Origin of the sequence: Streptomyces sp. NEAU-W12, assembly GCF_026242095.1 — a bacterium.
GTDB lineage: Bacteria > Actinomycetota > Actinomycetes > Streptomycetales > Streptomycetaceae > Streptomyces.
Genome location: NZ_JAPJDM010000031.1, coordinates 1 through 56181, shown reverse-complemented (window position 1 = coordinate 56181; position 56181 = coordinate 1). Strand labels below are relative to the sequence as shown.

The window sequence follows — 56181 nt, the reverse complement described above, 5'->3', positions numbered from 1 at the left end:
AGGTGACACAGAAGTTCTGACGCCGAGAAGGGAGGTCCCAGGTGGTCCGTACCTCTTTGGCGGCGTTGCGCGGGAGGGGGCCAATTCACCGATGGTGAAAGCGGACCCGGTTCATCAACGCGCGTGCGACTCCGGATTTTACCCCCTCACGGGTGGCTCACTCTCGCACAACCGGCACACGGCCAACAAGGCGCCGGGGAAACCTCCGCTCGTTGACAGGAAGTCAAAAGGAAAAACGTGGCCGGAGTCGCCGGTATCGGCTTTCCACCTGCGTTTTCCCGCGGTTCACCCGGTTCTCGTATTCCGGCGGTGGTGTCAGATCTGCCAGGAGCGGAGCCGGTCGGCGGCCCCGTAGACGTCCGTCGTGCCGGACATCAGGTCGCGGGCGAGGTCGACGATGGCGCCGTAGGGCGGGTCGATGCCGACACCGCTGACGAACATGTACGCCACCGCCGTGGCACACGCGAAGCGGGCGTTGGCCGACGGCAGGGGGCGGAGCAGGGCGAGGGTGTGCAGCAGGGCGGCGGCCCGCCAGGCCGCGTCCGAGTCCACACCGAGGCGGGGCGGATCGACGCGGTGCCGGGCGACGGCCGCGACCAGCGCCGAGAAGTCGTTGATGGTGGGCTGGTCCGGAAGGACCTCCTCGTGCCGCTGGAGCAGCCAGGGCACGTCGATGTGCAGAACGGATGTCATCGGTCAGGCGGCCCGTCCCGCGCCCTCGGCCCGCGGTTCGTCGTCCGGGAAGGCGGCGGCGAACTCGTCGGCGTGCGAGGCGAAGAACCGGCGGAAGGCCTCCGCGCCCTCCTGGAGCGCCCGGTGGCGGGCGATGTCGGCCGCGGCCGCCTCCCGCACCAACGCCTTCATCGACGTACCGCGCTCCTTGGCGATCTGCCGCAGGTCCTCGAGCTCGCGGTCACTGAACTCCACATTCAGAGCAGGCATGGCATCACGGTACCGCTCGGGTACTCGATCGTAAATACCACCAGCTCAGAGCGGTTATGAGGCGGTACCGAAAGGGTGCGCCGGAGGTGCCGTCCCCGTGAACGGGACGACACCTCCGGCGCCGGCGCGGGTACCGCGGTCCGCTCCGGTCCGCTACCCCTGATCGGCCACGAAGGAGGCCATACGGGTCAGGGCCGCGTTCCAGTTGATGGTGTGCTCGTTGGTCGACCAGGACTGGATGTCGTCGATGAAACAGAACTGGCCGACGCAGCCCTGGAGCACCGACTGGGCGTAGGGGTCCTGGATGCTCGAGTTGGGTCCACCGGAGAGGGTCCCGGCGGGCGGGTTCGGCAGCGCCGGGTCGAGCTGGCGGGCGTACCAGCGGCTGTGCTGGTTCTGCACGCTGACCTCGCCGTACCCGGTGACGTAGGAGATGTTCAGGGCGTTGCGGCCGAGGATGTAGTCCATGCTCTGCAGCGCGCCGTCCCGGTACTTGGCGGCACCGGTGAGGTCGTGGGCCGTGGCGAGGACGACCGCGTTGTTGAGCACCTGGTGGCTGGAGCCCCAGTCGTAGACATTGCCGGCCGGCGCGTACGGCATGCCGTACGGGTGGGCCTTCAGTGTGGCCAGGTAGCGGTCGGCACCCTTGATGACGGAGCCGCGGACCCCGGCCCGGCCGGGCAGCTTGTTCGGCACCGTCGCGAGGTCGAGCCGGCCCGCCGCCGCGGTGCGCGACCAGTCGAAGCCGAGAGGGCCGAAGATGTCGGCGGTGTGCACCGGGGAGTTCAGGACGTACTCCTTGAACTGCTCCTCCCCCGTGGTGAGGTACAACTCGGCCGCCGCCCAGTAGAACTCGTCGCCCACCTCGTCGTCCGGGTAGGCGCCGCCGCCGATGCCGTCGTCCGGGCTCGCGTACTCCTCGGGGTGGGCGAGCGCGGCCCTCCAGGCGGTGCGCGCCGCGGCCAGGGCCCCGGCCGCGAACTCCCTGTCGTAGGGCCGGTACAGGCGGGCCGCCTGGGCGGCCGTGGCCGCGAGGTTCAGAGTGGCGGCGGTGCTCGGCGGGTGCAGTTCGCGCTTCTGCGGGTCGTCGCCGGGCAGCAGCGGCAGCCCGGTCCACTGCTCGTCGTGGATCTTGTGGTGGGCCATGCCGGCCAGCGGCTCGCCCTCGGGCACCTGCATCTTCAGCAGGAACTCCAGTTCCCAGCGGGCCTCGTCGAGGATGTCGGGCACACCGTTGCCGCTCTCCGGGATGTCCAGGGTGCCGTCGCCGAGCTTGTCCGCCTGGCCGGTGCGGGCGTGCCGGGCGCGTTCGTAGGTGCTGAGCACCTCCCAGGTGCTGATGCCGCCGTTGACGACGTACTTGCCGTGGTCGCCGGCGTCGTACCAGCCGCCGGTGACGTCGAGGGAGTAGTCGCAGACGCCCGGCTGGCAGGGCACGGCGCCGTCGCCCTGGTTGGGGGCCGCGTCCAGGTGACCGGCCGGGCGGGCATAGCCGGGGCGCAGGTCGTCGCGGATCTCGATGCCGCTGCGCTGGGTGTAGTAGTACTTCGCCGAGTCCAGCCGCAGCCGTTCGTAGGCGCCGGCGCCGATGTCGAACGGCCGGCTGGTCTCGCCGTCCACCGTGAGGGTGTAACCGGTGCCCCGCACGCGGTGGGCGCCGAAGTCCACCGAGTGGACGTTCTGCCCGGATGACCCGTCCACGCCGCGCGGCAGGGTCGTGCCCTGCCGGACGACCCTGCCGCCGGCGTCCTTCAGCTGCCAGGGCAGCCGCCCGGTCGCCCCGGTGACCAGGGTGGCGTTCTTCGGGCCCGCGGGAAGGTAGCCGACCTGGTTGACGCGGACCCGGGGGCCGGTGTCGGGCTCGTACGGCTCGGGCTCCACGCCGCCCAGCAGGGACACGTCGTCCATGCAGAAGCGCCAGGGGTCAGGGCTGCCGCCGAGTTGGAGACCGACCTGGCCCTGCGCGGTGTCCACGGGCGCGGTGAAGGTGTAGGAGTACGTGTCGCCGGAGACGCTGAGCTGCGGGGAGACCTCGTAGTAGGTGTCGTACGGGGCCACCGACAAGCCGACGAGCGCCCGGACCACGTGGCCCGCGGGCGTGCCGTTCGCGGCGAAGGAGAAGCGGTACGACTCCCCCTTCACGAGGGTGATGCCGTTCTGGCCGACGGCGGCGTCCCACCGGTTGGTGGTTCCGCCGGGGACGTCGGCGCACAGGCGGCCGTCGGACAGGCTCGTGGTGACACCGGCGGAGGCCCACCAGGGTTCGGTGGTGGTGTCGAAGGTGCCGTTGCGGACCTGCTCGGCCTCGTCCGCCCCGGCCGGGGCGGCGGGCAGCGCGGTGAGCGCGGTTGCCAGCAGGCCTGTCAGGGACAGCAGAGCGGTTCTGCGTCTGTTCACGTCTGGGCTCCTCTGGTGGGAGGACACGGCGGCGGCTACGAGTGGGAGCGCTCCCATCCGTAGGGAGCCATCGTTGTGGCAGGTGTGACACTCCGTCAACGGTCGGGACGGGACTGGTGACGAACGCCGGCGGGCGACGCGTGAATACCGGCCACGTGCCGGAACGGCACCGGACGGGGCCTGGACAGGACCCGGGCGGCGGGCGCCCCGGGCGTCGCTCCCGCCCTTCCCCTCCCGTCCTTCCTCTCCCGCCCGTGGGACCCCTGCCAGGGCGGGGTTCCGGCCCACGCCCACTTCCGACGCACTAGGGTGGAACTCCGGCGATCGACCGGTTCACGGTGAATGTGCGCGATGGAGTGGCGACGATGAGAGCGGACGACCCGTTCGACGATCCGGCAGCGGCTCGTGCCGTCATCGCCGCCGACGGCACCGTCACCCGGTGGAACGAGGGCGCCCGGCACCTCCTGGGTCACCGGGCCGAGGACGTGGTCGGCCGCCCTGCGGCCCTTCTGCTCGCCGACGGCGCACAACCGCCCCCGCCGCCGGCCGGCCCGCGCTGGAGCGGCACGCTCGCGCTGCGGCACCGGGACGGCGGCGCCGTCACCGTGTGGATGCTCGCCCACCGCGGCCGACCCGAGGACAGTGACACCGAGGACTGGCTTGCCGTCACCCCGCTGCCGTCCGGGCGCACCGATCCCACCGGGGATCCGGTGCTCTGGGCTGCGATGGTCCAGTCCCCGTGCGCCACCGTCGTCTTCGACACGGAGCTGCGCCTGCACGGCGCCAACGACGCGATGGCCGGTCTCCTCGGGCTGCCGGCCTCCCACCTGCGCGGTCTGACGCCCAGCGACATCGGCGGTCGGCCACGGCACGCGGAGCTGGAGCGCCACATGACCCAGGTGCTGCGGACGGGCCGGGGCCACGACGTGCAGACACGCGTGCAGGCGTTCGGCAAGGACCACGACGAGGCCTGGCTGGCCCGGATCGCACCTCTCACCGACGACGCCGGGCGGGTCGTCGGCGTCTGCGTGACGGCCCACGACTTCACCGACCAGAGCCGGGCCCGGGCCCGGCTGCAGCTGGTCAACGAGGCCAGCATGCACATCGGCACCACCCTCGACGTCACCAGGACGGCGCAGGAGCTGACGGAGGTCTGTGTCCCCGCGCTCGCCGACTTCGTCAGCGTGGACCTCCTCGAACACGACCACGGTGCCGACCCCACCGGCCCGCTCACCCTTCCGGTCTCGCTGCGCCGGGTCGCCCACCGGTCCCGCACGGCGGGGAGCCCCGAGTCGGTCGCCGACGCGGGCGAGGTGGTCGTCTACCCGGCCGCCGCGCCTCAGGCCGACTCGCTGATCGCCGGGCACAGCGTCGTCGCCTCGGTGCCCTCCGGCGACCTCGATCCGTGGCTCGCGGTCGATGACGTCCGCGCCCGGCAGGTCCGGGAGTTCGGCGTCCACTCGATGCTGTCCGTCCCGCTCCAGGCCCGCGGTGTCACCCTCGGCGTGGCGGCGTTCACCCGGTTCCGGCACCCCGAGCACTTCACCCACGACGACGTGCTGCTGGCCGAGGAGATCACCGCGCGTGCGGCCGTCTGCATCGACAACGCCCGCCGCTACTCCCGCGAACGCGAGACCACCCTCACACTCCAGCGCAGCCTGCTCCCCCGCGGTCTGCCCCGGACGGCCGCGGTGGACGCCGCCTCCCGGTATCTGCCGGCCGCGCGCACCGGTGTGGGCGGTGACTGGTTCGACGTGATCCCGCTGTCCGGGATGCGGGTGGCCATGGTGGTGGGGGACGTCGCCAGCCACGGCATCCAGGCATCGGCGACGATGGGCCGGCTGCGTACGGCCGTGCGTACCCTCGCCGACATCGATCTGGCTCCGGAGGAACTGCTCACCCACCTCGACGACCTGGTCCTGCACCTCTCGCACGAGTCGGGCGGTGACGCCGGCCCCGGCGAGGTCGGCGCGACCTGCCTGTACGCGGTGTACGACCCGGTGTCACGGCGCTGCACCCTGTCGAGGGCGGGGCACCCGCCGCCGGTCCTGGTCCCGCCGAGGGGACCGGTGCGCGTGCTGGACATGCCGTCCGGGCCGCCGTTGGGTCTGGGCGGGCTGCCCTTCGAGTCCGTGGAGGTGGAGCTGCCCGAGGGCAGTGTGCTGGCGTTCTACACGGACGGTCTGGTCGACGGCCGAGGGGACGACAGCGGCGCGGACGCGGGCTCGCGCATGTTCTGCGACGCCCTGTCCCACGCGCCCCCCGGGTCGCTCGACGAGGCCTGCGACCGGGTCCTGCACGCCATGCTCCAGTCGGGTCCCGCCACGGACGACGTGGCGCTGCTGCTGACCCGTACCCGCGGTCTGCCGTCCTCCCAGGTCGCCACCTGGGACATCCCGGCCGACCCGTCGCTCGTCGCGCCGGTGCGCAAGCAGGTCCTCGACCAGCTGGGCGTGTGGGCGCTGACCGAGGCGTCGTTCACCGTCGAACTGGTGGTGAGCGAGCTGGTCACCAACGCGATCCGCTACGGGGCGCCGCCGATCCGGCTCCGGCTGATCAGCGACGCGTCGACGCTGATCTGCGAGGTGTCCGACACCAGCCACACCGCCCCGCATCTGCGGCGCGCCAAGACCTGGGACGAGGGCGGCCGGGGACTGCTCCTGGTCGCCCAGCTCACCCAGCGGTGGGGCAGCAGGCACACCGCCGAGGGCAAGACCATCTGGGCCGAGCTGGGGCTGACGGAGGAGCCGTGAGTGCCTGACCGGCCCGCTCCTCCCGGCCCTCGCTCCTCCTCCCCCCTCGGCCCTAGCTCTCGTCCTTGACGCGGCCCCGGGTGACGGCCTTCATCTGGAGATCGGGATCCGGGGTGTCGATCGTCCAGCGCTGGGCGTCCGTGTCGTCACGGGCCTTGAGGACGAGGGCGCCCGAGCCGTCGGTCGCCGCGGGTGCGAGGCCCAGGCCCTGACCGGAGCGGGGCACCAGGGTGCCCTGGACGGTGAAGTCGTAGCGTGCGCTGTCGGCGTCCTTCCGGGTCTCGCCCGTGCACCGGGCCAGACGCACCGAGTGGCCGAGGCGGGAGTCGAGGCACAGGTCCGGTTCCGCGGCGCTGCGCAGCAGCCCGTCGGTCTCGTACGTCCACTGCTGGACGCCGACCGCCGAGCAGGCGGTGAGTTCGGTCTCGGCGCCCGCGACGGCCCGGCCACCGACGACACCCACGCACAGGCCGGAGGCGGTGTTGTGCAGCCGGCCGCGCAGGGCGCCCTCGGCGGCTTCTTCGGAGCGGAACCACGACGGGTCGTCGGGCGGGCTGTCCGTGGCGGCGCCGGGGGATTCGGAGGGGCGGTCCTCGCCCCGTGCGGCGGCATCCTCGGCACCGCCCGTGGTCCACAGCACCAGCGGGAGGACGACCAGCCCGCTGACCGTGAGGAGGCCCGCGGCGAGGTGGCGCCGGCGCGCGGCCCGGCGGGCGGCCTTCCGGGCGACACGGGAACCGGCGCGGAGCACGGCGCCGCGAGGACCGGTACGGTCGGCCGCGCGCCGCCGGGAACGGACACCGGACCGGGAGGCCGCCCCCGCGGTGCCGACCGGGGCCGCGGCGGTCGGGGGGGTGCTCGGTACCGGGGGCGCCGTGAGGGCCGCGGGGATGGTGGGCGTGGTGCGGGGTGCCTCGGTGGGGAGGGGCGGGACCGGTCTCCCCGTGTCCGTGAACGACTCGCCCTCCACCGCCGGAGGCTCGCCCGCAGACACGGCGAACCGGTCGGCCTCCGTGCCCGGCCGTCCGTCGGCGGGGCCGGGGAACGCCGCGCCGATGACCCCCTCGGGTGACGGCCGCTCCCCGGCGGCCGACTCGTCGGTGACGTCGGCCGCCTGCGCTCTGCTCTGCGCGTATTCCCGTGCGCTCCAGCCCAGGACCCCCTCGGCCAGGGCCGTACCGAGTCCGTTGATGAAACAGGCGAGTTGGTCCGCCGCGTGCCGGCAGTGGAGGCAGTTCTCCAGGTGGGTGCGCAGGTCCGGGTCGAGTTCGGTGCCCGCGCGCCGGTAGCTCACCTCCAGCAGGCGCAGATAGCGCCGGCATTCCTGGTCGGAGGTGAGTTCGCCGTGGAGTTGGAGGACTTCGTCCCTCAACCGCTGCCGGGCGCGGCGCAGTTCGGTGCGGGCGCCCTCCTCGTCGAGGGCGAGCAGCCCGGCGGGGACGTGGAGCGGTTCGGATTCGACCTCGGTGTGCCACAGCAGACAGCGCGCGGACTGCGGCAGTCGTCGGAAGGCCCCTGACAGCAGGCGCCGTTCGGGCGGCGGCAGAAGTCGTGCGGCCGGCCGCCGGTCGCCGTCGGCGGGGGCGGCGGTGAGATCGGGGTGGAGCATGTCGCGCCGGTGGTCCACGTCCCACTCGGCGGCGATCCGGCGTACGGTGACGAGGAGTTGGGGTCGCCATGCGGAACTCGGGCCGTTGTCCCGCAGGGTCTCGCCGAAGAGCCGGGTGAACGCGGCGGTGGTGAGCATACCGGCGGAGCGCGGGCCGTCGGTGCACAGCCGGGCGTAGCCGAAGACCGATTCCCAGTGCCGGTCGAGGAGTTCACCGACGGGGTGCAGTGCCGGAGCGGCCCCCGTCCACTTCCGCAACTCGTCGCCCAGTTGTTCGTCCGTCACGTCGAACGCATGGGCCGGGGCCTGGGAATTCGACAGGCCGGTGTCCTTCACGGATGCAATCCTCTCGGGGACGCGCGACATAAAGTGCGTACCAGCGGACGCGGGGCCTCGCCGACGATACGACGGGAGCCCCTCCGTACTGGATTCGAAATCTCGAACACCCGCCCGGAACGGCCCTTTTGAAGCCTGAGTGGCACGCTGGGGCGGCGTCGCGCACCCAGGACAAAAGGCATTGCCCGCGCGACGGCAGGACCCACTTTTGCACAGGCCAACGACCAGGAACAAGAGATTCCGAGGCTTCCCGCATTCCTCGTACGGGCACAGCGGTTTGACTGTACGTCATCGGCTTTCGAGCCGCTCGGGCCACGCGCCCAATCATCCGATTCGACAGCCGGTGTCCGAAAAGGCAATGCGGACACACGCCGCGCAGCCCTCTCCGTTGCCGCATGTGCGCGTGCGGGTCCCGGCACCCGGGGCCCGCGGGTGCACGCGGCACCACTCGGCTCCGGCCGCGCTCATCGAGGACGTACGAGGTCCAGGGCCCGCTCCCAGTGGAACTCGGGCCGTCCGCCGTCCGGCACCGTCTCCCCGGTGTACGGCTCGCCGAAGCGGACGCCCATGGCGGTGAGCCGCTCAACGCTGTCCCGGTAGGCGGGGTGGGCGGCCAGCGCGTCGCCGACGCACGGCAGGACGGCGACCGGCACACCGAGCCCCGTGGCCTCGCACAGGGTGCCCAGCGCGAGCGTGTCGGCGATTCCGGCCGCCCATTTGTTGACGGTGTTGAAGGTGGCGGGCGCGACCACCACCGCGTCGGGCGCCGGGAAGGGGCACGGTTCGCCGGGGGTGCGCCAGGCGGACCTGATCGGCCTGCCGGTCTGTGCGCGGACCGCGACGGCGTCGAAGAACCCGTTCAGGGCGACGGGTGTCGCAATGACGCCGACCTCCCAGCCCTGTTCCTGCGCGGCGGTGATCAGTTCACCGACGTCCGCGGCGACACCGGCAGCACAGACGACGACGTGGAGAAAGGGCTTCCGGGTTTGTTCGGTCACCCGGAAGGCCTATGACCCGGACGGCGGGCGGAGGGGCGAAACGGGCGCGGTACGGGCGCCCGGCGGGCCGGACGGTCCGCCGGAACCCGCCGAACACCCCCGCGTCGTCGCCCTCGACCAGGATGCGCTCGATCTCTGTGGCGGCGGCGTCGGGCACCTGGTGGGCGGCCGGTTCCCGGTGGGGGCGGTGGCGTCGGCGCGGGTGTCCACGGGGCCGCGGTGCTGCCGTGCTCGCCCTCCGCCGGTCCAGCCGACGGTCGCAGGGGGCGGCGTACAGCCCGGTGACGCGGCCCGGGTCGCCGCGGCCGATCCGGCGCAGCGGTTTCTCCACGGTGGCGCGGGGGCCGGCGGGCGGGGCGGTCCGGGCCGGGGCACGGTCATGGCCGTGCCGCGGACACGCCGATGACGCCGTGACGCCGGAGGCCGTGCACGGTCCGGCCGACACTGGTACGGAAACGAGTTGGTCCGCATGGCCCGACGGCCGTCCAGGAGAGCGGACCGGCCGTGGGCCTCGACGACGGGACGGATGGCATGCCCCTTCACGGCGAGTACGAGCCCAGCCCCACGCAGTGGGTGCGCGACCAGGTGGAGCTGTACGAGAGCTCCGGCGGCACCGAGGGGACGACCCTGCAGGGCAGGCCGGTGGTACTGCTGACCACGCGGGGGGCCAGGAGCGGCAAACTGCGGAAGACCCCGGTGATGCGCGTCGAACACGAGGGCCGCTACGCGGTGGTGGCCTCGCTGGGCGGGGCACCCCGGCACCCGGTCTGGTATTACAACCTCAAGGCCGATCCGCAGGTGGAACTGCGTGACGAGCAGGTCCTGCGGGACATGACGGCCCGTGAGGCGACCGGGGAGGAGAGGGCGCAGTGGTGGGAGCGGGCCGTCGCCGCCTTTCCCCCGTACGCCGATTATCAGGAGAAGACGGACCGGGTGATCCCGGTCTTCGTGCTGGAGGCGCGCGGCTAGGTCCTCTCGTCCGGGGGCCGTGGGGAGCCACCCGGTCGGCACTTTCCCCGGTTCGGTGTGCATGAGGCGCCGGACGGCGGGCACTCGCGGTTCGGGCCCCGCCGCGTTCCCCCGTCGCGGCGGGGCCCACCCCTGCCGCCCTCACCGTGGGGGACGCCCCGGTCGGGCCCTGTCGGGCCGTGCCGAGGGCGGAAAACGGGGAACGTGGGTCGCAGGTACTTTCCGAACGCCGACACCGACTGGGAGATCCACGTGGCGAAGACGAAGAGCAAGAAGAAGCTGCCCCTGGCCTACAAGCCCATCGGGTTCGCGCTGGGCTGGACGAGTGGCGCCGTGGCGGGGATGGCGTTCCAGAAGACGTGGAAGCTGATCCGGCACGAGGACGACGCCCCCGACGCACTGGACCGGGACCGCCGCTGGGGCGAGATCCTGCTGGCCGCCGCGATTCAGGGCGCCATCTTCTCGGTGGTGCGCAGCGCGGTGAACCGGGCGGGCGCCAAGGCCATCGAACGCTCGACGGGCTCCTGGCCCGCCGACGACAAGGGGATCGCCTGACCCCCGGCCCGTCCCGCCGTACGGGGCCCCGACACCCCTGGGTGTCGGGGCCCCGTACGGCGGGGATCAGCCCAGTTTCGGCGCCACCGGCACATTGCAGCGCAGGGTGAAGGAGTGCCCGGACGGATCGGCGTAGCCGCGTTCCTCCAAGGGGCCCGTGGCGTCCTTGGTCTCCACCGGACGTCCGCCGAGGCCGACGATCCGGCGTTCCGCGGCGTCCAGGTCTTCGACCTCGAACTCCAGGTGCGCCTGAAGCGAGTTCTCGGGGCGCGGCCAGCTCGGCGCGGTGGCGTTGGTGTCCCGGCGCAGTGCCAGCCGGAAACCGTCGGCGGCCCGGATCTCGACCCGGTTGGCGTTGGCGTTCACCACCTCCGCAGCCAGCAACTCACGGTAGAACTCGGCGAGTTTCTCTGGCTCGGCGCAGTCGAGCACCACCACTCCCGCAGGCACGGTCGACATGTCTCCTCCACAGGGTCCGGGGTCCGTCCACGGGTCGGGGCGGCTCCCCGGCCTGTACTGGGCGCCTTTCCCCGTTCCAGGGATTCAATCAGTGGCAAGTCCACTGACTTCCGCGGTGTTTGATGTGGCATGTGCCTCAAGTGGCTTGTTGCACAACGGATATCGCGGCAATCACTCGGTATAGATCATCTAGGATCTGGGCATCCTCGTTCCGCTTGCCGGTTCAACCTTCGTACCGGGTAGCCGAGTTCGAGGGTGCGGGCCGTCTCCGCGACGGCCCGCCCGCAGGGCGGGGGGACTCTGCGTTCCGTCTCCCGAAAGGAAGCACATGTTTCAGGACGTCCGGTTCGACCTCCCCTTCGACACCCCGGTCAGCGAGCATCTGGAGTACGCGCGGGCGCGTCATCTGCGCTGGGTGTGGGACATGGGGCTGGTGCGCAGCCGGGCCGGTTTCGACGAGTACCGCTCCTGGGACCTGCCGCAGGCCGCCGCCCGCACCTATCCGTACGCCTCGGCCGAGGACATGGTCGTCCTGATGAACTGGTTCTCACTGGCGTTCCTGTTCGACGACCAGTTCGACGCCGGGCGGCCGGACCGGGCGGACGTGATAGCCGACGTGGCGCGGGAGCTCATCGTCACCCCACTGCGTCCGGCGGGGAGCACGCCCCGGGTGGTCTGCCCGATCACGGTGGCCTGGGCGCAGGTCTGGGAGCGCCTCTCGGATGGCATGTCCCTGACCTGGCGGACCCGGTTCGCCGCGTCCTGGGGCCGGTTCCTGGTGGCCCACTGCGAGGAGGTCGACCTGGCGGCCCGCGGGCTCACCGGGACACTCGGCCTCGAGGAGTACGCCGCGTTCCGGCGCCGTACCGTCGGCATCCACCACAGCATCGACGCCGGGGAGCGCAGCCGCGGATTCGAGGTGCCCGCGCGGGTGATGGCCCACCCCCTGGTGGAGCGGATGCGCGATCTGGCCGCTGACACCATCGGCTTCATGAACGACATCCACTCCTTCGAGCGGGAGCGGCGGCGCGGGGACGGCCACAACCTGATCGCGGTACTGCACCGGGAGCGCGGCTGCTCGTGGGAGGAGGCCGCGGCCGAGGCGTACCGCGTGACGACCGCCTGCCTGGAGGAGTACCTGGAACTGGAGGCACGGGTGCCCCGTATGTGCGACGAGCTCGGGCTCGACGCGGACGAGCGCGAGCGGGTGGACAAGGGTGTGCAGGCCATCCAGCACTGGATCGAGGGCAACTACGAGTGGGCTCTGACCAGCGGCCGGTACGCGGCGTCGAAGGAGGGCGCGGTGGCCACGGCCGAGCAGGCGGGCCGCGGCTCGGTCGACGACCTGCTGACCGTGTGAGAGGGCCGTGCCGCCCGGCCCCGCCTCGGGGCCGGGCGGCACGCCGGTGGCGGCGGCCGGACACAACCGCCGCGGCGCCGCCCGGTGTCAGGCGGCGCCGAACTCGACCGGCAGCCGGTCCAACCGGGTCTCCCAGGTGGAGGCGGTGGAGGACAGCTCGTCCGGCGGCACCGCAAGGCGCAGGTCCCGCAGCCGGTGCAGCAGCACGTCCACGGCGATCTCGATGATGGCCTGGCCGATGTTCTGGCCGGGGCATTCGTGCGGGCCCCCGCTGAACGCCAGGTGCGACTGGTTGCCCTGGACGGACACCCCGGTGTCCGGACGGATCTCGGGGTCCTGGTTGCCTGCCGCGAGACCCAGGAGCAGCAGATCGCCCTCCCGCACCCGGTGCCCGCCGATCTCCAGGTCGCTGGTGGCGAACCGGCCCGGCAGCACCGCGAGCGGCGGGCTGTTCCACATGACCTCCTCGACCACCGCCGAGATGTTGAGCCGGCCGCTGATCAGCCCGGACAACCGCGCGGTGTCGGTGAGGACCAGCTGGAGCACCCGGGCGAGCAGGTTGCTGGTGGTGGTGTGCCCGGTGATCAGCACCAGGCGCAGATGACTGACCACCTCGTCCTCGTCGAGCCCGGCGTGGTGGGCCAGCAGGGCGGTGGTGAGGTCGCTGCCGGGTTCGGACCGCTTGCGGACGACGAGCGCGCCGAGGATCTCCTGGATGCGTGCGTCGTGCGTGAGGGCGTCCTCCCCGCCCTTGAGGACCTGGGCGCAGGATTCGACCAGATCGCGTCCCTCGGCCTCGGGCAGCCCCAGGACGCGGGTGATGACCAGCATCGGCAGATACTCGGCGTAGTCGCTCACCAGGTCGGCGCGTCCGGTGTCCGCGAAGGCATCGATCTCCTTGTTCGCGAAGTGCGTGGCGTGCCGGCGGACACCGCGGCCGGCGGCGGCCTGGAGCCCGTCGGTGACGGCTCCGCGCAGCCTGCGGTGCGGCTCTCCGTCCTGGGAGACGCAGTCGGGACGCCAGCCGAGCATCGGGACGAGCGGCGAGGTGTCCGCGACGCGCCCCTCACGCCGGTCGCGCCAGATCCGGGCGTCCCGGGTGAACTGGCGGGGGTTGTCGAGGACCCGCCGGTTGTCCCGGTAGCCGAGCACCAGCCAGGCCGGCACGTCGCCCTCCAGGAGCACCGGCGCGACCGATCCGTGTTCCGTGCGCAGCCGCTCGTGGAGGCCGGCCGGGTCGGCGGCCAGGTCCGGCCCGTACAGCCGGGCGAGGTCAGCGCCGTGGTGGGCGACGGGACAGCCTCGGGTGGCGCCGGGGTCGTTCCCGGCCGGATCGCTCACCGGGACTCCGCGGCCACGGCCGAGCGGTCCCGCAGATGGTGGATGAGGGTGACGAGCACGTCGCGGCTGGCCGACCGGTCGCGTGCGTCGAAGGCCACGACCGGGATGTTCCCGGGAATGTCCAGGGCATCCCGGATCTCGTCCACCGGATGGTCCTTGGAGTCGGGGAAGACGTTGAGGGCGATGACGAAGGGCACGTCCTGCCGTTCCATCTCCTCGATCGCCCGGAAACTGGAGGCCAGCCGTCGGGTGTCGACCAGCACGACCGCGCCGAGCGCCCCCTTGAACAGCCCGTTCCACAGGAACCAGAAGCGTTCCTGGCCGGGCGTGCCGAACAGGTACAGCACCAGGTTGTCGTTGATGCCGATCTTGCCGAAGTCCAGGCTGACGGTGGTCTCCGTCTTGTCTGCGACGCCCACGAGCCGGTCGACGCCGGCGCTGGCCTGGGTGAGGGTCTCCTCGGTGGTGAGCGGCTTGATGTCGCTGACCGACCGGACCATCGTGGTCTTGCCGGTACCGAAACCGCCGGCGATCATCACCTTCACCGAGCGGGTGTCCCCGGCCGTTTGCCGACCGGCTTGGTCAAAGCCTTTCAAGTCCACTGAGTACCTCCTCAAGGAGCGCGAGGTCGGGCCCGCGGCCCGCGTCGTGGGCCGGAATGGGGTCACGGGCTTCGACGTGGCCTCCGTCCAGCAGGTCCGACAGCAGTACGGCGAGAATGTTGAACGGCAGCCCGAGGTGGGCGCCGAGTTCGGCCACGGAGAGCGGTTCACGGCAGCGCCGGACGATCTCCTCGTGCTCGTGCTGCATCCCCGGCAAGGGGGCCGAGCGGGAGACGACGAGGGTCGCCACGTCGAGACTCGACGCCGAACCGCCCGGTCCGCTGCGCCCTCCGGTGAGGACGTAGTAGCGCTCGAGACCGGACGGGTCCGACGGCCGTCGGGGAGCACTCATCCAGAGTGCTCCTCCAGGCGCACAGTGGTGCCGAGCAGCTCGCCCATCCTGCGGGCGAGGTCCCTCATCTGGTGTCCGAGCAGGCCCTGGTCCAGGCCCTCGCGGGCGAGGACGCCGAGGTAGGTTTCCACACCCGCACGGACCACGAACAGGTGGCCGCCGTCCACCTCGATCATCGCCAGTCGCAGTTGCCCCGCGTAGGCGGGGAACTGTTCGGCGACCGGCTGGGCCAGTGCCTGCAGGCCGGCGACCACCGCCGCGAAGCGGTCCACGTCGTCGGGGTCCTCCGCCCCGAAGGAGGTGATGGCCTTGCCGTCGCTGGAGGCCACAAGGGCGAAGCGGATCTCCTGGATACTCTCGACGAGATCGCGGAGTGCCCAGCTCACGTCGTTTCCCTGATGCGTCATGGGGTGTGGTCGCTCTCCTCGGTGCGGTACTTCGTGGACTCACGTCCTGTGGGGATGTCACCGGCGGCCGCCTCGGGCGCCGCGCCGGTGTCGCGTTCTTCGGCCCCGTGTTCACCCGCGTCGCGGCCCGCCGCGTCGCGCCCCGCGATGTCGCGGCCGGCCGTGGCGAAGGCGGCGAGTCCGGTGAAGGACGCGTCCGGGGGCACGGCGGTGACGGTGCTCCGGTCTCCGTTCCCGGCCCGTTCGGTCCGCCCTGGTTCGGCCTCGGTCCGCCTGCTGCTGCGACGGCGGGGCAGTCCGCCGGGTGTGGTGTCCACCGCTCCGGCGGACTCGGGGAACGTGTCGGAGCCGGGTGCCTCGGCGGAGTCGGCCGGCCAGAGATCGGCCTCGCCGTCGTCGGTGACCGCGGTCCACGGCAGAACCGGTGCCCCGGCTCGGGTGCCCGCGACGGGGGCGACGTCGGTGGCCGTGGGCAGCGGGCTGAAGTACTTGTGCGGTACGACGACCACCACCGAGGTGCCGAGCCAGGGCGAGTCGGCGAAGGTGACCCGGATGCCGTAGCGGCGGGCGAGGACGCCGACGACCCGCAGGCCGATGTTCGCGTCCTCGGTGATGCCGCCGATGCCCGCGCCGGGCGCGGTGCCCGCGAGGGCGTGCTCGGCCTCGCGCTTCTTCTCCTCGCTCAGCCCCTTGCCGGAGTCCTGGATCTCGATGCCGACGCCGTTCGGGACCTCCTTGCCGGAGACGACCACGGGCTCGGTGGGCGGTGAGTAGCGGGCCGCGTTGTCCAGCAGGTGAGCGAAGATCAGCGTGAGGTGGTCCACCAGGCCGCCGTCGACGCCGAGTTCAGGTAGCCGACGCAGCTGGACGCGGTGGAAGTCCTTGATCCGGCCGATGCCGCCGCGCATCACGCTCAGCAGTCGCTGCGGCTCCTGCCACTGCCTGCCCGGCCGGTCCGAACCTCCGAGGACTCCGACGCTGGCGGCGAGACAGTCGGCGGGGCCGATCTCCTGGTCGAGTTCCATCAGGGCCCGGGCGACGGCCGGGAGCCGGCCGTGCTCCCCCTGCATCTCGTGCAGCCGGCCACGGAGTTTGCTGGTCAGCACGTGGATGCGGTTGCCGATGCTGATGACGGCCTGTTCGGCGGAGGTGGAGCGGTCGAACTCCTCCTCGAGCGCCATCAGGGAGATCCGCAGGATTCTGCGCAGTTCGGTCTGGAGTTCGGCACCGGCCGCAACGCACTGGGTGACGCTCGGCAGCAGGTCGTCGATGGCGTCGCCGGCGCGCAGCCGCTCGATCGCCTCGGGCAGCTGCGCGCCGGCGAGATGTGCCACCGCGGCGAGCTGGCGCGTCAGCCTCTCCTCCATGGCCTCGGCCTGCTCGGCGAGCCGGGCCTCGTGTTCCCCGGCCTGCTCGGCGAGCCGGGCATCGTGACGCCCGGTCAGTTCGGTCAGCCGCGCCTCGAAGTCCTGCCCCTGTTGAGCGAGTCGACTCTCACAGGCCGTGCTCCGGTCGGCGAGAAGCCGTTCGTGCGCGGCCTCCTGCTCGGCGAACCTCTCCGCCTGGGCGGTGCGCTCGGCGGCGAAGTCCCTCTCCCGTCCCGCCGCCTGCTCCTGCCATTGCAGTGACTTCTGCGACTGCTCGACCTGCGCGGCGCGCAGGGCCACCTCGGTCCGGGAGAGCCGGGCACGGGTGCGGAGCAGCAGCCGTACGCACAACACGCCGGTCGCGGTGGCGGCGGCGCCGGCGACGGCCACCGTTATCCGCTCCGAGCTCATGAACGTGGCGGCGATCGTCCCACTGCCCAGGCCCAGCGGCATCAGCCACCAGCCGTACCAGGCGACAGGGGGCCGCGCCGCCGGTGGCGGAGGGACGAGTTCCATCTGCATCCTTCGAGGCAACACGATCAGACAGGGGGATGTGCAAGGGGATCGCACTCATGGGTGCGTATCGCGAACCGACGCGGCGCGATCACTTCAACTCGCAGCGTTGACAAGGAGCTTATCGGTTCCAACCGCAAAAGGATCAAGTTCGCGAGGCGGCGGAAGTGAGGGTTCCGTCACGCCGGGGAGGAGATGCCGTATCGACAAGTGGCTTGATCTCTCTGAGCAGTTGACTGCCCAGACAGGTCCTGGCCGTCCGGAGCCGCGCCACGCCGCAATGGACTGGCCAGAACCAGAAGGACTCGGTCGCACTTCGAAGACATATGACGATCAAACATGCCCACATCCCAGCACCTGGGGGTAACTTGCAGTGCAGGGAACGGCGTTGGGGACCGATCCGTGTACGAAGCAGGCTGGAGGCGATGGCGTGGTGCGGCACCAACCTGCACCGCCGACCCGGTTTCTCCGCGTCCGTCAGGACCGGGGGCACACGGTGCTGGATTTCCGCGGCGAGATCGACATCGTGGCGGAGGTGGAGATCGTCCCCCACCTGGACGCGGTGACCTCGGCCCCGGAGTGCCGCATCGTGATCGATCTGACCCGGGTGGAGTTCCTGGACGCCTCCGGTCTTCGCCTGCTGTACCGTGCCCGGCAGCGGGTTCTGGAGCAGCACGGCAGACTGCACCTGGTGTGCACGGACGCGCTGACCCTGCGTGTGCTGCGGATCACCGGCCTGGCCCGGCTGCTGCCTCCGCGACCGACCCTGGACGCGGCCCTGGACCAGCCCGAGGCCACGCCGGGCCCGGTATGACGAGCAGTGGACGGCAGGACAGCCGGTGCTACGCGGTCGGCGGCGCGTCGAACAGGGCGCTGACGGACTCACCGTTGTGAACGCGCCGTACCGTCTCGGCGGGTGCCGGGGCGGTGGACAGGACCCTCAGCTTGTCGGTGTGCTCCTCGGCGGGTACCGGGACCGTGTTGGTGCACACGATCTCCAGTACGTCGGGCTGCTCACTCAGCCGCTTGAGCGCCCCGGCCGCGAACAGGCCGTGGGTGCAGGCCACTCGGATCGAGCGGGGCCCAGTTCCCTCAGCCGGTCGAGCAGTTCGGGCACCGTGCTGCCCCTGGCGATCTCTCCGCACCCGGTCGTCGGCGAACCGCTGCTTCGCCCCGGCCGCGTCCTGCGCTCCGACGAGACGGGCGAACGCCGCCGCCTCCTTCGCGTTGCCCAGGTCGGGTGAGACGACGGTGGTGCGGCTGAGATCGTACTGCCGGAAGTGCGAAGCGAGTTCACGCAGTGCGTGCAGATGGTCGGCGGGCACCGGGAAGAACCCGTGCACCTGCGGCGCGTGCAGGGTCATCACCAGGACACGGTTCGCTCCGGCCGCCACCAGGAGGTCCGCGACCAGTCGTCCGCCCATGGAGATGCGCGGCGCGTCCTTCTTGTCGGAGCGGGCGTAGGAGTAGTGCGGCATCACGACGGTGGTCCGGGAGGCGGACGCCCCACGGGCCGCGTCGCACATCAGGAGCAGTTCCACGAGGTGTTCCCGCACCGGTCTGACCAACGGCTGCACCAGGAAGACGGCGCGCTCGCGGCAGTCGGCATGCAGTTGCACCTCCAGGCAGTCGTTGGCGAACCTGCGGCTCCGGCCGGGGCCGAGCGGCACGCCGAGACGTGCACGGACCTCCACCGCCAGTTCCGGATGGGCGCTGCCGCTGAACACGGCGATGTCCCGCACGGGTCGGCTCCTCGAATGATCATGTCGACCGGAAGGTTCGCGCTACTGGCCCCGGGCCGCCGCGGGGCACCGTCCGGAGACCTCCTCGGCCATCGCTTCGACGCCTCTTCCCATGTCTCCGGGCACTCCCGGCACGCCGTGCGCCCCCACGGGTCCGGCGGTGCCCCTCACATCTCGACTCCCCTGCTTGTTCGGCGAAGTGAGGGGAATTTGGTCGGTAGGAAGGAGGGCCCTCACCATGACGACTCCCCTCAGACGCCCTCCCGGGCGCATGCCGGGCTGGGCGAAGGTACTCACCGCGGTGGTGGTGGTGCTCGCCGTGCTCTTCGCGGGGATCCGGCTGAGCGTGCTGCCGGGCCTGAAGGACCTGTTCGGTACGGAGACCCACGACCGCTCCGGTCCCGCGCTGCTGGAGTCCATCCAGGACATCAGCCGGTACGACGCCGCGACCGGCAACTTCCAGGTCGTGGTGGACCTGGAGAAGGACACCAGGTTCCTGCCCGACGCGATCCGCGGCACCCGCACCCTGTACGTGGGCGCGGGCACCGTCGACGCCTATGTCGACCTCGGCAGGCTCGGCAAGGACGACGTACAGGTCAATGAGGACCGTACGTCCGCCACCCTGCGGCTGCCGCACGCCCGCCTCGGCACTCCCGCGCTCGACCCGGAACGCTCCTACGCCGTCTCCAAGGAGCGCGGGCTGCTCGACCGTCTCGGCGACCTCTTCTCCGGCAACCCCAACAGCGAACAGGCCGTGCAGAAGCTCGCGGTGCGGCACATCGGCGCCGCGGCGAAGGAGAGCGAACTGACCGCGCGTGCCGAGAGCAACACCACGGAGATGCTCGAAGGCCTGCTGCGCTCCCTGGGGTTCACGAAGGTGGACGTCGCCTACGGCGACTGACCGGCAGGGGCGTCCCCACCGGCCGGGCGTGAAGGCGGCGGCGCGGGGCAACCAGCCTGTCCCATACATGACATAAGCTGACGAGCGGAGAACGAAATGACCCGTACAGCCTCACGCACGCGTTTCGGGCGGCGCAGGAAACCCGGCAGCCCCCCGGCCGAACGCGGCACCGGTGGCGGGAGCGAACGCCGTCCGCTCCCGCTGCCGGTCCGGCTGCTGGTGATGCTCTGCGCCTTCGCGTTCATGGTCGTCTTCGCGGTGGCGCTGGCCCGGGTCACCCTGCAGCCCTCACCCGCCTCCGAGGCGTTGATCCACACCAATCTGCGTCCCGGCCGTTCCCTGCAGGCCTATCTGGACCAGCCCGCGCTGCGCGACGCCGTCCGCCAGGTCGGCGGCAACCTCCTGCTGGGTGTGCCCTTCGGCGTCCTCACTCCGATGCTGGCGCCGCGCACCCGCGGGTTCATGCAGGTGCTGCTGCTGACCGGGACCGTGATGCTGCTGGTCGAGTTCGCGCAGGGCGCGCTGATCACCGGCCGCGCCTTCGACATCGACGACGTCATCCTGAACACCGGCGGGGCGCTGATCGGCTATCTCCTGCTGGGCCGCCGGCTCGGCCGGGCCGTGCACGCACGCAAGCCGAGGGGCAAGAGCGCTCCGAGGGGGAGGAGCAGCACCGAGCCGGCCACCGGACCGAAGAGCACGCCGAAGGGCAGGACACCGGGCAAGCTGCGGAGGCTCGTAAAGGACAGGGCCCGGACCAAGGCGGGGGCCGACGCGAAGTCCAGGACAAGGACCAAGGCGCAGGCATGACCCGGGCGGCGCCGCCGGCGCAGCGACAGCCGGCGTCCACCACAACGTCCGGACGTCTACCGGCGCAGGGCCCAGGTGTGCTTGTCCCCGCCGACCCAGCGGACCACGTCCGGGTCGTCGAGATCATGGACGGTGATCCCGAACGCGGCGGCGGCCAGCAGCACGTCGGTGATGGTCCTGGCCTCGCCGATCACCTCTCCGTCGATCTCCACGATCCGGAAGGGCGGCGTACCGGGCTGTACACCGAGCACCATGATCCGTGGATGGGCCATGTACGGGCTCACGCTTTCGGTCATGCATACGAGCGTAGAACGCAAACCGGGCAAGCGCGGGTCACGCGCGGAGGCACGGGACGCCGGGACGGTTCGACCGGCGGATCCTCGGGGGCGCCGCGCCCGGGAGCACGTGGCGGCAGAGGCCTGTGGTGACGACGCACGCCGGTGGGCTAATCCGCGCACCGGTGGGCGACTGCCACGGCAGGGCCTGGTCCGGCTGCCCCGCGAACCGCCCTGTCGCAGTGAGGCCGGCGTCCCGAGCCTCGTCGCCGCTCAGCCCTCGGCCAGGACCGGTCTCCGGGAACAGCACGACCTCGTGGGCGGGCAGCCCATGACGCGCACCCGCCGCGGGGCCTCCCGGCCGCCCCGGCACACCGGCGGTATCACCGCCGGACACCGGGTCCCCGTACGACGGCGACCGGACACTGGGCGTGGTGCAACAGGGCCTGGCTGACCGATCCGAGCAGCAGACCGGCGAATCCGCCGCGGCCCCGGGCGCCGAGAACGAGCAGTCCGGCGTCCCGGCTCGCCTCGATGAGCGCCTCCCGCGCGCCGCCCCGCACCACCTTGCGCTCGACCGTGACGCCCGGATACCTCTCGCCGCGACCTGAGAGGCTCTCTGCCACCAGCCGCTCCTCGCTGTCCTCCAGCTCGCCCGGCGGGTTCGTGTACGGCATCGACTCGTCCTGCAGGGCGGGCAGGGACGCGTTCCACAGGGTCCAGGCGTGCAGTGCCGTCAGCGGCGCTCCCCGCAGCGCGGCTTCCGCGAAGGCGAACTCGACCGCCGCATCGCCGGTCGGTGAACCGTCGACGCCCACGAGGACCTGACGGGCGGGACGCGGCTGCTCCCGCACCACCAGGACCGGGCAGCGGCTGTGCGAGGCCAGATGCACCGCCGTCGACCCCGCCAGCAACCCCACGAAGCCCCCCAGCCCCCGGCTGCCGACCACGACCAGCGCGGCCTCGCGGGACTGGGCCTCCAGCACCGTCAGCGGCTCCCCCGTGACCACGGCATGGGTGACCTCCACCTCCGGCTCGGCGGAACGCGCACGCTCCACCGCCTCGGCCACCGTCCGGCCGACCATGTCGCGCGGTCCGCCCTCGGTCGGGCCCAGCGGCGACGGACCGGGCCCGAACGGCGCATGCATCATCGGCCAGACGAACGCGTGCACCACCTTCAGCCCGCGCCCGCGCAAACGCGCCTCACGAGCCGCGAGATCGACCGCTTCCAGACTCGGCGCCGAACCATCCACACCCACCACGACAGGCGCACTCACGGCGAACCTCCGATTCCCACACATCGCGCACGACAGGCGGCAGTCGCGGCCGGCAGCCCTTCCGCCCTCTCACCACGTTTGCTCAGACCCGCTCGTCACGCCAACGCTGCGCCATGCACCACCGGGCCCGCGGGACCGGCGACAGCGGCACGCCTTGGTCCCCGCATGGCGCGAAGAGACCCGCCGCGCCCGCTCCCCGGCAGCTCAGGGCGGCCATGAGCAGATGCCGGATCTGCTGCGGCAGGCGCGGAGGACGTGGAGGGACCGCGACCGGGCAGAACGTCCCACGGGCGCGAGCGGTCCGCCGGATCGCCCGGCCGGCTTCGACGAGACCGAGCAGCCCGCGCCGGAACTCGGCCGGGCGGCCACCGGGCCCTGAAGTGTCGTTGAAGTCCGTGGAGCATCACCTGCCCGGCAAGGTGGCTCCACCGGACCCGGGGCACGTCAGAGCCTCCATCGGCCCCGGAGCGGTTCAGCCGAAGCGGCGCCTCCGTTCGCCCATCACGTTGCGTCGTCACACCGGCGAGTGGGCCGGGCGGGTGACGCGCATCACCCCAAAGCCGGAGCAACGGAGCGGGACACCTGGAACACATCGGGACCGGTCTCCGTTGAAGAGGACGTGGGTGCGGAAGGGACCGTGTCCCCGGGCCACGCCTTCCGCCCGCAGGGACGATCGTCCGGCTGAAGCCCTGCGGAGCCTTCGCCGCGAGGCGACCGCCTTCCGTACCCGCCGTCAGGCCGCCCCGGCCGCGATTCCCCCGTCGCGGCCGGGGCTTTCCCCGGGCCCGCTACGCGGAGGACTCGTCCGGTACCGGCTGGTCGGGGTCGGCGGAGGCCGAGTGCGGCGCGCCCCGTCGGCCGGTCCCGGCCTCGTCCGTGTCGGGGACGTCGGGTCGGCGCTCACCGGAATCGTCTCCGGTCTCCTCCCCCGCGTCCTCGTCGACGCCCGGGGCGACCTCCCACGGGTCCTCGCCCTCGCCCGCCTGCTGGTCGGGCAGGTCCCGGGGGACGCCCTGGCCGTTCTCCCCCGGCCCTTCGTGGCGGTGGTCGGTCACGGCACGCTCCCTTCTTCCCTGCTCACTACGTCCGTACGCGTGTCCCGCCGGGTACCGCCGCGGCACCCGGCGAAACGCTCAGCGCGGCGTCCGTTCCCGCAGGGCTCTGCGCCAGGCGGGGGGCGGGGACGGCGGGTCCGGGTCGGGGCGGCGTCCACCGCGGGCGAAGAAGTCGGCGAGCGGCAGGATCGCGGCACCGACGGTGACGGCGTCGGGGCCGAGGCTGCCCAGCTCGATCGTCACCTTCCCGGCGGGATGGCGCAGCGCGTACGACAGGGCGTGCCTGCGGACGGCCGGCAGGAAGCGGGAGCCGAGCTGGAGGCCGGCCCAGCCGCCCATGAGAATGCGTTCGGGCTGGAAGAGGTTGATCAGGTCGGACAGGCCGGCGCCCAGGTACTCGGCGGTCTCCTCCAGCACACCGAGCGCGACCGGGTCGGCGGTGGTGCCGTCGGGAGGGTAGGCGGCGGCGAGCATCGCGGTCAGCGCCGTCTCCTCGTCGGCGCCTCCGGGAACCGGGCCGCCCTCCTCCCGCCACCGGGCGAGCAGCGACTCGGCACCCGCGTAGGCCTCCAGACAGCCGAGCGCACCGCAGCGGCAGCGCCGTCCGCGGACCCGTACGGTCAGGTGCCCCCACTCGACCGCGCGGCCGTGCTCCGCCTCCGGGGTGACGAGGCAGGCACCGACACCGGAGCCGAAGAGCACGACGAGGGCGTTGCGCGCCCCGCGTCCCGCCCCGAACCACATCTCGGCCTGGCCGAGGGTCCTGGCTCCGTTGTCGATGAAGCAGGGGACGCTGTCGGGCAGGGGGGAGCCGCCGCGCAGCAGGGACTCCAGCTCGACGGCGTCCCATCCGATGGTCTGCCCGTGCACGACGGCGCCCCGGTCCGGGGTGCGCTCGACGATGCCGGGGACGCCTATGCCGACACCGAGCAGCCGCTCGGGGGCGAGACCGGCGGCGGCGAGCACCTCGGCGATTCCGGCACGGATGTGGTCGACGATGACGTCGACCTCGTAGCGCTGCTGCTCCAGCGGGCGCTCGGCGCGGGCGAGTTCGGTGAGGGTCAGATCGAACAGTTCGACGCGGACCCGGGTCTCGCCGACGTCGACGCCGATCATGTGGCCGCTGACCGGCGCCACCCGCAGCAGGGTGCGCGGACGGCCGCCGTCGGAGTCGACGCTGCCGGCCTCCTCGACCAGGCCGTCACCGATCAGGTCGGCGACGACATTGCTCACCGAGCCGGAGCTGAGCCCGGTCGCCGGGCCGAGTTCGAAGCGGCTGAGCGGTCCGTCGAAGTAGAGCCTCTGCAGCACGGCCGTACGGTTGGCCCGTCTGAGGTCGCGTACCGTGCGCCCGTTCCGCCCCGTCATCTGGCCACTCCTCCCGGGCTCCTGCCCGACCCGCAACATACCGCCGGGAGCCACCCCGGCGCGACTTTCCAGCACCCTTATTCAATGGGGTGAACTAAAGCCGGGACGGTCCGGGGCGGCCGGTGCCCGACCGGACCGTGCCGGTGCTCCCGGGAAAACGGTTGGCTCGGGCACCTTTCGGTTCCTTACCGTGGGACGGAAACCCGGGTCTTCCCGGTTTCGCAAGCCGCACCAGCAGAACGTCGGAGACCCCCCATGAAATCACTCACCGAACAGGACATCCGCGGTTCCTTCGTCAATTGCTCGAAGGGTGAGGCCAAGCGCCTGTTCGTGCCACGCGATCTCGGGGAGCTCGCCTGGGACGATCTGGACTTCCTCGGCTGGCGGGATCCGGGGGCGCCCGACCGCAGTTACCTGATCACCGAGCGCGCGGACCAGGGGCGTCTGGTCGGGGTGGCGCTGCGGTTCCAGCCCGCGCGGCGCGGCTTCCTGCACCGCAGCATGTGCTCGCTGTGCCTGACCACCCATCCGCGCGGGGGCGTCTCCCTGATGACCGCGCGGAGGGCGGGCGCCGCCGGGCGCGAGGGCAACTCGGTGGGTGCCTACATGTGCACCGACCTCGCCTGTTCCCTCTATCTGCGCGGCAGGAAGGTACCGGATTCGGGGATGCGGATCGAGGAGTCCCTCACCCTGGACGAGCAGATCGCCCGCACCCTGGGGAATCTGTACGGCTTCCTCGACAAGGTGTGACGTCCCGGCGGCGCCGGCGTGCCGGCGCTCCGTGAGCGTCCCTCCGGGGACGTCTGCGGGTGCGTCCCCGGGCATCGTCGTTTCCCCCGGGTGGCCGTGGTGCCCGCCGAAGACGTTCGGCACTTCCGGTGAGAGGGAAGCGTCGAAGGATGCGAGTGGTACGTGAGTGGACTGCACGGGGCAAAGAGTTCGTCAGGCAGCGCCGGGATCCGGTGGCCGTGCAGACGACCCGCTCGGCGGCCGCGGCGACGGTCGCGTACGTCATCGCGCTGCGGCTCAGTCCGGAGGCCGCCCCGCTCACGGCGCCGCTGACGGCGCTGCTCGTCGTCCAGGTCACGCTGTACTCCACGCTCACCACCGGTTTCCGCCGGGTGAACGCGGTGGTGGCCGGGGTGGTCGTCGCCATCCTCTTCAGTCTTCTGGTGGGCCTGACCTGGTGGAGTCTGGGCCTGCTGATCCTGGCGTCGCTGATCGTCGGACGGATCGTGCGCGTGCACGAGTTCGTTCCCGAGGTGGCGATCAGCGCGATGCTGGTGCTCGGTGTGACGTCGGTCGGGGACATGGCGTGGGCGCGCATCCTGGAGACGGTGATCGGCGCCGTCGTCGGACTCTCCTTCAACCTGATCCTGGTCCCGCCGGTATGGGTGGAGGAGGCCGGTGAGTCGATCGAGGGGCTGGCCCGGCGGGTGCGGCAGCTGATGCTGCGCCTGGGCGAGCAGGCCGCCGCGCGCACGCCCCACCACGAAGCGGCGGCCCGGCTGCACGAGGCCCGCCGGCTCGATCACGACATCTCCGAGGTGGACGCGGACCTCCGGCAGGCCGAGGACAGCCTGCGGTTCAACCCGCGGGTTCGCGAGGGCCTGCTGAACCGGATCGTGCTGCGCACCGGACTGGACACCCTCGAGATCTGCACGGTCGTGCTGCGGGTGCTCGCGCGCACCCTCACCGACCTGGCGAGGGAACGCGAGCCGGGCCCTCTGTTCCAGCCGGAGACGGGCGCCCTCGTCGAGCAGTTGCTGTCCGAGATCTCCGACGCGGTGGTCAGCTTCGCGGTGCTGGTCACGTCGAGCGTCAGTGAGAGCGCGGAGTCCGCCGAGGACCGGCTCAGCGCCGAACTGCGGCAGGCCGCCACCACCCGCGACCGGCTGGCCCGGCTCCTGCTGGAGGACGTGCGCGCGGACTCCCGGCAGTGGCAGCTGCACGGCGCGCTGCTGGCCGAGGCGGACCGCATCCTGGACGAGATGGACACCGAGCACCGTTCGCACCGGCTGATGGAGGAGCTGGACCGGCACACGCGTGAACAGCGGGAGCGCCTGCCGCGGATCACCCGGACGCGGGACCGGCTGCGCGTTCCCGGCCTGCCGCGCCGGAACCGCCGGGGCGGCTTCGGGCGTTCTCAGTGAGGGAAGCCGACGGCGGGCGGGTGCGCCGTGGGCACGAGCACACGAAGGGGGCGCGCGGATGACCGACACCGGCGTGCGGATCGACGGGAACACCTTGCGGCTGCCGGGCGGGGCGGCGGTGCGGTTCATCCGTACGCTGCGGCTGCCCGAGACGGGGACGCACCCCCTGCCGCCGGGTCTGGGCGAGTTCCCGGTGCGGCGGGTCGCGGACTACGCGGACTCGGTACCCGGGGCCTGGCGGGCGCGCGGCGGTGTGATGCTGCCGGTGTATCTGCGCGAGGCGATGTGGCTGAGCTTCGCGGGGACGAGTGAACCGGCCGCGCTGCAGGTGGGGGTCGGCAAGGTGTGCGCGGTCTCGGGCCGCCCGTGGAGCGACCGCCTGGCCCGCTCGCCGCAGAACTACGTGGTGCCGCCCCGTCAGCGCTGGCTGGACGGCATCAACTCCGGCAAGGGCACGGTCCGCCAGTTCGTGGCCGTGCCGCTGGGCCTGGGCGCGACGGTGGAGGGCCAGGTCACGGGCGAGGAGGTGTGGGGCGGCGTCCAGCTGCAGTCCTTCGCGCTGAACGAGGACGCGCTGGCCCGGTGGCGCCGGGCGGAGCAGGAGCGGCTGGAGCGGCAGCGGGCGGAGTCGGCGGCCCGGTCACCGGCCCACAGCGGGGGGTACGGTGTCGCGCGAGCCGCGGCGGCACCCGCCCCGAGCGGGGCCCCCACGGCGTTCCGCGGCGCGCCCCGGCCTGCCGCGGCGATGGGTCTCGGTGCCGGCGGCTCCCTGCGCCAGGAGGTCCACCAGGACGAACGGCCGCCGACGGACTGGGCCGAGCAGCCCTCGGGGCGGGTCTTCGTCCACCTGGTGACGCCTCCCGAGTGGCGGCGCATCACGGGCGAGGCCCCGCCTCCGTCCCCGGTGGACCGGGCCGCCTACACCCGGGCGGGACTCCCCTGGTTCGACTACTACGACCAGGACGCGCAGGACCTGGAGCCGGCCGGACCGCTCCAGCCGGTGAAGCCGGTCGGCGACTGGCTCGGGGACGACCACGAGCCCTGGCAGCCCCCGTCGCCGCACCAGGTGAAGCAGCTCGGGGACGCGCCGGGCAAGCCGGTAAGGGACGGTGGCTGGTAGCCGGAGGGTGTTGCGGGCAGGGGGCGGGACGGCCGGTGGTCACGGCGGCCGCTCAGCCGTCGCCGTCGACGCGTTGCCGTTGCAGCGGGCGGGGGCAGGTGGCGGCGCTCGCCCGGGAGAGGAGGACGTGCATGCGTTCGGCGAGCTGGCCGAGGTCGTCGGCTGGCCGGTGGAACGGGAGCCGTACGTCGCCGCCCGCGCGGACGCGTTCGATGCGCAGCGTGAGTCCATGGCGGTCGACGGCAAGCGGCTGGACGCGGACCACGCCGTGCAGGCCGTCCGGGTCGACCAGGCGGGTCAGCCGCTCGACCGCGTCGCCGTGGCAGTCGGCGAGGTGGGTCAGCAGCCGGGCCTCGGCCGTGGCCAGCGGGTCGGGTCGCGCCGCGGCGAACTCGCCCGGATCGACGACGACGGCTCCGGACTCCCGTCGCAGTACCACCCGGGTGGGAGAAAAGGCGAGGTGGCCGCCCTCCACGGCGAACCAGCCGGCGAGCCACAACCGGGCACGCACCCTCTTGCGCACCGGGACGGGCGCGACGTCCGCGAACTCCAGTACGGCGGACGGTTCGCCGCGGGGGGCACAGACCGCGGCGGTGAGCAGCGCGCCGTCCTCGGGCACGTGCAGCAGGACGCGGCCGTCGTCGGCCACGCCGGGCGCGCCGAACAACTCCTCGCGGGAGCCCTCCGCGGTCACCGTGCAGGACCACGCGGTGGCGAGCACGGAGCGGGCCCGCTCCGCCGCGCCGGGTTCGGCCGTCCAGCCGTGCCTGTCGTCACCCATCCTCGAACCTCCTATTAGGTAAGCCTTACCTAAGGTAGCGAAGACCGGGGCGTACGCCAAGCGGATCGCGTGATCCTGGTGCGACCTTCGCGCGGCCTTTCAGGACGCGAGGACGCCGAGCAGGGCGCGTGCGCACAGGTCGCGCACCTGCTCCCGGCTCAGTTCGCAGCCGCGCAGCCACTCCAGGCAGACCGCGGCGGTGAAGGCCAGCCAGCCGCGCACGGCGAGGCGGGCGTCCGGCCCTCGTCCGAGCACCGGACCGAACTCGGGGTCCCCCGCGAGCGCCGTCAGGATCTGCTGCTCCTGCGCGGCCAGCGCCCGCCGATGGACCCCGCGCACCGTCGGATCCCCCGCCGCTTCGGCGCGGTGGAAGGCGCGGTAGCCGTGCGTGTGTGCCGCCGCGTACTCCAGGTACGCGTCGAGCCCCGACGCCAGCTGCGCGCGTACGGGGGTTCCGGGGACCGCGGCGGTCATGCGCAGCATCCGGTCGCTCTCGCGCTGCACGACCGCCGCGAAGAAGTCCCGTTTGGCGGGGAAGTAGTGGTACAGCAGCCCGCGCGAGACGCCGGCGATCTCCGCGACCTGCTCGATCCACACGTCGTCGTACGGGCTCTCCGAGAACAGCCGGGCCCCGACCGACAGAAGCTGCTCGCGACGCTCCTCGGTGCTGAGCCGGCGCCGTGTGCGCCCGCCCTCGTTCGCGGCCATTCCCGCAGCTTACTTGACGCCGGTTCAGCAACGGGACCAGACTGGGAAAGCGTATTGAACCTGCGTACAACACGGATTCCGCGGGCACGGCCCCGCGTCGCCCTCACCGCAGGACCGAAGGGGAAGCATGGCGGAGACCACGACACCGGCCGTGCTGCCGAAGGGGTTTCGCGGTGCGGAGCAGGGGTGGCCCGCGCTGCACCGCATTCCGCGTCCTCCCTACCGGGTCCCGCTCCTCGGTGACGTCATCGGCTCGAGCAGGCGCACCCCCGTGCAGGACTCGATGCGGTTCGCCCGCCGGCTGGGGCCGATCTTCCGACGGAACGCCTTCGGCAAGGAGTTCGTCCTGGTGTCGGGTGCCGACCTCGCGGCCGATCTGGCCGACGAGACGCGCTTCGCCAAGCATGTGGGGCTGGGCGTGGCCAATCTGCGACCGGTCGCGGGAGACGGCCTGTTCACCGCGTACAACCACGAGCCCAACTGGCAGCTCGCCCACGACGTCCTCGCCCCCGGCTTCAACCGTGGGGCCATGGCGGGCTATCACACGATGATGCTGGCCGTGGCGGAGCGGCTGACCGACCGCTGGGACCGCGCGGTCGCCGCGGGCCGGTCGGTGGACGTGCCCGGTGACATGACCAAGCTGACCCTGGAGACGATCGCGCGCACCGGGTTCGGACACGACTTCGGGTCGTTCGAACGGTCCCGGCCCCATCCCTTCGTCACCGCGATGGTCGGCACCCTCAGCTACGCACAGCGGCTCAACGCGGTGCCCGCGCCGCTGGCTCCGCTCCTGCTGCGGAGCGCGAGCCGGCGCAACGCCGCCGACATCGGCCGTCTCAACCGCATCGTCGACGAGGTGGTCCGCATCCGGCGCGCGGACGGCGGCGGGGAGGGCGACCTGCTCGACCGGATGCTGGACACCGCGCACCCCGAGTCCGGTGAGCGGCTGTCGTCCGAGAACGTCCGCCGCCAGGTCATCACCTTCCTGGTCGCGGGCCACGAGACCACGTCGGGCGCGCTCTCCTTCGCCCTGCACTTCCTCTCCCTGCACCCTGACGTCGCGGACCGCGCCCGTGCCGAGGTGGACCGCGTCTGGGGCGGTTCGGCCGTACCGGACTACGGGCAGGTGGCCAGGCTGCGGTACGTACGCCGGGTGCTCGACGAGTCGCTGCGGCTGTGGCCGACCGCGCCCGCCTTCGCCCGGGAGGCCCGTGCGGACACGGTGCTGGCCGGGGAGCACCCGATGCGGCAGGGAGCGTGGGCGATGGTGCTGACGCCGATGCTGCACCGGGACCCCGCGGTGTGGGGCCCGGACGCCGAGCGGTTCGACCCGGACCGTTTCGACGCACCGGCGGTACGGTCCCGTCCCCCGCACACCTTCAAGCCGTTCGGCACCGGGGTGCGAGCCTGCATCGGCCGGCAGTTCGCGCTGCACGAGGCGACGCTGGTGCTCGGGCTCCTGCTGCGCCGCTACGAACTGCGGCCCGATCCGGCCTACCGGCTGAGCGTGACCGAACGTCTCACCCTGATGCCGGAGGGGCTGCGGCTCCGCCCTGAGCGCCGGACGGCGGCGGCCCCGTCCGGGCAGGGGGCGGACGAGGCGTCGTAGCCCCGGGCGACGGAGGCGTCCGCTGCCCGGCCGGGGCAGCCGTGTCGTGCGATCCGTCGGTTCGGTACCGGACTCCCGCCGTCCCGCACGCGGGGCGAGCGGGGCGTCCCGGTACGCCGGAGCAGCCGGGGACGACCAAGTCCTCCCGGCCCGCCGGGGCATCCGACGTGCCCGCGCCGACCCGGTGTCAGGCTGTCGCCGTCCAGTGCGCGGGGCGGGTGACCGACCCCGGCAGCGTGGTGCCGGCGCTTCCCCGGGCCGCGTTCAGCTGTGGCTGCGTGAGGAAGAACGCCCCGGTGAGATCGGCGTCCGTGAGGTCGGTGTCGCGCAGGTCGGCGCCGATCAGGTCCGTGCCCCGCAGATCGGCGCCGGTGAGGTCGGCGGCGATGAGGTAGGCGCCGCGCAGACTCACTCCGCGCAGGTCGGCTCCCTTGAGGCGGGCACCCATCAGATCGGCGCCCCGGCGGTCCTTGCGGCGCCCGCGCACCCCGGACCGGGCCAGTTCGCTGGCCTTCAGCAGCAGCACGTTGACGTCCTGCCGGTGCGCACCCACGTCCAGCTCCGCCAGTTCCTGCGGAGTCCCCCGGGTGAGCCGCTCCGTCGTCTCCAGCGCACGGCGCAGGTCCGCGTGCACGGGGCGGGCCGCGGGCAGGGTGAGCGCCTCGGTCAGGTACCACAGCAGTTCGTGCAGCTGCCGGACGACCGGGAAGACGTCGGCCATGCGGCGAGCCCGCTCCGGTGGACCGGTGCGCCAGTCCTCTCCGCCGAAGGTGACCTGCGCGACCTTCTGCCCGGCGCCGAAGCAGTCGTACACCGTGCAGCCGCTGAACCCCTCCTGCCGCAACCGCGCGTGGATGCCGCAGCGGTGGTCCTCGCGCAGGTTCCGGCAGGGGCTGCCGGCCTGCTTGTCCACCGCGAAGGCGGCGGAGGCGGTGAACGGCAGAGCGACGCAGCACAGCCCGAAACACCGTGCGCAGTCACCTCGCAGCTCGGTAGGTCCGGTCCTCGGTTCCGACATGTGGTTCAGCATACGGAACGCGGGGCGGGTGCCCGCCCCGCGTTCGGGGAGTGCGTCCCGCCGGACCGTACCGCCGTCGTCAACGGGGGAACAGCTCGAAGGCGACCGCGGGCCGGTCACCGAACCGCCTGCCCGTCTCCTGGGCCTTCCCCGTCAGGAAACCGCGCACGTACTCCTCGGGGTCCTGGTCGGTCAGGGCCTCGATGTAGGCGCGGTGTTCCAGCAGCGAGAGCACCGCCCTGTCCAGGCCGTCCGTCGCGTCCACGGCGTGGGTGGGGGTGTCGGAACCCGCCACCGCGACCCAGCGCACCCCGTTCCAGGGTTCGAGGCCCTGTTCGGTCAGTTCCGGGAAGATCCAGCGGTTGCCGGCGTCGCCGGCCGCGTCGAGCACCGCGCGTCCGACGGCCACGTGGTCCGGGGTGTTCCAGAAGGTGCCGCCCCAGGTGTCCCGGTGGTTCAGGGTGATCACCAGCTCGGGGCGGTGGCGGCGGACGGCGGCGGCGATGTCCCGGCGCAGGGCGGTGCCGTACTCGATGACGCCGTCCCGGTGGTCCAGGAACTCCACCGTGGACACGCCGACCACGGCCGCGCTCGCCCGTTGCTCCCGCTCCCGGAGCGGGCCGCACCCGGCGGGCGCCAGGGTGTCGATGCCCGCTTCGCCACGGGTCGCCAGCACATAGGCGACCTCACGTCCGGCGTCGGTCCAGGACGCGATCGCCGCGGAACAGCCGTACTCCAGGTCGTCGGGGTGGGCGACCACGGCCAGCGCGCGCTGCCAGTCGTCGGGCATGGGGTCAAGTTGAGGGGGTGTCAGCTCGGTCATGCCCGCAGACTAGCCCGCACCACCGCCGGCGCACCGGGAATCCCGCGGCACAACCGGCACACGGAACGCGCGGGGTGTGCCGGGCGTGCGGGTTCAGACCTCGTCGCGGGCCATTCCCAGCAGCCGGTCCAGTACCCGGGGGCCGCCCGCGCGGATGCCGTCGTGCTCGAACTCGTCGGTGACCCAGGTGCGCAGGCCCCGGATCGCCCGCGCGGTGCGCAGCGAGTGGGCCGTGTCGACGTACATGTCGTCGTGGTAGACGGCCGCCACGGCCGGGACCTCGTTGGCGGCGAGGCGGGCCGGGTCGTACAGGGGGCTCCAGTCGGTACGGGCGGCGAGCAGTTCGGCGGTCTCGCGCAGCGGGCGCAGGGCGGGGTCGCAGTCGAACATCCAGGGGTGCACGGACTCCCCGGTGAACAGCAGCGGCCCGTTGCCCGCGAGGGCCCTCGCCGCGTCGAACCGCGGGAACTCGGCCCGGACCCGTTCGGCCGACCAGGCGGTGGGCCGGGCGTCCTGGCCGTAGATCGGCTCGTGGACGAGTGCGTACAGGGGATGGCCCGCGTGCGAGAGCAGGTTCTGCGCCTGCTCCTGGAACCCGTCGGAGAGCGCCGGGCCCGCCGGGGTGGGGACGAAGGCGTCCTCCAGGAGGTGGTGCAGCTGGTGGCTGCCGTCGCCGCTGCCCAGCATGCGGCCCAGGGACTGGAACGCCTCGACGGTGAGCCGGTAGCCGTTCGGGAGGACGACCTCGTGGGCGAGGAGGTGCTCGGCGATGCGACGGGCGCGTTCGACGTCCTGCGGATAGCGGGTGTAGTGGGCGGCGACCTTGCGCTCGATGCGCGGGTAGGCCGCCCGGTAGACGTCGTCGGCGTGGGCGTCCAGGGAGGGCAGGCCACCGGTGATCACGGCGGTCTCGAGGCCCTCGGGTGCCGTGGAGAGGTAGGTGACGGCGCAGAATCCGCCGAAGCTCTGGCCGAGGACGGTCCAGGGGGCGCCGCCGGTGACCTGGGGGCGGATCACCTCGCAGTCGCGGACGATCGAGTCGGAGCGGAAGCGGGCGAGGTAGTCCGCTTGCGCGGCGGGGCCGCCGCGCAGCGGGAGCGTCTGCCGGTTGGCGGGGGTGGAGCTGCCGGTGCCGCGCTGGTCGAGCAGCAGGACGCGGTACTCCTTCAGGGCCCGGCCGAGCCAGGACGGCTTCCCGACGAATCGGTTCGCCCCGAATCCGGGGCCGCCCTGGAGATACAGCAGCCACGGCAGGTCCTGGCCCGCCCGGTCGCCGGCGACGACCTCACGTGCGTACAGCTCGATCGTCTCCCCCGAGGGCACGTCGTGGTCGAGGGGGACGGTGAAGCGGCGGTCGGTGAGGACGACGCCGGGCTGGCGGTAGCTGACGGTCAACGGGGCTCCCGGGGCGGACGAACGGACGGACGGACCGCGGCCCAGTTCAGCACATGGCCGTCCGGCTGTCGGCCCCGGGATCACCACGTGCGTTCAGGACCCGCCGGTCAGCGCGCCGACAGGCTGGAGCGCCGGACGACGAGTTCCGGGCGCAGCACGACCCTGCGGTGTTCGTGGGGTGCGGCCGCGGCCCGGGTCTGCGTCTCCTCGATCAGCAGTTCCGCCGCCAGTGCGCCCATGGTGACGGCGGGCTGGCGTACGGAGGTGAGGGGGACGGCCGCGGCGGCGGCGAACTCGATGTCGTCGTAGCCCACGATCGCCAGATCGTCCGGGACACCGACCCCGGCCGCGTACATCGCCTGGAGCACTCCGAGGGCGAGCAGGTCGTTGGCGCAGAAGACGGCGGTGGGGCGGTCGGCGAGCCCGAGCAGCCGCGCTCCCGCGTCCCGCCCGGCGGCGACGTCGAGCCGCTCGGTGGGCAGTTCACGCAGGGCCTGTGGGCCGAGTCCGGCCTCGGCGAGAGCGTTCAGCGCGCCGGTGCGCCGGTCCCTGACCTGGTTCAGGCCGGGCGGCCCGCTGACGTAGGCGATGGACCGGTGACCCGCGTCGACGAGGTGCCGCACGGCCAGCGCGCCGCCGGCGACGTCGTCCACGGAGACCGAGCACTCGGTGGTGCCCTCCGCGACCCGGTCGACCAGGACGAAGGGGATGCCGTGCCGGCGGAAGGCCTCGATGTTGCGGCCGGTGGCGTCGGCCGGGGTGAGCAGCACGCCCCGTACCCGCTGTTCGGCGAAGAGGGAGAGGTAGTCGGCCTCCTCCCCGGCGTTCTGTGCGCTGTTGCAGACCATCACGCCGAGGCCGGCCGCCCGCGCGGCGCGTTCGGCACCGCGGGCCACGTCGACGAAGAACGGGTTGCCCATGTCGAGGACGAGCAGGCCCATGATCCGGCTGCGGCCCGCGCGCAGCTGCCGTGCGGACTCGCTGCGGACGTAGCCGAGCCGGTCTATGGCGGACAGCACCCTGGCCCGGGTCTCGGCGGCGACCGTGTCCGGGCGGTTGATCACATTGGAGACCGTGCCGACGGAGACTCCGGCGACGCGGGCGACGTCCTTGATACCCACCGACTGGGCCATCGGGCAGGGACCTCCGAGGGGACGAGGGTGAAAGGCGAGGGGGCGGCCGGTGGTCGTTCACATTACCGGCCCGGCCGCCCCGCGATCGGCGGCGGGCGGGCGGGGCGTGTGGACGGGGCCGGGCGGGGGTCAGGTGGGGGTCAGGTGGGCAGCCGGAAGTCGGCGACGTGGAGTGCCGACGGGGTGGTGCCGCTGGAGCGCTCCTGGTACATGACCGAGAGCACGCCGTCCTGCGCCGGCCGGGTTTCGTCGATCAGGACCTCGCCGAAGGCGTTCAGGCCTGCGCCGTCGTACAGCAGGGTCCAGTCGGTGTGGTCCGAGGCCGCGGAGGCGCCGGCAATCCGGCCGTAGGGGAGGATCGCGTAGGCGTTGTCGTAGCGGTCGAGGAGCAGCCGGGTGCGCTGGCTGGAGTTCAGGGGGACGGGGATCTCGGTCTTGCGCCAGGTGCCGGAGGCGGTGCGGCGGACGTGGAAGGCACGGCCGTTCGCGGTGCGGTCGGCGACGTAGTCGGTGGTGCACTGGCCGAAGCGGCCGGGGACGTAGCTGATGATCGCGTGCGGCCGGCCGGCGGTGTCGGTGGCCTGGCTCTCCTGGTTCATCAGGGAGTGATCCGGGTTCAGCGGGTCGACGACCAGGCCGGGGTCGGTGACGGAGACCCGGTCGGCGGTGCCGGTGGTGGCGACGGCGGTGCCCGCGTCGTTGCGCCAGGTGCGGCCGCGGTCGTCGGAGTAGACGTAGCCGGTGTCGTGGTTGGTGATGCCACCGGGGCTGCACATGACGGCTCCGTTCTGCTCCCGCCAGGTGAAGAAGGCGTGCAGGCGGCCTCTTCGGTCGTAGTCGATGCCGTGCAGGTACATGTTGCGGGCGGTGGAGGAGCCGTGCTCGCTGCGGTAGGTGCCGGTGGAGGCGGTCCACTCCCCCAGCACCGTCCAGCGGGCGCCGTCGTACTCGGCCAGCGCGTTGCGCCCGTTGCCCGAGACGCCGGCGCGGTAACTGAGCTGGAGCCGGCCCTCGAGGGTGGAGACGAACTGCGGGTAGGTGAACCGCGGGGTGAGGGCGAGGCCGTCGAGCGTGGACTGCGGGGCGCCGAAACGGCTCGCGGTCCAGCTGAGGCCGGAGGGGTCGTCCATGAGCCCGGCGGCGGACTTGACGTAGGTGAAGCCGTCGCTGTGGGAGTCCATGTGGAGGTGCAGGCGGCCGTCGGACTTCGAGACGCCCATGGAGATGACGTTGTGGGAGTCGTCGTAGCGGAGCGTGTGACCGGTCCTGACGGTCTGCCAGGTGCTCGCGCCGAGGGTGCGGCGGCCGACGACGGCACTGCGGTCGGCGGTGTACCAGACGGCGTACTGGTGCCCCTTGTAGGTCAGCAGGCCGTTCTTCTGGAAGGAGTTGTTGTTGACCAGGCCGTCGTAGGACACGAAGTAGACGGCCCGGGCGTCGGGGGTGGTGCGGCCGGCCGGGGCGACCGACGGACCGGGGGCGGCGGCGCCCTCGGCGGGTCCGCCGAGGGCGGGTCCGGTCACCGTGCCGAGTACGGCTCCGGCCAGCAGGGTGCGTCGTCTCATCCCGGGGCTCCTCGGGTGGGGTCCGTGGTCAGGCGAGGTGGAAGACTTCGCTGAGCGGTTTCATCGCCTCGTCCGGGCGGGCGCCGTCGAGGGTCTCGAAGAGGGGGGCCATCTCCGCCTGCCAGCGCGCGTTGACGTCGGTGGCCTCCATGGCGGAGCGGGCGGCCTCGAAGTCCGGGGTCTCCAGGTAGCCGACGAGGAGGCCGTCGTCGCGCAGGAAGAGGGAGTAGTTGTGCCAGCCGGTGGCCGAGAGTGCCTCGCACATCTCGGGCCACACGGCGGCGTGACGTTCGCGGTACTCGGCGATCCGGTCCTGGCGGACCTTGAGCAGGAAACAGACGCGCTGCATGAAGTACCGCTCCTCAGGTACGAGTTGACGAGTGTACGAGATGACGGAAGATCAGAAGTCGAACTGGTCGATGTTCTCGGCGTTGAAGACGGTGGGCTTGCCGAGGTTGATCACGCCGTCCTTGCCGATGGTGTACTCGCCCATCGCGCCGGCTTCGAAGGTCTCGCCCTCCTTGCCGGTGATCTGGCCGGAGGACAGGGCGACGGCGGTGCGCGCGGCGAGTTCGCCGAGCTTGGCCGGGTCCCACAGCTCGAACGCCTCGACGGTGCCGTTCTTGACGTACTTGCGCATGTCGTTGGGGGTGCCGAGGCCGGTCAGCTTGACCTTGCCCTTGTACTTGGAACCGGACAGGTACTGGGCGGCCGCCTTGATGCCGACCGTGGTCGGAGAGATGATCCCCTTCAGGTTCGGGTACTCCTGGAGCAGGCCCTGGGTCTGCTGGAAGGACTGCTGGGCGTCGTCGTTGCCGTAGGCGACCTTGACCAGCTTGATGTCCTTGTACTTGGGGTCCTTCAGTTCGTCCTTCATGAACTCGATCCAGGCGTTCTGGTTCGTCGCGGTCTGCGCGGCGGACAGGATCGCGATCTCGCCCTCGTAGTCGATCTGTTCGGCGAGCAGCTGGACCTCGGTGCGGCCCAGGTCCTCGCCGCTGGCCTGCGAGACGAAGGCGTTGCGGCAGTCGGCCGTGGTGTCGGAGTCGTAGGTGACGACCTTGATGCCGTTCTTCATGGCCTGCTTGAGCGCCGTGCACAGCGCTCCGGGATCCTGCGCTGAGACGGCCATGGCGTCGACCTGCTGCTGGGTGAGCGTGTTGACGTAGGAGACCTGGCCGGCGGTGTCGGTGGCGCTGGAGGGACCGACCTCCTTGTAGCTGGAGCCGAGTTCCTTCAGCGCCTTCTCGCCGCCCTTGTCGGCGCTGGTGAAGTAGGGGTTGTTGACCTGCTTGGGCAGGAAGCCGACGGTCAGTCCCTTCTTGGTGGGCGCGTCGGGGTCGGCCTTGCCGGCCGTGGCCGCCGGGCCGCCGCCCTCGTTCTTGACGTCGTCCTTGGTGGTGCCACCGCAGGCGGTGGCGGCCAGGGCGAGGGAGGTGGCGGCGGCCAGGGCCGCACAGGTCCGGCGGAGGGAGGACTTGCGCATGGTGGGTTCCTTACGGGCGGGAAGGGCGGGCGACGTGGACGGGCGAGGAGGATTCACGGGACCGGGGCGGGTGCCTCGGGCACCGGCGGCGGTGCGGCCCTGCGTCCGGCGCGCGCGGTGGAGATCTGGCGTGCGACGCGCGGGCCGAGCACGGAGACGACGAGCAGGACGCCGGTGACGACGATCTGCGACTGGGCGGAGACGTTGACGAGGCTCATGACGTTCTGCAGCGCGCCGAGCAGGAAGACGCCCGCGATCGCGCCGCCGAGGGTTCCCTTGCCGCCGTCGAAGTCGATACCGCCGAGCAGTACGGCGGCGACGACGGAGAGTTCGAGGCCGGTGGCGTTGTCGTAGCGGGCGCTGGCGTAGTGCAGGGCCCAGAAGACTCCGGTGAGGGAGGCCATCAGGCCGGTCAGGGTGAACAGGACCAGCTTCTGCCGCCTGACCCGGATGCCGGCGAAGCGCGCGGCCTCCTCGCTGGCGCCGATCGCGAACAGCGAGCGCCCGAACGGGGTGGCGTGCAGCGCGACCACGGCGATCGCGAGCAGCACCAGGAACGGCAGCAGCGCGTACGGGACGAAGGTGTCGCCGATGCGACCGGCGGCGAAGTCCAGGTACTGCGCGGGGAAGTCGGTCACCGCGTCGGAGCCGAGCACGATCTGCGCGATGCCCCGGTAGGCGGCGAGGGTGCCGATGGTGACGGCGAGCGAGGGCAGTCCGAGCCGGGTGACGAGCAGGCCGTTGACCAGGCCGCAGACGACGCCGATGAGCAGGCAGACCGGGATGATCGCCTCGATGGTCATGCCCTGGTTCCACAGGGCGCCCATGACCGCCCCGGACAGGCCGGCGGTGGAGGCGACGGAGAGGTCGATCTCACCGGAGACCACGAGCAGCGTCATGGGCAGGGCGATCAGCGCGATCGGCAGCGTGTTGCCGATCAGGAAGGACAGGTTGAGGGCGTTGCCGAAGCCGTCGACGGTGGTGAAGGACAGCAGCAGGACCACGACGAGCAGGGCGCCCACGACCGTGTCCCACCGCACGGAGGAGGACCGGCGGACGGCGCGCGCGAGAGCGGAGTCAGCCATGGCGGGCGTTCCTCTTCTTCAGGGCGGTGGCCACGCGCAGGGCGACGATCCGGTCGACCGCGATGGCGAGGATGAGCAGGATGCCGTTGATGGCGAGCACCCAGACGGAGCTGACGCCGAGGGCGGGCAGGACGCTGTTGACGGAGGTCAGCAGCAACGCGCCGAGGGCGGCGCCGTAGACGCTGCCGGAGCCTCCGGTGAAGACCACGCCGCCGACCACGACGGCGCTGACGACGGTGAGTTCGTAGCCCGTGCCGGTGCCGGAGTCGACGTTGCCGAACCGGGCCAGGTACAGCGCGCCCGCAAGGCCGGCGAGGGCGCCGCAGAAGGTGTAGGCGGCGAGGATCCGCTTGCGTACGGGGATGCCGGCGAGCCGGGCGGCCTCGGGGTTGGAACCGAGTGCGTACAGCTCGCGTCCGCTGCCGAAGTGCTTGAGGTAGTACGCCGTGGCCGCGAGCACCGCGAGGGCGATGAGCGCCAGGTAGGGCACGGCCGAGAGGCCGCCGGAGCCGAAGTCGACGAATCCGGCGGGGAGATCGGCGGCGGTGATCTGGCGGGAACCGACCCAGATGGAGTCGATGCCGCGGATGATGTAGAGGGTGCCGAGGGTGACGACCAGCGCGGGCACCTGGCCGAGGCTGACGAGCAGTCCGTTGAGCAGTCCGAAGCCGATGCCCAGCAGCACCGCCAGCGCGACGGCGACGACCGGGTCCCCGCCGCCCTGGAGGTGGATCCCGGCGGCGAAGGCGGAGATGCCGAGCGTGGAGCCGACGGACAGGTCGACGTTGCGGGTGATGACGACGAGGGCCTGGCCGGTGGCGACCAGGACCAGGATGGTCGCGTTCAGCAGCAGGTCCTTGACGCCCTGCTCGGACAGGAACTCGCTGTTGCCGGCCTGGGTGACGGCGATCATCACCAGGAAGACGAGCAGGATGGCGAGCTCGCGCACCTTGAACACGCGGTCGACCAGCCGGGTGCCGTCGGCCTTCGGCACCTCGGCGACGGGGGCTTCTTCGGGAGCGGCGACCGTCATGCGGCGGCCCTCCCCGTGGCTGCGGCCATCACGGTTTCCTCGGTGGCGTCGGTGCGGGGTATCTCGGCGGTGAGGCGGCCCTCGTGCATCACCAGCACGCGGTCGGCCATGCCGAGGATCTCGGGCAGGTCGGAGGAGATCATCAGCACCGCGACGCCGTCGGCGGCGAGCTGGGAGAGCAGCCGGTGCACCTCGGCCTTGGTACCGACGTCGATGCCCCGGGTCGGCTCGTCCACGATGAGTACCTTGGGGCCGGTGGCGAGCCACTTGGCGAGGACGACCTTCTGCTGGTTGCCACCGGAGAGCGTGTTGACGGTGTCGGCGATCCGGGCGTACTTGACGTGCAGCTTGACCGCCCAGTCCAGGGAGCGGCTGCGTTCCGCGCCGCGGTCCATCAGGCCGGCGCGGACGGTCGTACGCAGTCCGGTCAGACCGATGTTGCGCTCGATGGACATGTCCATCACCAGCCCCTGGGCGCGCCGGTCCTCGGGGACCAGGGCGAGGCCCGCGGCCATGGCGGTGGACGGGGCGCCGTTGGTGAGCGCACGTCCGTCGATCTCGACCTCGCCGGCGTCCCAGCGGTCGATGCCGAACACGGCGCGGGCCACCTCGGTGCGTCCGGCGCCCACGAGCCCGGCGAGGCCGACGATCTCGCCGCGGCGCACGTCGAAGGAGACGTCGGTGAAGACCCCCTCGCGGGTCAGCCGGCGCACGCTCAGGGCGATCTCGCCCGGTGTCACGTCCTGCTTGGGGTAGAGCTCCTCGAGGTCGCGCCCGACCATGCGGCGGACCAGGTCGTCCTCGGTCATGCCGTCCAGCGGCTCGCCGGCGATCCGGGCGCCGTCACGGAGCGTGGTGACCCGCTGGCAGATCTCGAAGATCTCCTCCAGCCGGTGGGAGATGAACAGCACCGCGGCGCCCTGTTCGCGCAGGGCGCGCACGACGCCGAAGAGGCGGGCGACCTCGCTGCCGGTGAGAGCGGCGGTCGGCTCGTCCATGATCAGGACGCGGGCGTCGAAGGAGAGCGCCTTGGCGATCTCGACGATCTGCTGGTCGGCGATGGACAGGCCGCGGGCCGGGCGGTCGGGGTCGAGTTCGACGCCGAGCCGCCGCATCAGGGCGGCGGTCGCGGTGCGGGTGGCCCTGTGGTCGATCCGGCCGAGGGCACGCCGGGGCTGGCGGCCCATGTAGATGTTCTCGGCGATCGACAGGTCGGGGAAGAGCGTGGGCTCCTGGTAGATCACGGCGATCCCGGCGTCGCGGGCGTCGCCGGGCCCGTGGAAGAGGACGGGCGCGCCGTCGAGCAGCACGTGGCCGGCGTCCGGCCGGTGCACTCCGGCGAGCGTCTTGATGAGGGTCGACTTGCCGGCCCCGTTCTCCCCTGCGAGGGCGTGCACCTCACCGGGGAACAGGTCCAGGGAGACGTCCCGCAGGGCGCGGACCGCGCCGAAGGACTTGGAGATGTCCCTCAGTGCGAGAACCGGGGCCGAACCCGTGTCGGACGGGTGGGTCATGAGGGCTCCTCGACGACGTCCGGCGGGGCGGCCCTCGCGGCGTCGTGAAAGGTTTCAACTGGATTGCCGGGACGTTAGGCGCGCGGCGTATGTCACGTCAATGGGTCCCGGTCGAAAAACTTTCGACAGCTTCAGGTCACGCCCTGGTCACGGAGGGCGGTCTCGGCCGGAGGGGTTGACACCTCTTCGGGGGCGCCATAACTTCCCTTTCTGAATCGTTTCACTCAACTCTTCAGTCAGCCGTTTCAGCCAGCCGTTTTATTCAGTGGTCGATACGACCCGATGTCACAGGAGCCCTGACGTGACCGAGCTCGCCGCGGCGAAGGCCGCTCTCAAGACACAGGCCGTCGAGACGCCGTCGTGGGCGTACGGCAACTCGGGGACCCGCTTCAAGGTGTTCGCGCAGCAGGGTGTGCCCCGCACCCCGCAGGAGAAGCTGGACGACGCGGCCCGGGTGCACGCGTTCACGGGTGTCGCGCCGACCGTGGCGCTGCACATCCCGTGGGACGAGGTCGACGACTACGCGGCGCTGGCCAGGCACGCCGAGGACCGCGGGGTGAAGCTCGGAGCGATCAACTCCAACACCTTCCAGGACGACGACTACAGGCTCGGCAGCATCTGCGCCCCGGACGCGGCGGTGCGCAGGAAGGCCGTCGACCATCTGCTGGAGTGCGTCGACATCATGGACGCGACCGGTTCCAAGGACCTGAAGCTGTGGTTCGCCGACGGGACGAACTACCCCGGGCAGGACGACATCCGGGCGCGGCAGGACCGGCTCGCCGAAGGGCTCGCCGAGGTGTACGAGCGGCTCGGGGACGACCAGCGGATGCTGCTGGAGTACAAGTTCTTCGAGCCGGCGTTCTACACGACGGACGTGCCGGACTGGGGCACCGCGTACGCGCACTGCCTGAAGCTGGGCGAGAAGGCGCAGGTGGTCGTCGACACCGGCCACCATGCTCCGGGGACCAACATCGAGTTCATCGTGGCGACACTGCTGCGGGAGGGGAAGCTCGGCGCGTTCGACTTCAACTCGCGGTTCTACGCCGACGACGACCTGATGGTCGGCGCCGCCGATCCGTTCCAGCTTTTCCGGATCATGTACGAGGTGATCCGTGGGGGCGGGTTCACTCCCGAGGTGGCGTTCATGCTCGACCAGTGCCACAACATCGAGGCGAAGATCCCGGCGATCATCCGTTCCGTCATGAACGTCCAGGAGGCCACGGCCAAGGCGCTGCTGGTCGACCGGACGGCGCTGTGCGAGGCGCAGGCCTCGGGGGACGTGCTCGAGGCCAACGCCGTGCTGATGGACGCGTACAACACGGACGTGCGTCCGCTGCTTCGTGAGGTGCGGGAGGAAATGGGGTTGGACCCCGACCCCGTTTCTGCCTATCGGCGGTCCGGGTGGGCCGAGAAGATCGTTGCCGAGCGGGTCGGGGGTGAGCAGGCCGGCTGGGGCGCGTGAGCGTCTGCCGGGTTCTGTTTCGCTGCGGGGTGCGGGCCGCGTGTGGCTGGTCTCGCAGTTCCCCGCGCCCTGGGGATATGCACTCACCTCTCTTTCATGTAAGGACTGGAAGTTTCATGGCCACCCATCCCGAAGCCGCCGCTCTGCTCTCTCGATCGCACCGGCTCGGCGCCGATCCCCGGAACACCAACTACGCCGGCGGGAACACCTCCGCCAAGGGCACCGCCACCGACCCCGTGACCGGGGGTGATGTGGAGCTGATGTGGGTCAAGGGGTCCGGTGGGGATCTCGGGACGCTGACCGGGGCGGGGCTCGCCGTGCTGCGTCTGGACCGGCTGCGGGCGCTGGCCGACGTCTACCCGGGCGTCGAACGCGAGGACGAGATGGTCGCCGCGTTCGACTACTGCCTGCACGGCAAGGGCGGTGCGGCCCCCTCGATCGACACCGCGATGCACGGACTGGTGAGGGCCCCGCACGTCGACCATCTGCACCCCGACTCCGGGATCGCGCTCGCCTGCGCGGCCGATGGGGAGAAGCTGACCGCCGAGTGCTTCGGCGACACCGTCGTGTGGGTGCCGTGGCGTCGGCCCGGTTTCCAGCTCGGCCTGGACATCGCCGCGGTGAAGGAGGCCAACCCGCAGGCCGTCGGCTGTGTCCTGGGCGGGCACGGGATCACCGCGTGGGGCGACACCTCCGAGGAGTGCGAGCGCAACTCGCTGCACATCATCCGCACCGCCGAGCGGTTCCTCGCCGAGCGGGGCAGGACGGAGCCGTTCGGGCCGGTGCTCGAGGGGTACGAGCCGCTGCCCGAGGCCGGGCGCCGGGAGCGTGCGGCGGCTCTCGCACCGTACGTGCGGGCCGTCGCCTCCCAGGACCGGGCGCAGGTCGGGCACTTCGACGACTCCGAAGCCGTCCTGGACTTCCTGGCCCGGGCCGAGCACCCGCGGCTGGCCGCGCTCGGCACCTCCTGCCCGGACCACTTCCTGCGCACCAAGGTCCGGCCGCTCGTCCTCGACCTGCCGCCGACGGCCCCCGTGGACGAGGCCGTGGCCCGGCTGAAGGAACTGCACGCCGCCTACCGCGAGGAGTACGCCGCCTACTACGCGGCCCACGCCGTGCCCGACTCCCCCGCCATGCGCGGCGCCGACCCGGCGATCGTGCTGGTCCCCGGCGTGGGCATGTTCAGTTTCGGCAAGGACAAGCAGACCGCCCGGGTGGCCGGCGAGTTCTACCTCAACGCGGTCAACGTGATGCGCGGGGCGGAGGCGGTCTCGACGTACGCGCCGATCGAGGAGTCGGAGAAGTTCCGCATCGAGTACTGGGCCCTGGAGGAGGCGAAGCTCCAGCGGATGCCGGAGCCGAAGCCGCTCGCCACCCGGGTGGCGCTGGTGACCGGTGGCGGCAGCGGGATCGGGAAGGCGATCGCGCGGCGGCTGGCGGCGGAGGGCGCGTGTGTCGTCGTGGCGGACCTGAACGGGGACAACGCGGCCGCGGTCGCCGAGGAACTGGGCGGGCCGGACAAGGCTGTCGCCGTGACCGTGGACGTGACGTCGGAGGAGCAGATCACGGAGGCGATGCGGGCCGCGGTGCTCGCGTTCGGCGGGGTCGACCTGGTGGTGAACAACGCCGGGATCTCCCTGTCCAAGCCGCTGCTCGAGACGTCCGCGAAGGACTGGGACCTCCAGCACGACATCATGGCCCGCGGTTCCTTCCTGGTCTCCCGCGAGGCGGCCCGGGTGATGATCGCGCAGCGACTGGGCGGCGACATCGTCTACATCGCCTCCAAGAACGCGGTGTTCGCCGGTCCGAACAACATCGCCTACTCGGCCACCAAGGCCGACCAGGCCCATCAGGTGCGGCTTCTCGCAGCCGAGTTGGGTGAGCACGGCATCCGGGTCAACGGCGTCAACCCGGACGGTGTGGTGCGCGGCTCGGGCATCTTCGCCGGCGGGTGGGGGGCCAAGCGGGCGGCGGTGTACGGGGTGCCCGAGGAAAAGCTGGGCGAGTTCTACGCGCAGCGCACGCTGCTGAAGCGGGAGGTGCTGCCCGAGCATGTCGCGGCCGCCGTTTTCGCGCTGACCGGCGGTGACCTCACCCACACCACGGGCCTGCACGTCCCGGTCGACGCCGGCGTCGCCGCCGCGTTCCTGCGATGAGCGCGCAGGTGCGGCCGTACGCGGCGGTCGATCTCGGCGCGTCCAGTGGGCGCGTCATGGTCGGCCGCGTCGGCCCCGACACTCTGGAGCTGACCGAGGTCCACCGCTTTTTGAACCGGCCCGTGCGGGTGCCCGAAGGGCTGCGCTGGGACGTCCTCGGGCTGTACGCCGGAGTGCTGGAGGGGCTGCGTGCGGCGGGCGGCGGGCTCGCGTCCGTCGGCATCGACAGCTGGGCCGTGGACTACGGCCTGCTGGACGCGGACGGTGCGCTGCTGGGCAACCCGGTGCACTACCGCGACCCCCGCACGGAGGGGATCGCGGAGAAGGTGTGGGCGGCCCTGCCGGCCGGGGAGCTGTACGCGGCGACCGGTCTGCAGTACGCGCCGTTCAACACCCTCTACCAGCTGACGGCGGCCCGCTCCACCGCCCAACTCGCACAGGCCCGACGCCTGCTGCTGATCCCGGACCTGCTGACGTACTGGCTCACCGGTACGCAGGGCACGGAGCTGACCAACGCCTCGACCACCCAGCTGATCGACCCGCGCACCCGCGACTGGTCCCACCCGGTCGCACAGCGCCTGGGCATCGATCTCTCCCTCTTCGCACCGCTGCGCCGGCCCGGCGATCCGGCCGGGGAGTTGCGGCCCGAGGTGCTGGAGGAGACCGGGCTGGCCGGGCCCGTGCCGGTGACGGCGGTCGGCTCGCACGACACGGCGTCCGCGGTGGCCGCCGTGCCCGCCACCGGCGAGCGGTTCGCGTACATCTGCACCGGCACCTGGTCACTGGCCGGTCTCGAGCTGGACGCCCCGGTGCTGACCGAGGAGAGCCGCGTCGCCAACTTCACCAACGAGCTGGGGCTGGACGGCACGGTCCGGTACCTGCGCAACATCATGGGCCTGTGGCTGCTCCAGGAGTGCGTACGGGCCTGGGGCGAGCCGGACGCTCTGGGGTCGCTGCTGCTGGAGGCGGCCGGGGTGCCCGCGCTGCGGTCGGTGGTGGACGCCGGGGACGCGGCGTTCCTGGCACCGGGACGGATGCCGGAGCGGATCGCCGAGGCCTGCCGGCTCTCGGGCCAGCCGGTGCCCGGCTCCCCCGCCGAGATCACCCGCTGCATCCTCGACTCGCTCGCGCTCGCGCACCGCAGGGCCGTCGAGGACGCCCAGCGGCTCGCCGGGCGGTCGGTCGACGTCGTGCACATCGTGGGCGGCGGCACCCGCAACGCCCTGCTGTGCCAGCTGACCGCGGACGCCTGCGGGCTGCCGGTGGTGGCCGGCCCGACCGAGGCGGCCGCGCTGGGCAACGTCCTCGTGCAGGCCCGTGCGCACGGGCCGGCCGGCGACCTGGCCGGGATGCGGCGCCTGCTCACCCGTACCCAGTCGCCGACCCGGTACGAACCGCGCGGCGGCACGCGGCAGTGGGAGGCCGCGCAGGCCCGGCTCGCCCGGGGCTGACCCGAGGTCTCCCCCGGGCCGTGTCCGCGCACTACCCTGCATCCACTCGATGATCGATCCAGAAGGAGCCGCGATGCGTGTCGCCCTGTTCCTGACCTGCGTCAACGACACGCTCTATCCGGACACCGGGCGCGCCGTGGTGAAGCTGCTGACCAGACTCGGTGTCGAGGTCGACTTCCCGATGGCGCAGACCTGTTGCGGCCAGGCGCACTACAACACCGGGTACCGGCACGAGGCCGAGCCGCTGGCGCGGCACTTCTGCGAGGTCTTCGGGGACTACGAGGCGATCGTGACACCGTCCGGGTCGTGCGGGGCGATGGTGCGGGAGCTGTATCCGCGGATGGGCGAGCGGGCCCGCGCCCAGGGGCGCGGGGACGCCCTCGCGGCCGCCCTGGCACCGGTGGTGCCGAGGACGTACGAACTCACCGAGTTCCTGGTGGACGTGCTCGGGGTGACGGATGTCGGCGCGTACTACCCGCACACGGTGACCTACCATCCCACCTGTCACGGGCTGCGCTCGCTGGGGCTCGGCGACCGGCCCCGGCGGCTCCTGGAGGCCGTGGAAGGGCTGGAGCTGGTGGAACTGCCGGGGGCCGAGGAGTGCTGCGGCTTCGGCGGCACGTTCGCGCTGAAGAACCCCGACGTCTCCGCGGCGATGGGTGCCGACAAGGTGCGCAGCGCCGAGTCGACGGGCGCGGAGGTGCTGTGCGCGGCGGACAACTCCTGTCTGATGCACATCGGGGGGACGATGACCCGGCTGCGGACCGGCATGCGGCCGGTGCACATCGCGGAGATCCTGGCGAGCACGGAGGAGGAACCGGCGGCATGAGCGGCACGTTCGTAGGGATGCCCGCCTTCCCGAAGGCCGCGCGCGAGGCGGTGCCCGACAAGACCCTGCGGGGCAATCTGCGACACGCCACGCACACCATCCGCGCCAAGCGTGCCCATGCCGTCGCGGAGGTCTCCGACTGGGCGGCGCTGCGCGAGGCCGGCAAGCGGATCAAGGACCACACCCTGCGCCACCTCGACGACTACCTGGTGAAGGCCGAGGAGGCGGTCACGGCGGCGGGCGGCACCGTGCACTGGGCGGCCGACGCCGACGAGGCCAACGCGATCGTGACCCGCCTGGTGAAGGAGACCGGCGAGCGCGAGGTCGTCAAGGTCAAGTCGATGGCCACCCAGGAGATCGGGCTCAACGAGGCCCTCGAGGCGGCGGGCATCCGCGCCTACGAGACCGATCTGGCCGAGCTGATCGTGCAGTTGGGCCGGGACCGTCCCTCGCACATCCTGGTTCCCGCGATCCACCGCAACCGCGGGGAGATCCGGGACGTCTTCGCCCGCGAGATGAGCGGCTGGGGCCGCCCGGCACCCGAGGGTCTCACCGATACCCCCGCCGAACTGGCCGAGGCCGCGCGGCTGCACCTGCGGGAGAAGTTCCTGCGGGCCAAGGTGGGCGTCTCCGGGGCCAACTTCGTGGTCGCCGAGACCGGCACGCTGGTGGTGGTGGAGTCCGAGGGCAACGGACGGATGTGCCTGACCCTGCCCGAGACGCTGATCTCGGTCGTCGGCATCGAGAAGATCGTGCCGACCTGGCGGGACCTCGAGGTGTTCCTGCAGACGCTCCCGCGCTCCTCGACCGCCGAACGGATGAACCCGTACACGTCCACCTGGACCGGCACCACCGACGCGGACGGCCCGCGCGCCTTCCATCTGGTACTGCTGGACAACGGCCGCACCGACACCCTCGCCGACGAGGTGGGCCGGCAGGCGCTGCGGTGCATCCGCTGCTCGGCCTGCCTCAACGTCTGTCCGGTCTACGAGCGGGCCGGCGGCCACGCCTACGGCTCGGTCTACCCGGGCCCGATCGGAGCCATCCTCAGCCCTCAGCTGCGGGGCACGGCAAGCGAGATCGACGCCTCCCTGCCGTACGCCTCGTCGCTGTGCGGGGCCTGCTACGAGGTGTGCCCGGTCGCCATCGACATCCCCGAGGTGCTGGTGCACCTGCGGGAACGGATCGTGGAGGGCGGCCAGGTGGTCCGGGACGGCAACAAGGTGGTGCTGCAGCCCGCGAAGGGCCACGCCGCCGAGCGCGCCGCGATGCGCGCGGCCCGCTGGGCGTTCTCGCACCCGGGCGCGCTGCGCGCCGGACAGCGCCTCGCCTCCCGCACCCGGCGCCTGCATCCGCGCACCCTGCCGGGCCCCGGCCGCGCGTGGAGCGGGACCCGGGATCTTCCTGTGGTGCCGGCGGAGCCCTTCCGCGACTGGTGGCAGCGCACACGCGGCGCCGGGGGTCCCCCCTCGTCGGACGCGGCCGGGGCCCCGGTGAAGGACGAGGGCAGGGCCAAGGACAAGGACGGTGACCGGTGAGCAGCAGGGAACGGATCCTGGGCCGGGTGCGGCGCGCCCTCGCCGACGTCCCGCGCGCCGACGACAGGCCGTACGAGGAGGCCGTCCCGCGCGATTACCTGCGCGAGCACGGTGACCGCACCCCGGCCCGGACGCTGGATCTCCTCGCCGAGAACCTCGCCGACTACCGGGCGGTCGTCCACCGCACCGGCGCCGGCGGGCTGGCCGAGGTCGTCGCCGGGCTCCTGGCCGCACGCGGCTCGTCGTCGGTGCTCGTACCGCCGGGTCTTGACGAGAGCTGGCTCGCCCGGACCGGGGTGAGACGGGTCGCGGACCGGGCGGAGAGCACCCCGCAGGAGCTGGACCGGGTCGACAGCGTGGTCACCGCCTGCGCGGTCGCCGTCGCCGAGACCGGCACGATCGTCCTGGACGGCTCCCCCGACCAGGGCCGGCGCCGGATCACCCTCGTCCCGGACCACCACATCTGCGTCGTCCGCGCCGCCCAGGTCGTCGCCTCCGTCCCGTACGCCCTCGAGCGTCTCGACCCGGCCCGCCCTCTCACCTGGATCTCCGGCCCGTCGGCGACGAGCGACATCGAACTCGACCGGGTGGAGGGCGTGCACGGCCCGCGCACCCTGGAGGTCGTCCTGGTCGGCTGATCCCGCGGTCCCCGCACGGGCACCGCCCGGGCCGCTCCCTCGCAGTCGCCGTGGGTCACCACCGCCCGGCGCGCTCGTCTCGTGGGAGGGCCGGGTGCATGGACCCGCGGCGTTGTCCACACGGCTGATCGGTGGGCGGCCTTCGAGTCCGGTGGGGCAGCGGTGGTGGTTGCAGGTGTGCAGGAAGTCCGCCGGGGCTGCGGTGTTGCCGGCGCAGGGCCGCCCGGAAGCCCTCGTACCGGGCGTGCCCGGGCTTTCGGGCGGTGCGGCGGGAGTGCGTGCCGGACGTCGCGCGGCAGGCGCCGCTTGCGCAGCAGCCCTTAGCCGGCGGCCTTCGCACAGCTCTGGGCCATGGCGCCCGCGGAGTCGTACACCACGACCTGTTCCTCACCGACGATCCGGGCGTCGTGGCCGGGTGTGCAGACGAAGACGTCGCCGGGGCCGGCCTCGCTCTCGGCGCCGTCGTCCATGCGGATGTGCGGCCGGCCCTGGACGACGTGGCCGTCGTGGTGGGTCCGGCAGTTCGGGGTGCCGGCGAGGGGCCCGACGGATTCGGACCAGCGCCACCCGGGCTCGAAGACGGCCACGGCGAAGTCCAGCCCGGTCATGTGGACGGCTTCGAGGTGTCCCCTGCGGAAGTCCCGGCGCTCGTCCGGCTTGTCCAGTGTCCTGATCTCCAGCATGCCCCTGCTCCCTTCCGGCCGTCGCTCTGCGCGGCCGGGGCCGGTGTCCGTCCGTCCGCGACAGCACCGGCGGGGCGGCCCTGGCCCCACCACCCCGTCGTCCGCCCGTCAGGACGGGCACGCCATTCCGGTGACGGGTCCGGTACCGGTGCGTCCAGGGACCACCCGGCGGTCGTACGTGTCCGATTCGTTCAAGAGGACGAAGACGGTGTCCCGCTACCGTCGCCGCCATGAAGAGCACCGGCAGAAAGTCGCGCCACCTCGGCGTCTTCGTCGACCGCACCGCCGCCGACGTCTACGCCTATGCGTCACAACCGGCCAACCTGCCCGCATGGGCCCGTGGCCTGGGCGGCTCCGTCGAGAGAATCAAGGGGCAGTGGGTCGCGGAGTCCTCCCCCATGGGCCGGGTCGTGGTCGCCTTCGCACCGCGCAATGAGTGGGGTGTGCTCGACCACGACGTCACGCTGCCTTCCGGGGAGACCGTCCACAACCCGGTCCGCGTGCTCGCCGACGGTTCGGGCAGTGAGGTGGTGTTCACCCTCCGCCGGCGGCCGGGGACGAGCGACGCCGCATTCGAGCGTGACGCCCGCACGGTCGCCGCCGACCTGGCGCGGCTCAAGGAGCTGCTGGAAAGCGCCTAGCCACCGGGGGCCGCGGAGAAGGGCGCGGCGCGGCGCGGCATCGACGTCGCCGCCGGAGCCCGCCGGGGCACCGCGGTCTTTTGGCGTCAGGACGTGGCCGAGGGCGGCGAGCGGCACACGGACAGCCGTGAACACCGCGGTCCGTACCGTGCCGGAACACCACCCACTGGCCAGGGCGGCCTCGTCCTCGCACCCGGATCCCGAGCGTCACGTGGTGGTACGGGCGGTGTCCCGGTGCCCGGCTCGACCGGGGTGGCATGACGCGCGCCGCGTTCACGGACCGGCCCGGGCGGTCACCCTGCCGAGGCGTTCGCCCCCGGGCACCGCCCGCGCCCCCGCACCCACCCGGACAGGACCAGTGGGCCCACGACGGCGAACGCGCACCAGGTCGAGGCAGGAACGGCAGGTCGGTGTACCGCTTCAGGTACGGGGAGAAGTACTCCCTCTCGCGGCCGACGAAGAACTCCTTGAGGACGACGTGGCCCATGGCCATCGCCAGGGCGCCGTCGGTGCCCGGCTGGGCCGGCAGCCACTCGTCGGCGAACTTCACGTTGTCCGCGTAGTCCGGGGACACCGCGACGACCTTCTGGTCCCGGTAGCGGGCCTCGGCCACCCAGTGCGCGTCCGGGGTACGAGTGACGGGGATGGTGGAGCCCCACATGATCAGGTATCCGGCGTCCCACCAGTCCCCCGACTCCGGTACGTCGGTCTGGTCGCCGAAGACCTGCGGGGGAGGCCACCGGCAGGTCCGCGTACCAGTCGAGCGTCATGTCCGGTCCGCGGGGGAGCCGGTTCGGCTTTCCCGACATGCTGCTCGGACCGGGCGCGTTCGCCGCCGTGACCGCCCTGGGCGTCGCCGCCCTCACCGGCGCCCGCTTCCACCGGGCACTGCGGCTCGCGCTGGGCGCCGGGGCGCTGGTCGGCGTGGTCTTCGTCCACTGGCTGATCGCGCAGTCACTGTACGAACTCGACAAGCTCTGTCCCTCCTGTGCCGTGGTCTGGGTCGTCACCGTCGTCCTGTTCTGGTGCGTCACCGTGCACTGCCTGGATCGGGGCCCCGTCCCGGCGCCCCGGCTGGTGCGGGAGGTCGTCCGGGACACGCACCGGATGCTGCTGGGCGCCTGGTACGGCGTGATCGCCGTACTCGTCCTCACCCGCTTCCGGCCGTACCGGAGCACCTTGCCGTAGTCCTCGGACTCCCCGGCCCGTCACCGGGCAGGATGCGCGGAGCCCCGCCGATCAGTACGGTGACGTCCAGGTGTTCGACCTTGGAGATCCTGGAGAGAACGGCCCGACCGCCGATGGCGCGGGTCACCGGGTGGTGGAGGCGGCGGCATGGCCGGCAAGAAGGTGACGAAGCTGTCCCGTGCGACGTACGAGAGCGAGCTGCTGCGGCTGCAGACGGAGCTGGTGAAGCTCCAGGAGTGGGTGCGGGCGGAGGGGGCCCGGCTGGTCGTCGTCTTCGAGGGCCGGGACGCCGCGGGCAAGGGCGGCACCATCAAGCGGGTCACGGAGCACCTCAACCCGCGTGTGGCACGTATCGCGGCCCTGCCCAAGCCGACCGAGCGCCAGCGCACCCAGTGGTACTTCCAGCGCTATGTCGAGCACCTGCCGGCCGCCGGCGAGATCGTGCTGTTCGACCGCTCCTGGTACAACCGCGCCGGCGTCGAGCGGGTCATGGACTTCTGCACGAAGGAGGAGTACCAGCGCTTTCTGCGCCAGTGCCCGATCTTCGAGCGGATGCTGGTGGAGGACGGGATCCTGCTGCGCAAGTACTGGTTCTCGGTGAGCGACACCGAGCAGGAGGCACGGTTCCGCAAGCGGCTGGAGGATCCGCTGCGCCGCTGGAAGCTGTCGCCGATGGACCTCGAGTCGATCAACCGCTGGGAGGCGTACTCCCGGGCCAAGGACGCGATGCTGGTGCACACCGACATCGCCGAGGTGCCGTGGTACATCGTGGAGAGCGACGACAAGCGCCGCGCGCGGCTGAACATGATCGCCCACCTGTTGGGCACGGTGCCCTACCAGGAGGTGGAGCCGCCGGTCATCGAGCTGCCGGAGCGCCCGCCGTCCACCGGCTACCAGCGCCCGCCCCGCGACCTCCAGACGTACGTCCCGGACCACGCGGCCGGTCTCTGACCCGGGGACCGGACGACGTGACCGGGTGACGCCCCCGGCTGTCCGGGCCTTCACCCTCTTCGTGCATGATCGGTGCCGGCCCCTCGACCTTCATGGCGGGGAGGCGACCCACCGAACCCCGAAGGAGATGGCCTTGTCCATCTGGGAGGCGCTGGCGGTCTTCGCCGCCGGAATCGGCGCCGGCGCCATCAACACCATCGTCGGCTCGGGCACGCTGATCACGTTTCCCGTCCTGCTCGCCACCGGGCTGCCCCCGGTGACCGCCACCGTGTCCAACGCCCTCGGGCTGATCCCCGGTTCGGTCAGCGGCGCCATAGGCTACCGGGCGGAACTCAGGGGCCAGCGCCCTCTCGTCCTGCGGCTCGGCGCGGCCGCGGCGGTCGGCGGACTCGCCGGGGCGATGCTGCTGCTCACGCTCCCCGCGACCGCCTTCGAGACGATCGTCCCCGTGCTGGTCGCGCTCGCGCTGGTCCTCGTCGTGCTCCAGCCCCGCATCTCCGCCCGCGTCCAGCGCCGCCGTGCGCGCACGGGCACGGCCGCCAGGGCCGACGGCGGCCCCGTCCTCTTCGGCGGGCTCCTGCTCGCCAGCGTCTACGGCGGCTACTTCGCGGCGGCCCAGGGGATCGTCTACCTCTCCCTGATGGGCATGCTGCTCGACGACACCCTCCAGCGTCTGAACGCCGTCAAGAACGTCCTCTCCGCCGTCGTGAACAGCATCGCGGCCCTGTTCTTCCTGTTCGTCGCCGACTTCGAGTGGACCGCCGTCCTGCTCATCGCCGTGGGCTCGGCGATCGGCGGCCAGGTCGGCGCGAAGGTGGGGCGCCGGCTTTCCCCGCGCCTCCTGCGGACCTTCGTCGTCGTGGTCGGCACCCTCGCCATCGTCCAACTGCTCCTGCGCTGAACCACCATGTGACACCACATGGCGCCGGATGGCACCACTTGGCATCGTCCGGCGCCATCCCATGACTTCCAAGGCTTCACGAGCGGGCAAGGCGCCCCATAAACCGAGCCATCCTCTTCACGTTTCCGCAGGCAGGAACATCAGCCTCAGATCCGCCGCCCCACAGAGCACCCTCCAGGCTTGCGCGTGGCGCCATTATGGTGCCATGATGACGCCATGGACCTCACCCCGTACGTCGACACCATCCGCCGCGAACTCGCGGTGGCCGCCGAAGCCGGCGGCGACGAAGCCCGCGAGCTGGCCGAGCGGCTCACCGCCCCCCTGGAGTCGGCGACCCGGCTGACCCTGCTCAACGTGCTCTCCGCCGCGATGGACGAGATCACCCGCGAACTCGCTCCCGGCTCGGTCGACGTACGGCTGCGCGGGCTCGACCCCGACTTCGTGGTGACACCGCCACCCGCCGACGACGGCGCCCCCGCGGAGCCGGCCGCGCCCGTGGAACCGCTCAGGACACCGGCCCCGGCCGAGGGCGACGAGGGCGGCACCGCCCGCGTCAACCTCCGTCTGCCGGCCCACCTCAAGGCCCGCGCAGAGGAGGCCGCGGCCCGCGAGGGCCTGTCGGTCAACGCGTGGCTGGTGCGCGCCGTGTCGGCCGCGGTCGACGGCGGCACCCGGCCGCGCACGACGGAGACGACCAGGACCGTCGGGCAGAGCTTCACGGGCTGGGTGCGCTGACTGCGTCCCACCCGCTCCACTCCACCGCGTCACTCCACCCACACCACGCCCCCTCAGCGGGGACGGCCCGAAGACCCAAGAGGACGGGACAGCCATGCCTTCTTTCGACACTTTCGAACCGATCTCGGCCACGGCGCGCGTGGAGGCCGGTTCCATCCGGTTCACCGCGGGCGACCGAGCGGACACCGTCGTCGAGGTGCGCCCCCGCGACCCGAAGCGGGACCAGGACGTACGGGCGGCCGACCAGACCGAGGTCACGTACGCGAGCGGCGTACTGACCGTCAGGACCCCCAAGCCCAACCTGCTCGGCCGTACCGGCACCGTCGACGTGACGGTCGAACTGCCCGCGGGCTCGCACGTCGACATGACCGGCGCCTGGGCCCAGGTGCTCGGCGAGGGCCGGCTCGGCGAGGTCCGTGTGAAGGTCTCGTCCGGCGACGTCCGCCTCGACACGACCGGGCCGCTGCAGCTGACCGCGTCGCACGGCTCGATCACCGTGGAGCGGGTCGAGGGCACGGCCGAGATCACCACCAGCTCCGGCAGCCTGCGCGTCGGCCTGGTCGACGGGTCCGCCGTCCTGAAGAACTCGCACGGCACCACGACCGTCGGCGCCGCGACCGGTGAACTGCGGGTGAGGGGCGCCAACGGCGACATCGAGATCCGGCGCGCCGAGGACTCGGTCACCGCCACCACCGCCCACGGCACCTTGCGCGTGGGCGAAGTGGCCTGCGGCACGGTCCAGCTGGAGACCTCCTACGGCGCCATCGAGGTCGGCGTCCGCGAGGGCACGGCCGCCTGGCTGGACGTCAGCTCGGGCTCCGGCCAGGTACGCAACACACTCACGGCGTCCGAGTCCCCGGGGGAGACCGAGGACACCGTCAGGGTCCGCGCCCGCACCCGGCACGGCAGCATCGACGTCCGCCGCGCCAGGACCTGAGCCCCAGCCGCAACCGGCTCCGCCTCCCACCCGCTTCAGTCCTCGAACGGAGAACCCCATGCCTTCATCTGTCATGCCCATGCCCAGATTGGGTGACGGTCGCCCGTCGCCGGTCGCCGTCTTCACGGCCGGTCTGCGCAAGGCCTACGGGGACAAGACGGTCCTCGACGGCATCGACCTGGCGGTGCCGGCCGGGTCCGTGTTCGCGCTGCTCGGGCCGAACGGCGCCGGCAAGACCACCGCCGTGAAGATCCTCTCCA

Annotated in this window: 51 protein-coding genes and 4 pseudogenes; 24 read left to right on the top strand and 31 right to left on the bottom strand. The window is 72.2% G+C overall.

Going from position 1 to position 56181, the window contains the following annotated elements; all coding sequences use genetic code 11:
• Positions 1–315: 315 nt before the first annotated feature.
• The 3 genes from ORI94_RS30625 to ORI94_RS30615 form a co-directional block, all read right to left on the bottom strand.
• The gene (locus ORI94_RS30625) at positions 316–693 is read right to left on the bottom strand and encodes a hypothetical protein (protein WP_055609109.1); all 378 of its coding nucleotides are present in this window, start codon (positions 691–693) and stop codon (positions 316–318) included.
• Between the two features lie 3 nt (positions 694–696).
• Positions 697–942, bottom strand: a complete 246-nt coding sequence (locus ORI94_RS30620) for a hypothetical protein (protein WP_266075596.1) — start codon at positions 940–942, stop codon at positions 697–699.
• Positions 943–1095: 153 nt separating this feature from the next.
• On the bottom strand, positions 1096–3339 hold the full coding sequence (locus ORI94_RS30615) for a glycoside hydrolase family 9 protein (RefSeq protein WP_266075594.1): 2244 nt from the start codon (positions 3337–3339) through the stop codon (positions 1096–1098).
• Between the two features lie 365 nt (positions 3340–3704).
• Between ORI94_RS30615 and ORI94_RS30610 the strand changes: the two genes are divergently transcribed.
• Complete coding sequence (locus ORI94_RS30610) at positions 3705–6092, top strand: SpoIIE family protein phosphatase (RefSeq protein WP_266075591.1); 2388 nt, start codon at positions 3705–3707, stop codon at positions 6090–6092.
• A 52-nt stretch (positions 6093–6144) separates the two neighbouring features.
• Here the strand turns inward: ORI94_RS30610 and ORI94_RS30605 are convergent, their stop codons facing one another.
• Together ORI94_RS30605 and ORI94_RS30600 are read right to left on the bottom strand one after the other, a co-directional pair.
• Complete coding sequence (locus tag ORI94_RS30605) at positions 6145–8037, bottom strand: ricin-type beta-trefoil lectin domain protein (protein ID WP_266075589.1); 1893 nt, start codon at positions 8035–8037, stop codon at positions 6145–6147.
• 464 nt (positions 8038–8501) lie between these two features.
• Positions 8502–9035: a flavoprotein gene (locus ORI94_RS30600; protein ID WP_266075587.1), complete on the bottom strand. Its 534-nt coding sequence runs from the start codon at positions 9033–9035 to the stop codon at positions 8502–8504.
• Positions 9036–9566: 531 nt separating this feature from the next.
• Between ORI94_RS30600 and ORI94_RS30595 the strand changes: the two genes are divergently transcribed.
• Together ORI94_RS30595 and ORI94_RS30590 are read left to right on the top strand one after the other, a co-directional pair.
• Positions 9567–10004 (top strand): nitroreductase family deazaflavin-dependent oxidoreductase, encoded by a 438-nt coding sequence (locus tag ORI94_RS30595; protein ID WP_266075584.1) that lies wholly within the window; start codon positions 9567–9569, stop codon positions 10002–10004.
• A gap of 252 nt (positions 10005–10256) precedes the next feature.
• Entirely contained in the window at positions 10257–10559 is a 303-nt protein-coding gene (locus ORI94_RS30590; protein ID WP_266076000.1) for a DUF4235 domain-containing protein, read from the top strand.
• 66 nt (positions 10560–10625) lie between these two features.
• Here ORI94_RS30590 and ORI94_RS30585 read toward each other — a convergent pair whose 3' ends face one another.
• The gene (locus tag ORI94_RS30585; protein ID WP_266075582.1) at positions 10626–11018 is read right to left on the bottom strand and encodes a VOC family protein; all 393 of its coding nucleotides are present in this window, start codon (positions 11016–11018) and stop codon (positions 10626–10628) included.
• Between the two features lie 328 nt (positions 11019–11346).
• Between ORI94_RS30585 and ORI94_RS30580 the strand changes: the two genes are divergently transcribed.
• Complete coding sequence (locus ORI94_RS30580) at positions 11347–12378, top strand: 7-epi-alpha-eudesmol synthase (protein WP_266075580.1); 1032 nt, start codon at positions 11347–11349, stop codon at positions 12376–12378.
• Positions 12379–12465: 87 nt separating this feature from the next.
• Here the strand turns inward: ORI94_RS30580 and ORI94_RS30575 are convergent, their stop codons facing one another.
• The 5 genes from ORI94_RS30575 to ORI94_RS30555 are packed head-to-tail and all read right to left on the bottom strand — an operon-like array spanning position 12466 to position 16963.
• Positions 12466–13719: a cytochrome P450 gene (locus tag ORI94_RS30575; protein ID WP_266081648.1), complete on the bottom strand. Its 1254-nt coding sequence runs from the start codon at positions 13717–13719 to the stop codon at positions 12466–12468.
• Positions 13716–14321, bottom strand: a complete 606-nt coding sequence (locus ORI94_RS30570; RefSeq protein WP_266081646.1) for a GTP-binding protein — start codon at positions 14319–14321, stop codon at positions 13716–13718. Before ORI94_RS30570 ends, ORI94_RS30575 begins: the two co-directional genes overlap by 4 nt.
• Positions 14302–14673 carry a DUF742 domain-containing protein gene (locus ORI94_RS30565; RefSeq protein ID WP_266081644.1) on the bottom strand — a complete coding sequence of 124 codons (372 nt, stop codon included), beginning with the start codon at positions 14671–14673 and terminating at the stop codon, positions 14302–14304. Before ORI94_RS30565 ends, ORI94_RS30570 begins: the two co-directional genes overlap by 20 nt.
• Positions 14670–15080, bottom strand: a complete 411-nt coding sequence (locus tag ORI94_RS30560) for a roadblock/LC7 domain-containing protein (protein WP_266081642.1) — start codon at positions 15078–15080, stop codon at positions 14670–14672. Before ORI94_RS30560 ends, ORI94_RS30565 begins: the two co-directional genes overlap by 4 nt.
• Positions 15077–16963: an ATP-binding protein gene (locus ORI94_RS30555; protein WP_266081640.1), complete on the bottom strand. Its 1887-nt coding sequence runs from the start codon at positions 16961–16963 to the stop codon at positions 15077–15079. The genes ORI94_RS30560 and ORI94_RS30555 overlap by 4 nt, the downstream gene beginning before the upstream one ends.
• A gap of 430 nt (positions 16964–17393) precedes the next feature.
• On the opposite strand from ORI94_RS30555, the gene ORI94_RS30550 reads away from it, so the two are divergent.
• Entirely contained in the window at positions 17394–17774 is a 381-nt protein-coding gene (locus ORI94_RS30550) for an anti-sigma factor antagonist (RefSeq protein WP_266081651.1), read from the top strand.
• 28 nt (positions 17775–17802) lie between these two features.
• Here the strand turns inward: ORI94_RS30550 and ORI94_RS30545 are convergent.
• Positions 17803–18702, bottom strand: a pseudogene (locus ORI94_RS30545) (ribose-phosphate diphosphokinase).
• A gap of 238 nt (positions 18703–18940) precedes the next feature.
• Here ORI94_RS30545 and ORI94_RS30540 point away from each other — a divergent pair.
• The gene (locus ORI94_RS30540) at positions 18941–19603 is read left to right on the top strand and encodes a DUF4230 domain-containing protein (RefSeq protein ID WP_266081638.1); all 663 of its coding nucleotides are present in this window, start codon (positions 18941–18943) and stop codon (positions 19601–19603) included.
• 96 nt (positions 19604–19699) lie between these two features.
• Positions 19700–20245 (top strand): annotated as a pseudogene (locus tag ORI94_RS30535) (VanZ family protein); the annotation flags it as partial.
• A gap of 224 nt (positions 20246–20469) precedes the next feature.
• Here ORI94_RS30535 and ORI94_RS30530 read toward each other — a convergent pair.
• From ORI94_RS30530 to ORI94_RS30515, 4 genes are all read right to left on the bottom strand, one after another.
• Positions 20470–20709: a hypothetical protein gene (locus tag ORI94_RS30530; RefSeq protein WP_266081634.1), complete on the bottom strand. Its 240-nt coding sequence runs from the start codon at positions 20707–20709 to the stop codon at positions 20470–20472.
• Between the two features lie 362 nt (positions 20710–21071).
• Positions 21072–21965: a universal stress protein gene (locus ORI94_RS30525; RefSeq protein ID WP_266081632.1), complete on the bottom strand. Its 894-nt coding sequence runs from the start codon at positions 21963–21965 to the stop codon at positions 21072–21074.
• 788 nt (positions 21966–22753) lie between these two features.
• Positions 22754–23020, bottom strand: coding sequence for a hypothetical protein (locus ORI94_RS30520; RefSeq protein ID WP_266081630.1), 267 nt, complete (start codon positions 23018–23020; stop codon positions 22754–22756).
• A 78-nt stretch (positions 23021–23098) separates the two neighbouring features.
• On the bottom strand, positions 23099–24388 hold the full coding sequence (locus tag ORI94_RS30515; RefSeq protein ID WP_266081628.1) for an ROK family transcriptional regulator: 1290 nt from the start codon (positions 24386–24388) through the stop codon (positions 23099–23101).
• 255 nt (positions 24389–24643) lie between these two features.
• Between ORI94_RS30515 and ORI94_RS30510 the strand changes: the two genes are divergently transcribed.
• The 3 genes from ORI94_RS30510 to ORI94_RS30500 all read left to right on the top strand — a co-directional run bounded on the left by ORI94_RS30510 (position 24644) and on the right by ORI94_RS30500 (position 27661).
• Entirely contained in the window at positions 24644–25138 is a 495-nt protein-coding gene (locus ORI94_RS30510; protein ID WP_266081626.1) for an FBP domain-containing protein, read from the top strand.
• 149 nt (positions 25139–25287) lie between these two features.
• The gene (locus tag ORI94_RS30505) at positions 25288–26541 is read left to right on the top strand and encodes an aromatic acid exporter family protein (RefSeq protein ID WP_266081624.1); all 1254 of its coding nucleotides are present in this window, start codon (positions 25288–25290) and stop codon (positions 26539–26541) included.
• Between the two features lie 58 nt (positions 26542–26599).
• Positions 26600–27661 carry a hypothetical protein gene (locus ORI94_RS30500; RefSeq protein ID WP_266081622.1) on the top strand — a complete coding sequence of 354 codons (1062 nt, stop codon included), beginning with the start codon at positions 26600–26602 and terminating at the stop codon, positions 27659–27661.
• Positions 27662–27713: 52 nt separating this feature from the next.
• Here the strand turns inward: ORI94_RS30500 and ORI94_RS30495 are convergent, their stop codons facing one another.
• On the bottom strand, positions 27714–28442 hold the full coding sequence (locus ORI94_RS30495) for a DUF2470 domain-containing protein (protein WP_266081619.1): 729 nt from the start codon (positions 28440–28442) through the stop codon (positions 27714–27716).
• 99 nt (positions 28443–28541) lie between these two features.
• On the bottom strand, positions 28542–29150 hold the full coding sequence (locus tag ORI94_RS30490; protein WP_266081617.1) for a TetR/AcrR family transcriptional regulator: 609 nt from the start codon (positions 29148–29150) through the stop codon (positions 28542–28544).
• 127 nt (positions 29151–29277) lie between these two features.
• On the opposite strand from ORI94_RS30490, the gene ORI94_RS30485 reads away from it, so the two are divergent.
• The gene (locus ORI94_RS30485; protein ID WP_266081615.1) at positions 29278–30759 is read left to right on the top strand and encodes a cytochrome P450; all 1482 of its coding nucleotides are present in this window, start codon (positions 29278–29280) and stop codon (positions 30757–30759) included.
• Between the two features lie 187 nt (positions 30760–30946).
• On the opposite strand, the gene ORI94_RS30480 is transcribed toward ORI94_RS30485, so the two are convergent.
• The 10 genes from ORI94_RS30480 to ORI94_RS30435 form a co-directional block, all read right to left on the bottom strand.
• Positions 30947–31789, bottom strand: coding sequence for a pentapeptide repeat-containing protein (locus ORI94_RS30480; RefSeq protein WP_416237929.1), 843 nt, complete (start codon positions 31787–31789; stop codon positions 30947–30949).
• A gap of 67 nt (positions 31790–31856) precedes the next feature.
• Positions 31857–32600 carry a PIG-L deacetylase family protein gene (locus tag ORI94_RS30475; protein WP_266081611.1) on the bottom strand — a complete coding sequence of 248 codons (744 nt, stop codon included), beginning with the start codon at positions 32598–32600 and terminating at the stop codon, positions 31857–31859.
• A 93-nt stretch (positions 32601–32693) separates the two neighbouring features.
• Positions 32694–33995, bottom strand: coding sequence for an alpha/beta fold hydrolase (locus ORI94_RS30470; RefSeq protein WP_266081609.1), 1302 nt, complete (start codon positions 33993–33995; stop codon positions 32694–32696).
• 107 nt (positions 33996–34102) lie between these two features.
• Positions 34103–35128, bottom strand: a complete 1026-nt coding sequence (locus ORI94_RS30465) for a LacI family DNA-binding transcriptional regulator (protein ID WP_266081607.1) — start codon at positions 35126–35128, stop codon at positions 34103–34105.
• Between the two features lie 140 nt (positions 35129–35268).
• Positions 35269–36693: a BNR repeat-containing protein gene (locus tag ORI94_RS30460; RefSeq protein WP_266081605.1), complete on the bottom strand. Its 1425-nt coding sequence runs from the start codon at positions 36691–36693 to the stop codon at positions 35269–35271.
• Between the two features lie 28 nt (positions 36694–36721).
• Positions 36722–37042, bottom strand: a complete 321-nt coding sequence (locus ORI94_RS30455; RefSeq protein ID WP_266081603.1) for an L-rhamnose mutarotase — start codon at positions 37040–37042, stop codon at positions 36722–36724.
• 51 nt (positions 37043–37093) lie between these two features.
• Positions 37094–38179 carry a rhamnose ABC transporter substrate-binding protein gene (gene rhaS / locus ORI94_RS30450; RefSeq protein ID WP_266081601.1) on the bottom strand — a complete coding sequence of 362 codons (1086 nt, stop codon included), beginning with the start codon at positions 38177–38179 and terminating at the stop codon, positions 37094–37096.
• 53 nt (positions 38180–38232) lie between these two features.
• Entirely contained in the window at positions 38233–39264 is a 1032-nt protein-coding gene (locus ORI94_RS30445) for an ABC transporter permease (protein ID WP_266081599.1), read from the bottom strand.
• Entirely contained in the window at positions 39257–40297 is a 1041-nt protein-coding gene (locus ORI94_RS30440; protein WP_266081596.1) for an ABC transporter permease, read from the bottom strand. Before ORI94_RS30440 ends, ORI94_RS30445 begins: the two co-directional genes overlap by 8 nt.
• A complete protein-coding gene (locus tag ORI94_RS30435) occupies positions 40294–41811 on the bottom strand; it encodes a sugar ABC transporter ATP-binding protein (protein WP_266081594.1) in 1518 nt (505 codons plus the stop codon). Before ORI94_RS30435 ends, ORI94_RS30440 begins: the two co-directional genes overlap by 4 nt.
• A 301-nt stretch (positions 41812–42112) precedes the next feature.
• Between ORI94_RS30435 and rhaI the strand changes: the two genes are divergently transcribed.
• The 6 genes from rhaI (at position 42113) to ORI94_RS30405 (ending at position 49885) form a co-directional block, all read left to right on the top strand.
• Positions 42113–43273: an L-rhamnose isomerase gene (gene rhaI, locus ORI94_RS30430; protein ID WP_266081592.1), complete on the top strand. Its 1161-nt coding sequence runs from the start codon at positions 42113–42115 to the stop codon at positions 43271–43273.
• A 116-nt stretch (positions 43274–43389) separates the two neighbouring features.
• Positions 43390–45429: a bifunctional aldolase/short-chain dehydrogenase gene (locus tag ORI94_RS30425; protein WP_266081588.1), complete on the top strand. Its 2040-nt coding sequence runs from the start codon at positions 43390–43392 to the stop codon at positions 45427–45429.
• Positions 45426–46880, top strand: a complete 1455-nt coding sequence (locus tag ORI94_RS30420; protein WP_266081586.1) for a rhamnulokinase — start codon at positions 45426–45428, stop codon at positions 46878–46880. Before ORI94_RS30425 ends, ORI94_RS30420 begins: the two co-directional genes overlap by 4 nt.
• Before the next feature lie 73 nt (positions 46881–46953).
• Complete coding sequence (locus ORI94_RS30415; RefSeq protein WP_266081584.1) at positions 46954–47709, top strand: (Fe-S)-binding protein; 756 nt, start codon at positions 46954–46956, stop codon at positions 47707–47709.
• A complete protein-coding gene (locus ORI94_RS30410; protein WP_266081582.1) occupies positions 47706–49247 on the top strand; it encodes a LutB/LldF family L-lactate oxidation iron-sulfur protein in 1542 nt (513 codons plus the stop codon). The genes ORI94_RS30415 and ORI94_RS30410 overlap by 4 nt, the downstream gene beginning before the upstream one ends.
• Complete coding sequence (locus ORI94_RS30405; protein ID WP_266081580.1) at positions 49244–49885, top strand: LutC/YkgG family protein; 642 nt, start codon at positions 49244–49246, stop codon at positions 49883–49885. The genes ORI94_RS30410 and ORI94_RS30405 overlap by 4 nt, the downstream gene beginning before the upstream one ends.
• 102 nt (positions 49886–49987) lie before the next feature.
• Here ORI94_RS30405 and ORI94_RS35650 read toward each other — a convergent pair.
• Together ORI94_RS35650 and ORI94_RS30400 are read right to left on the bottom strand one after the other, a co-directional pair.
• Positions 49988–50107: pseudogene (locus tag ORI94_RS35650) on the bottom strand (IS481 family transposase); the annotation flags it as partial.
• A 98-nt stretch (positions 50108–50205) separates the two neighbouring features.
• A complete protein-coding gene (locus tag ORI94_RS30400; protein WP_266081578.1) occupies positions 50206–50568 on the bottom strand; it encodes a cupin domain-containing protein in 363 nt (120 codons plus the stop codon).
• A 230-nt stretch (positions 50569–50798) separates the two neighbouring features.
• On the opposite strand from ORI94_RS30400, the gene ORI94_RS30395 reads away from it, so the two are divergent.
• Positions 50799–51209, top strand: coding sequence for an SRPBCC family protein (locus tag ORI94_RS30395; protein ID WP_266081576.1), 411 nt, complete (start codon positions 50799–50801; stop codon positions 51207–51209).
• A 381-nt stretch (positions 51210–51590) separates the two neighbouring features.
• On the opposite strand, the pseudogene ORI94_RS30390 reads toward ORI94_RS30395, so the two are convergent.
• Positions 51591–51970: pseudogene (locus ORI94_RS30390) on the bottom strand (molybdopterin-dependent oxidoreductase); the annotation flags it as partial.
• 46 nt (positions 51971–52016) lie between these two features.
• Between ORI94_RS30390 and ORI94_RS30385 the strand changes: the two are divergent.
• From ORI94_RS30385 to ORI94_RS30360, 6 genes are all read left to right on the top strand, one after another.
• Positions 52017–52397, top strand: coding sequence for a vitamin K epoxide reductase family protein (locus ORI94_RS30385; protein ID WP_266081574.1), 381 nt, complete (start codon positions 52017–52019; stop codon positions 52395–52397).
• 147 nt (positions 52398–52544) lie between these two features.
• Complete coding sequence (gene ppk2 / locus ORI94_RS30380) at positions 52545–53348, top strand: polyphosphate kinase 2 (RefSeq protein ID WP_266081572.1); 804 nt, start codon at positions 52545–52547, stop codon at positions 53346–53348.
• A 127-nt stretch (positions 53349–53475) separates the two neighbouring features.
• Positions 53476–54249: a sulfite exporter TauE/SafE family protein gene (locus tag ORI94_RS30375; RefSeq protein ID WP_266081570.1), complete on the top strand. Its 774-nt coding sequence runs from the start codon at positions 53476–53478 to the stop codon at positions 54247–54249.
• A 216-nt stretch (positions 54250–54465) separates the two neighbouring features.
• On the top strand, positions 54466–54984 hold the full coding sequence (locus ORI94_RS30370) for a toxin-antitoxin system HicB family antitoxin (protein WP_266081568.1): 519 nt from the start codon (positions 54466–54468) through the stop codon (positions 54982–54984).
• A gap of 94 nt (positions 54985–55078) precedes the next feature.
• Positions 55079–55921 (top strand): DUF4097 family beta strand repeat-containing protein, encoded by an 843-nt coding sequence (locus ORI94_RS30365; protein WP_266081566.1) that lies wholly within the window; start codon positions 55079–55081, stop codon positions 55919–55921.
• Between the two features lie 58 nt (positions 55922–55979).
• On the top strand, positions 55980–56181 hold a 202-nt coding region (locus tag ORI94_RS30360; protein ID WP_266081564.1), incomplete at its 3' end, for an ATP-binding cassette domain-containing protein.

Bases quoted from the DNA above. Each gene is read 5' to 3' on its own strand.
- ORI94_RS30625 (WP_055609109.1), bottom strand. From the start codon at position 693: ATGACATCCGTTCTGCACATCGACGTGCCCTGGCTGCTCCAGCGGCAC.
- ORI94_RS30620 (WP_266075596.1), bottom strand. From the start codon at position 942: ATGCCTGCTCTGAATGTGGAGTTCAGTGACCGCGAGCTCGAGGACCTG.
- ORI94_RS30610 (WP_266075591.1), top strand. From the start codon at position 3,705: ATGAGAGCGGACGACCCGTTCGACGATCCGGCAGCGGCTCGTGCCGTC.
- ORI94_RS30595 (WP_266075584.1), top strand. From the start codon at position 9,567: ATGCCCCTTCACGGCGAGTACGAGCCCAGCCCCACGCAGTGGGTGCGC.
- ORI94_RS30585 (WP_266075582.1), bottom strand. From the start codon at position 11,018: ATGTCGACCGTGCCTGCGGGAGTGGTGGTGCTCGACTGCGCCGAGCCA.
- ORI94_RS30580 (WP_266075580.1), top strand. From the start codon at position 11,347: ATGTTTCAGGACGTCCGGTTCGACCTCCCCTTCGACACCCCGGTCAGC.
- ORI94_RS30565 (WP_266081644.1), bottom strand. From the start codon at position 14,673: ATGAGTGCTCCCCGACGGCCGTCGGACCCGTCCGGTCTCGAGCGCTAC.
- ORI94_RS30560 (WP_266081642.1), bottom strand. From the start codon at position 15,080: ATGACGCATCAGGGAAACGACGTGAGCTGGGCACTCCGCGATCTCGTC.
- ORI94_RS30555 (WP_266081640.1), bottom strand. From the start codon at position 16,963: ATGGAACTCGTCCCTCCGCCACCGGCGGCGCGGCCCCCTGTCGCCTGG.
- ORI94_RS30540 (WP_266081638.1), top strand. From the start codon at position 18,941: ATGACGACTCCCCTCAGACGCCCTCCCGGGCGCATGCCGGGCTGGGCG.
- ORI94_RS30530 (WP_266081634.1), bottom strand. From the start codon at position 20,709: ATGACCGAAAGCGTGAGCCCGTACATGGCCCATCCACGGATCATGGTG.
- ORI94_RS30515 (WP_266081628.1), bottom strand. From the start codon at position 24,388: ATGACGGGGCGGAACGGGCGCACGGTACGCGACCTCAGACGGGCCAAC.
- ORI94_RS30510 (WP_266081626.1), top strand. From the start codon at position 24,644: ATGAAATCACTCACCGAACAGGACATCCGCGGTTCCTTCGTCAATTGC.
- ORI94_RS30505 (WP_266081624.1), top strand. From the start codon at position 25,288: ATGCGAGTGGTACGTGAGTGGACTGCACGGGGCAAAGAGTTCGTCAGG.
- ORI94_RS30500 (WP_266081622.1), top strand. From the start codon at position 26,600: ATGACCGACACCGGCGTGCGGATCGACGGGAACACCTTGCGGCTGCCG.
- ORI94_RS30495 (WP_266081619.1), bottom strand. From the start codon at position 28,442: ATGGGTGACGACAGGCACGGCTGGACGGCCGAACCCGGCGCGGCGGAG.
- ORI94_RS30490 (WP_266081617.1), bottom strand. From the start codon at position 29,150: ATGGCCGCGAACGAGGGCGGGCGCACACGGCGCCGGCTCAGCACCGAG.
- ORI94_RS30485 (WP_266081615.1), top strand. From the start codon at position 29,278: ATGGCGGAGACCACGACACCGGCCGTGCTGCCGAAGGGGTTTCGCGGT.
- ORI94_RS30480 (WP_416237929.1), bottom strand. From the start codon at position 31,789: ATGCTGAACCACATGTCGGAACCGAGGACCGGACCTACCGAGCTGCGA.
- ORI94_RS30475 (WP_266081611.1), bottom strand. From the start codon at position 32,600: ATGACCGAGCTGACACCCCCTCAACTTGACCCCATGCCCGACGACTGG.
- ORI94_RS30465 (WP_266081607.1), bottom strand. From the start codon at position 35,128: ATGGCCCAGTCGGTGGGTATCAAGGACGTCGCCCGCGTCGCCGGAGTC.
- ORI94_RS30460 (WP_266081605.1), bottom strand. From the start codon at position 36,693: ATGAGACGACGCACCCTGCTGGCCGGAGCCGTACTCGGCACGGTGACC.
- ORI94_RS30455 (WP_266081603.1), bottom strand. From the start codon at position 37,042: ATGCAGCGCGTCTGTTTCCTGCTCAAGGTCCGCCAGGACCGGATCGCC.
- rhaS (WP_266081601.1), bottom strand. From the start codon at position 38,179: ATGCGCAAGTCCTCCCTCCGCCGGACCTGTGCGGCCCTGGCCGCCGCC.
- ORI94_RS30445 (WP_266081599.1), bottom strand. From the start codon at position 39,264: ATGGCTGACTCCGCTCTCGCGCGCGCCGTCCGCCGGTCCTCCTCCGTG.
- ORI94_RS30440 (WP_266081596.1), bottom strand. From the start codon at position 40,297: ATGACGGTCGCCGCTCCCGAAGAAGCCCCCGTCGCCGAGGTGCCGAAG.
- ORI94_RS30435 (WP_266081594.1), bottom strand. From the start codon at position 41,811: ATGACCCACCCGTCCGACACGGGTTCGGCCCCGGTTCTCGCACTGAGG.
- ORI94_RS30425 (WP_266081588.1), top strand. From the start codon at position 43,390: ATGGCCACCCATCCCGAAGCCGCCGCTCTGCTCTCTCGATCGCACCGG.
- ORI94_RS30420 (WP_266081586.1), top strand. From the start codon at position 45,426: ATGAGCGCGCAGGTGCGGCCGTACGCGGCGGTCGATCTCGGCGCGTCC.
- ORI94_RS30415 (WP_266081584.1), top strand. From the start codon at position 46,954: ATGCGTGTCGCCCTGTTCCTGACCTGCGTCAACGACACGCTCTATCCG.
- ORI94_RS30410 (WP_266081582.1), top strand. From the start codon at position 47,706: ATGAGCGGCACGTTCGTAGGGATGCCCGCCTTCCCGAAGGCCGCGCGC.
- ORI94_RS30400 (WP_266081578.1), bottom strand. From the start codon at position 50,568: ATGCTGGAGATCAGGACACTGGACAAGCCGGACGAGCGCCGGGACTTC.
- ORI94_RS30395 (WP_266081576.1), top strand. From the start codon at position 50,799: ATGAAGAGCACCGGCAGAAAGTCGCGCCACCTCGGCGTCTTCGTCGAC.
- ORI94_RS30385 (WP_266081574.1), top strand. From the start codon at position 52,017: ATGCTGCTCGGACCGGGCGCGTTCGCCGCCGTGACCGCCCTGGGCGTC.
- ppk2 (WP_266081572.1), top strand. From the start codon at position 52,545: ATGGCCGGCAAGAAGGTGACGAAGCTGTCCCGTGCGACGTACGAGAGC.
- ORI94_RS30375 (WP_266081570.1), top strand. From the start codon at position 53,476: ATGGCCTTGTCCATCTGGGAGGCGCTGGCGGTCTTCGCCGCCGGAATC.
- ORI94_RS30370 (WP_266081568.1), top strand. From the start codon at position 54,466: ATGGACCTCACCCCGTACGTCGACACCATCCGCCGCGAACTCGCGGTG.
- ORI94_RS30365 (WP_266081566.1), top strand. From the start codon at position 55,079: ATGCCTTCTTTCGACACTTTCGAACCGATCTCGGCCACGGCGCGCGTG.